This window comes from Serratia sp. H402Y (assembly GCF_051172415.1).
In the GTDB taxonomy this organism is placed as follows: Bacteria; Pseudomonadota; Gammaproteobacteria; order Enterobacterales; family Enterobacteriaceae; genus Serratia; species Serratia ureilytica.
Genome location: NZ_JBPIYZ010000001.1, coordinates 834,032 through 891,702 on the forward strand (window position 1 = coordinate 834,032; position 57,671 = coordinate 891,702).

44 protein-coding genes (2 of these 44 running past the window's edge) are annotated in these 57,671 nt (G+C 58.5%); 27 read left to right on the plus strand and 17 right to left on the minus strand.

Features of this window, described 5'->3' with window-relative positions:
* Positions 1–645, plus strand: the 3' portion of a protein-coding gene (locus tag ACSBQS_RS04160) for an MFS transporter (RefSeq protein WP_033642558.1). Its footprint begins 507 nt before the window's first position; the window shows 645 of its 1,152 coding nt (coding positions 508–1,152); its start codon lies beyond the left edge, outside the window; it ends in the stop codon at positions 643–645.
* Between the two features lie 49 nt (positions 646–694).
* On the opposite strand, the gene pflA is transcribed toward ACSBQS_RS04160, so the two are convergent.
* From pflA to ycaO, 4 genes are all read right to left on the minus strand, one after another.
* Complete coding sequence (gene pflA / locus ACSBQS_RS04165; RefSeq protein ID WP_031299859.1) at positions 695–1,435, minus strand: pyruvate formate lyase 1-activating protein; 741 nt, start codon at positions 1,433–1,435, stop codon at positions 695–697.
* 281 nt (positions 1,436–1,716) lie between these two features.
* Entirely contained in the window at positions 1,717–3,999 is a 2,283-nt protein-coding gene (pflB, locus tag ACSBQS_RS04170; RefSeq protein ID WP_004928286.1) for a formate C-acetyltransferase, read from the minus strand.
* 54 nt (positions 4,000–4,053) lie between these two features.
* Positions 4,054–4,914 (minus strand): formate transporter FocA, encoded by an 861-nt coding sequence (gene focA, locus ACSBQS_RS04175; protein ID WP_019454548.1) that lies wholly within the window; start codon positions 4,912–4,914, stop codon positions 4,054–4,056.
* 460 nt (positions 4,915–5,374) lie between these two features.
* Entirely contained in the window at positions 5,375–7,138 is a 1,764-nt protein-coding gene (gene ycaO, locus ACSBQS_RS04180; protein ID WP_197666405.1) for a 30S ribosomal protein S12 methylthiotransferase accessory factor YcaO, read from the minus strand.
* A 148-nt stretch (positions 7,139–7,286) separates the two neighbouring features.
* On the opposite strand from ycaO, the gene ansB reads away from it, so the two are divergent.
* The 9 genes from ansB to lpxK all read left to right on the plus strand — a co-directional run bounded on the left by ansB (position 7,287) and on the right by lpxK (position 19,579).
* A complete protein-coding gene (gene ansB / locus ACSBQS_RS04185; RefSeq protein ID WP_434989736.1) occupies positions 7,287–8,333 on the plus strand; it encodes an L-asparaginase 2 in 1,047 nt (348 codons plus the stop codon).
* A gap of 302 nt (positions 8,334–8,635) precedes the next feature.
* Positions 8,636–9,721 (plus strand): 3-phosphoserine/phosphohydroxythreonine transaminase, encoded by a 1,086-nt coding sequence (serC, locus tag ACSBQS_RS04190; protein ID WP_099783660.1) that lies wholly within the window; start codon positions 8,636–8,638, stop codon positions 9,719–9,721.
* A 113-nt stretch (positions 9,722–9,834) separates the two neighbouring features.
* Complete coding sequence (gene aroA, locus ACSBQS_RS04195) at positions 9,835–11,121, plus strand: 3-phosphoshikimate 1-carboxyvinyltransferase (protein WP_046686772.1); 1,287 nt, start codon at positions 9,835–9,837, stop codon at positions 11,119–11,121.
* A gap of 258 nt (positions 11,122–11,379) precedes the next feature.
* Positions 11,380–12,069, plus strand: a complete 690-nt coding sequence (gene cmk, locus ACSBQS_RS04200; protein WP_004928270.1) for a (d)CMP kinase — start codon at positions 11,380–11,382, stop codon at positions 12,067–12,069.
* Between the two features lie 184 nt (positions 12,070–12,253).
* The gene (gene rpsA, locus ACSBQS_RS04205; RefSeq protein ID WP_004928267.1) at positions 12,254–13,927 is read left to right on the plus strand and encodes a 30S ribosomal protein S1; all 1,674 of its coding nucleotides are present in this window, start codon (positions 12,254–12,256) and stop codon (positions 13,925–13,927) included.
* Positions 13,928–13,989: 62 nt separating this feature from the next.
* Positions 13,990–14,274, plus strand: a complete 285-nt coding sequence (gene ihfB, locus ACSBQS_RS04210; protein WP_004928264.1) for an integration host factor subunit beta — start codon at positions 13,990–13,992, stop codon at positions 14,272–14,274.
* 315 nt (positions 14,275–14,589) lie between these two features.
* Positions 14,590–16,815: a ComEC family protein gene (locus tag ACSBQS_RS04215; RefSeq protein ID WP_405051136.1), complete on the plus strand. Its 2,226-nt coding sequence runs from the start codon at positions 14,590–14,592 to the stop codon at positions 16,813–16,815.
* A 35-nt stretch (positions 16,816–16,850) separates the two neighbouring features.
* Entirely contained in the window at positions 16,851–18,599 is a 1,749-nt protein-coding gene (gene msbA / locus ACSBQS_RS04220) for a lipid A ABC transporter ATP-binding protein/permease MsbA (RefSeq protein WP_033642563.1), read from the plus strand.
* Entirely contained in the window at positions 18,599–19,579 is a 981-nt protein-coding gene (lpxK, locus tag ACSBQS_RS04225) for a tetraacyldisaccharide 4'-kinase (RefSeq protein ID WP_042784110.1), read from the plus strand. The genes msbA and lpxK overlap by 1 nt, the downstream gene beginning before the upstream one ends.
* A gap of 2 nt (positions 19,580–19,581) precedes the next feature.
* Here lpxK and hglS read toward each other — a convergent pair whose 3' ends face one another.
* Complete coding sequence (hglS, locus tag ACSBQS_RS04230) at positions 19,582–20,988, minus strand: 2-oxoadipate dioxygenase/decarboxylase HglS (protein WP_434989740.1); 1,407 nt, start codon at positions 20,986–20,988, stop codon at positions 19,582–19,584.
* A 525-nt stretch (positions 20,989–21,513) separates the two neighbouring features.
* On the opposite strand from hglS, the gene cspE reads away from it, so the two are divergent.
* The 6 genes from cspE to ACSBQS_RS04260 all read left to right on the plus strand — a co-directional run bounded on the left by cspE (position 21,514) and on the right by ACSBQS_RS04260 (position 25,783).
* Positions 21,514–21,723, plus strand: a complete 210-nt coding sequence (cspE, locus tag ACSBQS_RS04235) for a transcription antiterminator/RNA stability regulator CspE (protein ID WP_004928244.1) — start codon at positions 21,514–21,516, stop codon at positions 21,721–21,723.
* 223 nt (positions 21,724–21,946) lie between these two features.
* Complete coding sequence (locus tag ACSBQS_RS04240) at positions 21,947–22,168, plus strand: cold-shock protein (protein ID WP_004928241.1); 222 nt, start codon at positions 21,947–21,949, stop codon at positions 22,166–22,168.
* 113 nt (positions 22,169–22,281) lie between these two features.
* Positions 22,282–23,508, plus strand: coding sequence for a winged helix-turn-helix domain-containing protein (locus ACSBQS_RS04245; protein WP_434989743.1), 1,227 nt, complete (start codon positions 22,282–22,284; stop codon positions 23,506–23,508).
* A 297-nt stretch (positions 23,509–23,805) separates the two neighbouring features.
* Positions 23,806–23,988, plus strand: a complete 183-nt coding sequence (locus ACSBQS_RS04250; protein WP_004928237.1) for a Trm112 family protein — start codon at positions 23,806–23,808, stop codon at positions 23,986–23,988.
* The gene (gene kdsB / locus ACSBQS_RS04255; RefSeq protein ID WP_033642567.1) at positions 23,985–24,734 is read left to right on the plus strand and encodes a 3-deoxy-manno-octulosonate cytidylyltransferase; all 750 of its coding nucleotides are present in this window, start codon (positions 23,985–23,987) and stop codon (positions 24,732–24,734) included. Before ACSBQS_RS04250 ends, kdsB begins: the two co-directional genes overlap by 4 nt.
* 152 nt (positions 24,735–24,886) lie before the next feature.
* Positions 24,887–25,783: a YcbJ family phosphotransferase gene (locus ACSBQS_RS04260; protein WP_047024941.1), complete on the plus strand. Its 897-nt coding sequence runs from the start codon at positions 24,887–24,889 to the stop codon at positions 25,781–25,783.
* 8 nt (positions 25,784–25,791) lie between these two features.
* Here the strand turns inward: ACSBQS_RS04260 and elyC are convergent, their stop codons facing one another.
* Positions 25,792–26,565, minus strand: coding sequence for an envelope biogenesis factor ElyC (elyC, locus tag ACSBQS_RS04265; RefSeq protein ID WP_042784114.1), 774 nt, complete (start codon positions 26,563–26,565; stop codon positions 25,792–25,794).
* Positions 26,566–26,717: 152 nt separating this feature from the next.
* Here elyC and cmoM point away from each other — a divergent pair, with 152 nt between their 5' ends.
* The 7 genes from cmoM to ACSBQS_RS04300 all read left to right on the plus strand — a co-directional run bounded on the left by cmoM (position 26,718) and on the right by ACSBQS_RS04300 (position 37,447).
* Positions 26,718–27,503 (plus strand): tRNA uridine 5-oxyacetic acid(34) methyltransferase CmoM, encoded by a 786-nt coding sequence (gene cmoM, locus ACSBQS_RS04270; protein ID WP_033642570.1) that lies wholly within the window; start codon positions 26,718–26,720, stop codon positions 27,501–27,503.
* Positions 27,500–28,822: a chromosome partition protein MukF gene (gene mukF / locus ACSBQS_RS04275; protein WP_004928228.1), complete on the plus strand. Its 1,323-nt coding sequence runs from the start codon at positions 27,500–27,502 to the stop codon at positions 28,820–28,822. The genes cmoM and mukF overlap by 4 nt, the downstream gene beginning before the upstream one ends.
* Positions 28,803–29,531: a chromosome partition protein MukE gene (gene mukE / locus ACSBQS_RS04280; protein WP_047024940.1), complete on the plus strand. Its 729-nt coding sequence runs from the start codon at positions 28,803–28,805 to the stop codon at positions 29,529–29,531. The genes mukF and mukE overlap by 20 nt, the downstream gene beginning before the upstream one ends.
* Positions 29,528–33,976 (plus strand): chromosome partition protein MukB, encoded by a 4,449-nt coding sequence (mukB, locus tag ACSBQS_RS04285; RefSeq protein WP_197666402.1) that lies wholly within the window; start codon positions 29,528–29,530, stop codon positions 33,974–33,976. The genes mukE and mukB overlap by 4 nt, the downstream gene beginning before the upstream one ends.
* 221 nt (positions 33,977–34,197) lie before the next feature.
* Positions 34,198–36,006, plus strand: a complete 1,809-nt coding sequence (gene ldtD, locus ACSBQS_RS04290; protein ID WP_071991639.1) for a L,D-transpeptidase — start codon at positions 34,198–34,200, stop codon at positions 36,004–36,006.
* A gap of 180 nt (positions 36,007–36,186) precedes the next feature.
* A complete protein-coding gene (locus tag ACSBQS_RS04295) occupies positions 36,187–36,735 on the plus strand; it encodes a YcbK family protein (protein ID WP_004928217.1) in 549 nt (182 codons plus the stop codon).
* Between the two features lie 64 nt (positions 36,736–36,799).
* A complete protein-coding gene (locus ACSBQS_RS04300) occupies positions 36,800–37,447 on the plus strand; it encodes an MBL fold metallo-hydrolase (RefSeq protein WP_033642573.1) in 648 nt (215 codons plus the stop codon).
* Between the two features lie 74 nt (positions 37,448–37,521).
* Here the strand turns inward: ACSBQS_RS04300 and ACSBQS_RS04305 are convergent, their stop codons facing one another.
* From ACSBQS_RS04305 to ACSBQS_RS04325, 5 genes are all read right to left on the minus strand, one after another.
* The gene (locus tag ACSBQS_RS04305) at positions 37,522–38,712 is read right to left on the minus strand and encodes an amino acid aminotransferase (protein ID WP_033642574.1); all 1,191 of its coding nucleotides are present in this window, start codon (positions 38,710–38,712) and stop codon (positions 37,522–37,524) included.
* A 245-nt stretch (positions 38,713–38,957) separates the two neighbouring features.
* Positions 38,958–40,067 (minus strand): porin OmpC, encoded by a 1,110-nt coding sequence (gene ompC, locus ACSBQS_RS04310; RefSeq protein ID WP_269474401.1) that lies wholly within the window; start codon positions 40,065–40,067, stop codon positions 38,958–38,960.
* Between the two features lie 301 nt (positions 40,068–40,368).
* Positions 40,369–41,769, minus strand: a complete 1,401-nt coding sequence (asnS, locus tag ACSBQS_RS04315) for an asparagine--tRNA ligase (RefSeq protein WP_033642576.1) — start codon at positions 41,767–41,769, stop codon at positions 40,369–40,371.
* A 217-nt stretch (positions 41,770–41,986) separates the two neighbouring features.
* On the minus strand, positions 41,987–43,192 hold the full coding sequence (gene pncB, locus ACSBQS_RS04320; protein WP_047024938.1) for a nicotinate phosphoribosyltransferase: 1,206 nt from the start codon (positions 43,190–43,192) through the stop codon (positions 41,987–41,989).
* Between the two features lie 255 nt (positions 43,193–43,447).
* Complete coding sequence (locus tag ACSBQS_RS04325) at positions 43,448–45,148, minus strand: GGDEF domain-containing protein (RefSeq protein ID WP_342162950.1); 1,701 nt, start codon at positions 45,146–45,148, stop codon at positions 43,448–43,450.
* Between the two features lie 336 nt (positions 45,149–45,484).
* Here ACSBQS_RS04325 and pepN point away from each other — a divergent pair, with 336 nt between their 5' ends.
* Complete coding sequence (gene pepN / locus ACSBQS_RS04330) at positions 45,485–48,103, plus strand: aminopeptidase N (protein WP_033642579.1); 2,619 nt, start codon at positions 45,485–45,487, stop codon at positions 48,101–48,103.
* A 51-nt stretch (positions 48,104–48,154) separates the two neighbouring features.
* On the opposite strand, the gene ssuB is transcribed toward pepN, so the two are convergent.
* From ssuB to ssuE, 5 genes are read right to left on the minus strand one after another with little or no spacing between them, the layout of a single operon-like run.
* Positions 48,155–48,928, minus strand: a complete 774-nt coding sequence (gene ssuB, locus ACSBQS_RS04335; protein WP_042784124.1) for an aliphatic sulfonates ABC transporter ATP-binding protein — start codon at positions 48,926–48,928, stop codon at positions 48,155–48,157.
* Complete coding sequence (gene ssuC, locus ACSBQS_RS04340; protein ID WP_434989748.1) at positions 48,925–49,719, minus strand: aliphatic sulfonate ABC transporter permease SsuC; 795 nt, start codon at positions 49,717–49,719, stop codon at positions 48,925–48,927. The genes ssuB and ssuC overlap by 4 nt, the downstream gene beginning before the upstream one ends.
* Positions 49,720–49,730: 11 nt before the next feature.
* Positions 49,731–50,879: an FMNH2-dependent alkanesulfonate monooxygenase gene (gene ssuD, locus ACSBQS_RS04345; RefSeq protein ID WP_016928301.1), complete on the minus strand. Its 1,149-nt coding sequence runs from the start codon at positions 50,877–50,879 to the stop codon at positions 49,731–49,733.
* Between the two features lie 19 nt (positions 50,880–50,898).
* Positions 50,899–51,864 (minus strand): sulfonate ABC transporter substrate-binding protein, encoded by a 966-nt coding sequence (locus tag ACSBQS_RS04350; RefSeq protein WP_033642582.1) that lies wholly within the window; start codon positions 51,862–51,864, stop codon positions 50,899–50,901.
* Positions 51,865–51,888: 24 nt separating this feature from the next.
* Positions 51,889–52,467 (minus strand): NADPH-dependent FMN reductase, encoded by a 579-nt coding sequence (ssuE, locus tag ACSBQS_RS04355; RefSeq protein WP_197749598.1) that lies wholly within the window; start codon positions 52,465–52,467, stop codon positions 51,889–51,891.
* A gap of 258 nt (positions 52,468–52,725) precedes the next feature.
* Here ssuE and pyrD point away from each other — a divergent pair, with 258 nt between their 5' ends.
* A complete protein-coding gene (pyrD, locus tag ACSBQS_RS04360; RefSeq protein ID WP_197666399.1) occupies positions 52,726–53,736 on the plus strand; it encodes a quinone-dependent dihydroorotate dehydrogenase in 1,011 nt (336 codons plus the stop codon).
* 176 nt (positions 53,737–53,912) lie between these two features.
* Positions 53,913–54,461, plus strand: coding sequence for a cell division protein ZapC (locus ACSBQS_RS04365; RefSeq protein ID WP_004928171.1), 549 nt, complete (start codon positions 53,913–53,915; stop codon positions 54,459–54,461).
* Between the two features lie 6 nt (positions 54,462–54,467).
* Here ACSBQS_RS04365 and ACSBQS_RS04370 read toward each other — a convergent pair whose 3' ends face one another.
* Positions 54,468–55,571 carry a YcbX family protein gene (locus ACSBQS_RS04370; RefSeq protein WP_434989750.1) on the minus strand — a complete coding sequence of 368 codons (1,104 nt, stop codon included), beginning with the start codon at positions 55,569–55,571 and terminating at the stop codon, positions 54,468–54,470.
* Between the two features lie 103 nt (positions 55,572–55,674).
* On the opposite strand from ACSBQS_RS04370, the gene rlmKL reads away from it, so the two are divergent.
* Positions 55,675–57,671, plus strand: partial view of a bifunctional 23S rRNA (guanine(2069)-N(7))-methyltransferase RlmK/23S rRNA (guanine(2445)-N(2))-methyltransferase RlmL gene (gene rlmKL / locus ACSBQS_RS04375; protein ID WP_434989751.1) — the 5' portion only. Its footprint extends 130 nt past the window's final position; only the first 1,997 of its 2,127 coding nucleotides appear in the window; its start codon is at positions 55,675–55,677; its stop codon lies off the right edge, out of view.

The window sequence follows — 57,671 nt, forward strand, 5'->3', positions numbered from 1 at the left end:
AGCGCCATGTTGCCGATGTTGTTCGCGCGGGTAAACCGCCATGAAGACGAGCCGCAGCAGGCGGCGGTATGGACAATGTTGAGACGCCGCAGCGCGCGCCTGGGCATCAACGGCTGCATCATCTCCGGCATTGTGCTCGGTTCGCTGTATGGCCTGATGCCGCTGTATCTCTCTCATCAGGGCATGAGCGACGCTAACGTCGGTTACTGGATGGCGCTGTTGGTCAGCTCCGGCATCGTCGGCCAATGGCCGGTCGGGCGCCTGGCCGATCGTTACGGGCGCTTGCTGGTGCTGCGGATTCAGGTGTTTGTGGTGATCCTCGCCAGCGTGGCGATGCTCGGCAACTACGCCATGGCGCCTTCACTGTTCATCCTCGGCTGCGCCGGCTTTACCCTGTATCCGGTGGCGATGTCCTGGGCCTGTGAGAAGGCAATGCCGCACGAACTGGTGGCGATGAACCAGGCGCTGCTGATGAGTTACACCATCGGCAGCTTGCTGGGCCCATCGATGACGGCGCTGCTGATGCAGAACTATTCCGACCGCGTGCTGTTCGTGATGATTGCCGCCGTGGCGCTGGTTTACCTGCTGATGCTGCTGAAAAAGCAGAAGCCGGATCGCCATCACACGCCGTTCGCCGCCGCCTGAGCATAAAAAAACCGGCCATGAGCCGGTTTTTTCTTTGGTGCTGCGTCAGTCAGTAAATCACTTTATGGCCGTAGCTTTCCAGGATGCCTTTGACGCGATCCATGGTCTCGGCCTTCGGCGGATGCACGCCGTCCAGTTTGTACTCTTCCCCCATCGCTATCCATTTGTGCTTGCCCAGCTCGTGGTAAGGCAGCAGCTCGATTTTCTCGATGTTGGTCATGTCTTTGGTGAACTCGCCCAGCAGGTGCGCCGATTTATCGTCGTCTGACCAGCCCGGCACCACCACGTAACGGATCCAGGTGCGCTGGTTGCGTTTCGCCAGATAGCGGGCGAATTCCAGCGTGCGGTGGTTGGAGACGCCGACCAGATTCTGGTGGATCTCGTCGTTCATCTGTTTCAGATCCAGCATCACCAGATCGGTGGTGTCCAGCAATTCGTCGATCACCGGATCGTAGCGGCGCACGAAGCCATTGGTGTCCAGGCAGGTGTTGATGCCTTCGGCATGGCAGGCGCGGAACCAGTCGCGCACGAATTCAGCTTGCAGGATCGCCTCGCCGCCGGACGCGGTCACGCCGCCGCCGGAAGCGTTCATGAAGTGGCGGTAGGCCACCGCGTCTTTCATCAGCTCTTCGACGGTCACTTCTTTGCCGCCGTGGGTGTCCCAGGTGTCGCGGTTATGGCAATAGAGGCAGCGCATCAGGCAGCCCTGGAAGAAGACGATAAAGCGGATCCCGGGCCCATCGACGGTGCCGCAGGATTCGAAGGAGTGGATGCGACCAGTTACTGACATTGCGGGGTTTTCTCCAATATGGACTGTCAAACGCAGTCTAAAAATAGGCGCGTGGCCGCCGGCCAGGTATCTGCGATGCAGCGGCGGGGGATCCGCCACCGGGGGTAATGATGCCTGTCGGCCGGTCAGTTGCCGGATAACTGTTTTGCCAGCTATCCATTTAAGTATAGATGTCCGGCAAAACAGACTCGTACAGAGTCAGGGGAGAGCGGTGGGAGAAAAGGGCCGGCAGAACCGGCCCTGACGTTGGCACCGGGCGGTTTCCCGCCCGGTCGGCGTTATTACATCGTTTGAGTGAAGGTACGAGTAATGACGTCCTGCTGTTGCTCTTTGGTCAGCGAGTTGAAGCGCACGGCGTAACCGGAGACGCGGATGGTCAGCTGAGGGTATTTCTCAGGATTTTCCATCGCGTCCAGCAGCATTTCGCGGTTCATTACGTTGACGTTCAGATGCTGACCGCCTTCGATGGAGGCTTCATGGTGGAAGTAACCATCCATCAGGCCCGCCAGGTTGGCTTTACGCACGTCGTCGTCTTTACCCAGCGCGTTAGGCACGATGGAGAAGGTGTAGGAGATCCCGTCTTTCGCGTAGGCAAACGGCAGTTTGGCTACCGAGGTCAGGGAGGCGACTGCACCTTTCTGGTCACGGCCGTGCATCGGGTTGGCACCTGGGCCGAACGGTGCGCCTGCGCGGCGGCCATCCGGGGTGTTACCGGTTTTCTTACCGTACACCACGTTGGAGGTGATGGTCAGTACGGACTGGGTCGGTACCGCGTTGCGGTAGGTGCGCAGTTTCTGAATTTTCTTCATGAAACGTTCCACCAGGTCGCAGGCGATGTCATCGACGCGGGCGTCGTTGTTACCGAACTGCGGATACTCGCCTTCCACTTTAAAGTCGATAGCCAGGCCGTCTTCGTCGCGAATGGTGGTGACTTTCGCGTACTTGATGGCGGACAGGGAGTCGGCCGCAACGGACAGACCGGCTATGCCGCAAGCCATGGTGCGATAAACGTCACGGTCATGCAGCGCCATCAGCGCAGCTTCGTAGCTGTACTTGTCGTGCATGTAGTGAATGATGTTCAGCGCGGTCACGTACTGCTTGGCCAGCCAATCCATAAAGTGGTCCATGCGGGCCATGACTTTGTCATAGTCCAGCACTTCGTCCATCATCGGCGCTTCTTTCGGGCCGACCTGCATTTTCAGTTTCTCGTCAACGCCGCCGTTGATGGCGTACAGCATGGTTTTCGCCAGGTTGGCGCGGGCGCCGAAGAACTGCATTTGCTTACCGACGATCATCGGGCTGACGCAACAGGCGATGGCGTAGTCATCGTTGTTGAAGTCAGGACGCATCAGGTCGTCGTTTTCGTACTGTACGGAAGAGGTGTCGATGGACACTTTCGCCGCGAATTTCTTGAAGTTCAGCGGCAGCTTCTCAGACCACAGGATGGTCATGTTCGGCTCCGGAGACGGCCCCATGGTGTACAGGGTGTTCAGGAAGCGGAAGCTGTTTTTGGTGACCAGGGTACGGCCGTCGACGCCCATACCGGCCAGGGATTCAGTCGCCCAGATTGGGTCGCCGGAGAACAGTTCATCGTACTCAGGGGTACGCAGGAAGCGCACCATACGCAGTTTCATCACCAGGTGGTCAATCAGTTCCTGCGCTTGCTCTTCGGTCAGTTTGCCCGCCTTGATGTCGCGTTCGATGAACACGTCGAGGAAGGTGGACACGCGGCCGAAGGACATGGCGGCGCCGTTCTGGGATTTCACCGCGGCCAGGTAGCCGAAGTAGGTCCACTGCACCGCTTCTTGGGCGCTGGTGGCCGGGCCGGAGATGTCGTAACCGTATTTGGCGGCCATCTCTTTGATCTGAGCCAGAGCGCGATGCTGTTCAGCGATCTCTTCGCGCAGCTGGATGGTCATTTCCAGGTCTTCGCCGTTTTCCAGTTTTTCCTGCAGCGATTTGAACTGGTTCAGCTTGTCGGCCATCAGGAAGTCGATGCCGTACAGCGCCACGCGGCGGTAGTCGCCGATGATGCGGCCACGGCCGTAAGCGTCTGGCAGACCGGTCAGCACGCCGGATTTACGGCAGTTCAGGATGTCTTTGGTGTAAACGTCGAATACGCCCTGGTTGTGGGTTTTACGGTATTCGGTGAACACTTTTTTCAGCTGCGGATCCAGTTCGCGGCCGTACACTTTGCACGAACCTTCGACCATTTTGATGCCGCCGAACGGGATCAGCGCGCGTTTCAGAGGGGCGTCGGTCTGCAGACCCACGATGGTTTCCAGCTCTTTGGCGATGTAACCCGCGTCGTGAGAAACGATGGTTGAAGCAACGTTGGTGTCGAAATCAACCGGCGCATGAGTGCGGTTTTCCAGTTTGATCCCTTCCATAACCTTGTCCCACAAGGTGGTGGTGGCTTGAGTTGCGCCAGCCAGGAAGGATTCGTCACCTTCATAAGGCGTGTAGTTTTTCTGGATGAAGTCACGAACGTTGACTTCATTCTGCCAGTCACCCTTGCTGAAACCTTCCCAAGCGTTGGCTAATTTCTCGTTAAGTTCGGTCATTGTACACCTACCTTTGATTGTGGATTTCTAACTCTGCGCGCGGTAACTCACAGCTTAGTGCTGTTCGCGGCCCCCGCGCAGATAAATTACCCAGTAAGTCAACCCAACCAGCAGACCGCCGCCGATGATGTTACCAATGGTGACCGGAATCAGGTTGTCGATGATGAAATTGCTTACTGTCAGATGAGCGAATTGCTCAGGTACCGCCCCTACGGCTTGCCAGAATTCCGGCGTGGCGAAGTGTTTGACCACGATGCCCATAGGGATCATAAACATGTTGGCGATGCTGTGTTCGAAGCCGCTGGCGACAAACATACCGACCGGCAGCACCATGGCGAGCATCTTGTCGGTCAGGGTACGGCCGGAGTAGCTCATCCAGACCGCCAGGCAGACCATCAGGTTAGCCAGAATGCCGAGGCAGACGGCTTCGATAAAGGTGTGATGCAGCTTGTGGTCCGCGGTTTGCAGAACATTCAGGCCCCACTGGCCGTTGGCGACCATATACTCGCCGGAGAACCAGATCAGCGCCACGAAGAACAGCGCGCCGACCAGGTTGCCGAGATAAACGTTCAGCCAGTTGGCGCCCAGTTGGCCCCAGCTGATGCGGCCGCTGGCCTTGGCGATGACGATAAGCACGGTAGAGGTGAACAGGTCGGCGCCCGACACCACCACCAGCATTAACCCGAGAGAGAAACAGATGCCGCCGACCAGTTTAGCCAGCCCGAAAGGCACGCCGGCGGTGCCGGTGGTCGCCGTGATGTAGAAAACGAAGGCGATGGAAATGAAGACACCGGCGGTGATCGCCAAATAAAACGTTTTCAGCGGATGTTTGGTGGCTTTATACACGCCGGCATCTTCAGCGATTTTCGCCGTTGCCGCAGGTAAAATCAGATCGAATGGGCTGTCAGTTTTCAAACTAACTCTCGCTCTTAAGGGTTAAAACAACGCAATGAGATACTAGCAAAGCAGTATAGGGGAAAATTTGATTTGGATCATAAGGCGGGGAAGTAGAGCGCCAAAATGGCATGTTTTCTGTGTGGTTTTTATGGTTAATTTATTGAATTTAAACAAAAAACAATTTTTTAATGTTTGCAATTTTTTTTGAATCCACCCGATGTGCCGAGGGTGTCAAAGTTAAATTTTTAGGCGTTTTGTCGCCGTTCGTCGCTGAAAGTTTAATTATCGGTTAATTATTATTTCACCGTCCGGCAACAATCGCCGGTTTATTTATTCTTATGCTCGTTTAACCGCCTATTTTCCTGCGGGAAAATAAAACAGGATGCGTTGAAATAAACCGCAAAATGAAAACGCCGCAGCGGAGTGCGGCGTTTGACCGGGGAGGGTACCCCAAAAGTGGCGGTACCCCCAATGGCGATTAGGCCTTGGCCCAGTGACGGCGCTTGGCCGCCTGCAGCTTCTCGTAGGCCGCCAGCAGCGCCTGATGGGCCGGCAACGCCTTCAGATCGGCATCGACGGCGAACAGCCCGTTGAAGCGTTCTTCACCGCTGATGGCGGCCGAGGCCGCGTCCACCGCTTCCTGGCCGTACATTTTCACGAACGCGGTATAGTATTGCGCCGCTTCGCGCTCAGGCTCCTGCGCCAGCAGCAACAGCGTTTGCAGGCAACGGTAGTAGTTGCTGCGCGCCGGGCTCAGCACCGAGGCGTTGAAGTCCTGCGTCCATTCGGTCCAAATCAGCGCCTGATCCAGATCGCCGCCCGCCAGCGCCAGCATCGACTTCAGCTCGCCCACGCGCAGGGTATACCAGGCGTTGTCTTTGCCGCTGGCAATGCCCAGCAGTTCGCGTACGCGGGTGAAATCGTCCAGCCCTTCGTCGTCCAACTGCTCGATCAGCGCCAGGTATTCTTCCGGCTCCCACTCGCTGCCCGGCAACGCCAGCAGCGTATCGCGCAGGTGCGCGCCCATGCTGTTGTTGGCCAGCAGCAGGTCTTCCGCCGGGTAGATATCGGACATGCCCGGCACGATGATGCGGCAAGCGTAGACGCCCAGGTGTTCGTAGTCGGCGATGTACACTTCCGCGTCTTTTTTGTCGAAGATGCTTATCAGGGTGGCGAACTCTTCCTGCGTGCTGCCGCTGAAGTTCCAGTCAACGAACGGATAGTCCGCGTCCTGCTTGAACAGATCCCAGGAGATCAGGCCGCTGGAGTCGATGAAGTGCGTTTCCAGGTTGGTGTGTTCCGCCACTTCTTCGTCATCGAAGGTCGGCGCGGTGAACACGTCGAGATCTTTCAGGCTGCGGCCCTGCAGCAGTTCGGTCACCGTGCGCTCCAGCGCCACGCCGAAGTCCGGGTGCGCGCCGAACGAGGCGAAGCAGGTGCCGTTGGTCGGGTTGAACAGCACCACGCAGATCACCGGGTAGTTGCCGCCCAGCGAGGCGTCGTAGGAGAGGATTGGGAAACCTTCCTCTTCCAGCTTGGCGATGGCTTCCACCACGCCCGGGTAGCGGTTCAGCACCTCGTCCGGGATCGCCGGCAGGCTGATGGATTCGGCGATAATGCGGTTTTTCACATAGCGCTCGAACACTTCCGACAGGCCCTGCACGCGCGCTTCGTTGGCGGTGTTGCCGGCGGACATGCCGTTGGAAACATACAGGTTGCCGATGATGTTCATCGGAATGTATACCGTTTGCTGATCGGACTGACGGGTGAACGGCAGCGCGCAGATGCCGCGATCGGCATTGCCGGACTGCAGATCGACAAGATCGCTGGCGCTCAGCTCTTGTTGCGGATCGTAGAAGGCGTGCAGACGCTCGTCGAGGATGCCGGCCGGCAGCGCATCGTCCGCCGGGATCGGGAACCATTTCTCATTCGGGTAGTGCACGAAGTCGCCTTCGGCGATCTGCTTGCCCAGATAGAAATCGGCGAAGAAGTAGTTGGTGGACAGGCGCTCGAAATATTCACCCAGCGCAGAGGCCAACGCGGCTTTTTTGCTGGCGCCTTTGCCGTTGGTGAAGCACAGCGGGCAATCGCGATCGCGAATGTGCACCGACCATACGTGCGGCACCGGGTTCAGCCAGGAGGCTTCTTCGATGTTGAAACCGAGATCGCTCAGTTTCTGCTGGAAACGGGCGATGGAATCTTCCAGGGCGGCGTCTTTACCGGGGATAAAAGTTTGCGTCATTGTCTTCACTTTTTGCGCGTACTAAAAACGCGCAATGATACGGGGTTTTACGCTGGAGCTCCACGTATTCCTAAAGCGGCGGTAAAGTCACAGTTTTTTTAAGGATAAAGGCCATAATTCAGCGAGTTATCTGTCACGGAGAAATCTAATGAAATCAGTGAAACTCAGCGTGTTAACCCTTTTGTTGACCGGCGTCAGCGCCTCGGCGCTGGCGCTGCCCAACATCACCCTGCTGGCGACCGGCGGCACCATCGCCGGCGGCGGCGATTCGGCGACGAAATCCAACTATACCGCGGGCAAACTGGGCGTCGATGCGCTGGTCGATGCGGTGCCGGCGCTGAAGAACATCGCCAACGTGCAGGGGGAGCAGGTGGTTAACATCGGCTCGCAGGACATGAACGATCAGGTCTGGCTGACGTTGGCGAAGAAAATTGACGCCGACTGCGGCAAAACCGACGGCTTCGTCATCACCCACGGCACCGATACGCTGGAAGAGACGGCCTATTTCCTCGATCTGACGGTGAAGTGCGACAAGCCGGTAGTGCTGGTCGGGGCGATGCGGCCGGCGACGGCGATGAGCGCCGACGGCCCGTTCAATCTGTATAACGCGGTGGTGACGGCGGCGGATCCGCAATCGGCCAACCGCGGGGTGCTGGTGGCGATGAACGACAGCGTGCTGGACGCACGAGATGTCACCAAAACCAGCACCACCGCCGTGCAAACCTTCCAGTCGCCGAACTTCGGCCCGCTCGGGTATATCCACAACGGCAAGATCGATTATCAGCGTTCGCCACAGCGCAAGCACACCCGGGAGACGCCGTTCGACGTCAGCAAGCTGAACGAACTGCCGAAGGTCGGCATCATTTACAACTACGCCAACGCCTCTGATGCGCCGGTCAAGGCGTTGATCGCCGAAGGGTACCAGGGCATCGTCAGCGCCGGGGTCGGCAACGGCAACCTGTATAAAACCGTGTTCGACACCCTGGCGACGGCGGCGCACAGCGGCGTGGCGGTAGTGCGTTCTTCGCGCGTGCCGACCGGCGCCACCACGGAGGATGCGGAAGTGGACGACGCCAAGTACGGCTTCGTGGCCGCCGGCACGCTGAATCCGCAAAAGGCCCGCATTCTGCTGCAGCTGGCGTTGACGCAAACGAAAGATGCGAAGCAGATCCAGCAAATGTTCAATCAGTACTGATCGTTTTCTCTCCTGCGGGGGCCGTCCGGGCTCCCGCAGCCATCTCGGCTGAATACAGCATAAAACACCGCGTTAACCCGCTGAATTTCCCCATGTCGCAGGGTTTTATCGTCCAAAAAAACGCGCCGACCGCAGAGCCTGTCATCACCCGGTGCGCCTGTTTGCCGCCGGCGGGCGAATAAGCGTTGCAGCCATGGGGCGTGAGTGATAAAACCGAAGGGTTGGTTAACGCGAGCGTTAACTTCGGGCGTCTTTTCGACAGGTCGCTTTTCTGCGGCGAACAGTGAATGTGGTGAGGGGAAATGACTCAGGTTTATAATTTTAGCTCTGGCCCGGCGATGCTGCCGGTGGAAGTGTTGCGTCGTGCGGAACAGGAACTGTGCAACTGGCACGGCCTGGGAACGTCAGTGATGGAGATCAGTCACCGCAGCAAAGAATTCATCGCCGTTGCCGAGCAGGCGGAACAGGATCTGCGCGATCTGCTGAAAGTCCCCTCCAACTATAAAGTGCTGTTTTGCCACGGCGGCGCCCGCGCGCAATTCGCCGCGCTGCCGCTGAACCTGCTGGGCGACAAGGCCACCGCCGACTACATCGACGGCGGCTATTGGGCGCACAGCGCCATCAAGGAAGCGGAAAAGTATTGCACCCCGAACGTCATCGACGTGAAAACCCGCATCGACGGCCTGAGCGGCATCAAGCCGATGAAAGAGTGGCAGCTGAGCAACGACGCGGCTTACGTGCATTATTGCCCAAATGAAACCATCGACGGCGTAGCCATCGATGAAACGCCGGACTTCGGCGACAAAGTGGTGATCGGCGATTACTCCTCGACCATCCTGTCCCGCCCGCTCGACGTCAGCCGCTTCGGCGTGATTTACGCCGGCGCACAGAAAAATATCGGCCCGGCCGGCCTGACGCTGGTGATTGTGCGTGACGATCTGTTGGGCAAGGCGCGTAAAGAAGTGCCGTCGATCCTCGATTACACCGTGTTGGCCGAGAACGATTCGATGTTCAACACCCCGCCGACCTTCGCCTGGTACCTGTCCGGGCTGGTGTTCAAATGGCTGAAAGAGCAGGGCGGCCTGGTGGAGATGCAAAAACGCAATCAGGCCAAGGCCGAGTTGCTGTATGCGACCATCGATAAATCCGACTTCTACCGCAGCCAGGTGGCGATCGCCAACCGCTCGTGGATGAACGTGCCGTTCCAGCTGACCGATGCGGCGCTGGACAAGGTGTTCCTCAGCGAAGCCGAGGCCATCGGCCTGCAGGCGCTGAAAGGTCACCGGGTAGTTGGCGGCATGCGCGCTTCTATTTACAATGCCATGCCGCTGGCCGGCGTACAGGCGCTGACCGACTTTATGACCGATTTCGAACGTCGTCACGGTTGATCCCGTCAGCTCGCCGGGCGCGGGCTGACCAGGCTGTTGTCCTTTTGCATTAAAGCGGCTCCGGCATTATTCCGGAGCCGTTTCGTTTATCAGAATTGGAGAGTTTTGTTCACATGGTGGATTCCCTGACGTTACAACCGGTCGCCCTGGTCAATGGCACCGTCAACTTACCCGGCTCCAAGAGCGTTTCCAACCGTGCTCTGCTGCTGGCGGCGCTGGCGGAGGGAACGACCCGGCTGACCAACCTGCTGGACAGCGACGACGTGCGTCATATGCTGAATGCGCTGCAGGCGTTGGGCGTGAACTACCGGCTTTCCGCCGACCGCACCGTGTGTGAAGTGACCGGCGTGGCCGGGCCGCTGGTGGCCGACCAGCCGCTGGAACTGTTCCTCGGCAACGCCGGCACCGCGATGCGCCCACTGGCGGCGGCGCTGTGCCTCGGCGAAGGCGACGTGGTGCTGACCGGGGAACCCCGCATGAAAGAACGTCCGATCGGCCATTTGGTGGACGCGTTGCGCCAGGGCGGGGCGCAGATTGATTACCTCGAACAGACCGATTACCCGCCGATTCGCCTGCGCGGCGGTTTCCAGGGCGGCGACGTCACCGTTGACGGCAGCGTCTCCAGCCAGTTCCTGACCGCGTTGTTGATGACTGCGCCGCTGGCGCCGCAGGATACGCAGATCCACATCAAGGGCGAGCTGGTTTCCAAGCCCTACATCGACATCACGCTGCACCTGATGCGCACCTTCGGCGTATCGGTGAGCCACGACAACTACCGGGTGTTCCATATCCAGGGGCGCCAGACGTATATCGCGCCGGGCGACTACCTGGTTGAGGGCGACGCTTCTTCCGCCTCTTACTTCCTGGCGGCGGCGGCGATCAAGGGCGGCACCGTGCGCGTGACCGGCATCGGCCGCAAAAGCGTGCAGGGTGACACCAAATTCGCCGATGTGTTGGAGAAGATGGGGGCGCGCATCACCTGGGGCGACGATTTTATCGAGTGCAGCCGCGGTGAACTGCGCGGCATCGATATGGACATGAACCACATTCCGGATGCGGCGATGACCATCGCCACCGCGGCGCTGTTCGCCGAGGGGCCGACCACCATCCGCAATATCTACAACTGGCGGGTAAAGGAAACTGACCGTCTGGCGGCGATGGCCACCGAGCTGCGTAAAGTGGGGGCGGAAGTTGACGAGGGCGAAGACTACATTCACGTCGTGCCGCCGGCCAAGCTGCAGTTCGCCGAGATCGGTACCTACAACGATCACCGCATGGCGATGTGCTTCTCGCTGGTGGCGTTGTCGGATACCCCGGTGACGATTCTCGATCCGAAGTGCACCGCGAAAACCTTCCCGGACTATTTCGAACAGCTGGCGCGCATCAGCCAGCCGGCGTAACCGTCAGATCATTTCTTTTAAGGCCCCTTTGCGGGCCTTTATCGTTTTTAACCCCCGGCGACCGGCGTTTCTTCTATACTTTTTCGCGGTTGTGCGCTTATTTTCAACAACCGGACAGTTCCAGGGTAACAGATCGCCGTAGGGCAGCGTATAATACGCCACCGTATTTGCCCCTGATTGGGCAGGTGACAGAGCACCCGGGCTTCGAGTCGAAGCGCGCCGTGTCTCTGTGAGGTTTTCTACCTGAAGGAGAGAGAAATGACGGCTACAGCCCCGGTGATAACCGTTGATGGACCAAGTGGCGCAGGCAAAGGCACGCTATGTAAAGCGTTGGCCGAGTCCCTTGGTTGGCGTTTGCTGGATTCCGGCGCGATCTATCGCGTGCTGGCGCTGGCGGCGTTGCATCATCAGGTGGATATCACTTCTGAGGAAGCGCTGGTTCCGCTGGCCGCACATCTCGATGTTCGCTTCGTTGCCCAGGACGGCAAGCTGCAAGTGATTTTGGAAGGTGAGGACGTCAGCAATGAGATCCGCACCGAAACCGTCGGCAACACTGCGTCGCAAGCGGCGGCGTTTCCGCGCGTGCGCGAGGCGCTGCTGCGCCGCCAGCGCGCGTTTCGCGAGGCGCCCGGCCTGATTGCCGATGGCCGCGACATGGGCACGGTGGTGTTTCCGGACGCGCCGGTCAAGATTTTCCTCGACGCCAGCTCGGAGGAGCGCGCGCACCGCCGCATGCTGCAGTTGCAGGAAAAGGGCTTTAATGTTAACTTTGAACGTCTTTTAGCCGAGATAAAGGAACGGGACGACCGTGACCGTAATCGGCCTATCGCGCCTCTGGTGCCCGCTTCTGACGCCCTCGTGCTGGATTCTACCAGCATGTCGATCGAAGAAGTGATCCGGCAGGCGTTGACGTATGCACAGAAAGTGTTGGCGTTGCCGCAGCAATAAGCGCGGCGGCGCTATTGGCTTTTTGTCATATTTGTCATAGCGGTATCGCAATATATCGGGTAAAATTTTACCCCTGTAACCTTAAACCCTGTCGGCATGGAGCCAATGGCGGGGTATGTGAAACAACCCCATTCGGCGGGACGCTAAATGGACGTTAAACTAAAGAACCCTGAAGATTAACAACATGACTGAATCTTTCGCTCAACTCTTTGAAGAATCCTTAAAAGAAATCGAAACCCGCCCGGGTTCCATCGTTCGTGGCGTCGTTGTTGCTATCGACAAAGATATCGTACTGGTTGACGCCGGTCTGAAATCTGAGTCTGCCATCCCGGCTGAGCAATTCAAAAACGCCCAGGGCGAGCTGGAAATCCAGGTTGGTGACGAAGTTGACGTTGCTCTGGATGCTGTTGAAGACGGCTTCGGTGAAACCCTGCTGTCCCGTGAGAAAGCTAAGCGTCACGAAGCTTGGATCACGCTGGAAAAAGCCTACGAAGAAGCTGAGACTGTAACCGGTGTTATCAACGGCAAAGTGAAGGGTGGCTTCACCGTCGAGCTGAACGGCATCCGCGCGTTCCTGCCAGGTTCCCTGGTTGACGTGCGTCCGGTACGTGACACTCTGCACCTGGAAGGCAAAGAGCTTGAGTTCAAAGTCATCAAGCTGGATCAGAAGCGCAACAACGTTGTCGTTTCTCGCCGTGCGGTTATCGAATCCGAGAACAGCGCTGAGCGCGATCAACTGCTGGAAAACCTGCAGGAAGGCATGGAAGTTAAAGGTATCGTTAAGAACCTCACTGACTACGGTGCATTCGTTGATCTGGGCGGCGTAGACGGCCTGCTGCACATCACTGACATGGCTTGGAAACGCGTTAAGCATCCAAGCGAAATCGTCAACGTTGGCGATGAAATCACTGTTAAAGTGCTGAAGTTCGACCGCGAGCGTACTCGTGTATCCCTGGGCCTGAAACAGCTGGGCGAAGATCCATGGGTTGCTATCGCGAAACGTTACCCAGAAGGCACCAAGCTGACTGGCCGTGTAACCAACCTGACTGATTACGGCTGCTTCGTAGAAATCGAAGAAGGCGTTGAAGGTCTGGTACACGTTTCTGAAATGGATTGGACCAACAAAAACATCCATCCGTCTAAAGTTGTTAACGTGGGCGACGTAGTGGAAGTGATGGTTCTGGACATCGATGAAGAACGTCGTCGTATCTCCCTGGGCCTGAAGCAGTGCAAATCCAACCCATGGCAGCAGTTCGCAGAGACCCACAACAAGGGCGACCGCGTTGAAGGTAAAATCAAGTCTATCACTGACTTCGGTATCTTCATCGGCCTGGACGGCGGCATCGACGGCCTGGTTCACCTGTCTGACATCTCCTGGAACGTTGCAGGCGAAGAAGCAGTACGTGAATACAAGAAAGGCGACGAAATCGCTGCGGTTGTTCTGCAAGTTGACGCAGAGCGCGAGCGTATCTCCCTGGGCGTGAAGCAACTGGCTGAAGACCCGTTCAATAACTACCTGTCTATGAACAAGAAAGGTGCTATTGTTACTGGTAAAGTCACTGCAGTTGACGCCAAAGGTGCTACAGTTGAATTGGCAGGCGGCGTAGAAGGTTACCTGCGTGCATCTGAAGCCTCTCGCGACCGCATTGAAGATGCAACTCTGGTTCTGAACGTAGGTGACGAAGTTGAAGCTAAATTCACCGGCGTTGACCGTAAGAACCGCGTTGTAAGCCTGTCCGTACGTGCTAAGGACGAAGCTGACGAGAAAGACGCCATCGCAACTGTTAACAACAAACAGGAAGAAGGCAACTTCTCTAACGCAATGGCTGAAGCTTTCAAAGCGGCTAAAGGCGAGTAATGACGGGGGGCGGTCTCTGACCGCCCCGATACGGTAGTTTAGCTGCAAAGCTTGGAGGTACTATGACCAAGTCTGAACTTATTGAAAGACTTGCTGGCCAGCAATCTCATATTCCGGCGAAGGCCGTTGAGGATGCAGTGAAAGAGATGCTTGAGCACATGGCCGCTACGCTGGCCGAGGGCGAACGCATTGAGATCCGCGGATTCGGCAGTTTTTCTCTTCACTACCGTGCCCCGCGTGTAGGTCGCAACCCGAAAACCGGTGACAAAGTTGAGCTGGACGGCAAGTACGTTCCTCACTTCAAACCAGGCAAAGAGTTGCGTGACCGCGCCAATATCTATGGCTAGTCGCTGACTGCTCATAGCGTTGTTGCTTGAAAAGAATATAAAACGGTGCCTGTAAGGCGCCGTTTTTTTTCGCCTGCAATTCTCCGCGACACGCTCGCGAGTTGCGTACTGCGCCGCATTGACGATGTGGCTCCTGCAAAGATCTCTCTTATCCTGCCATGTTCAGCGCATCTTCGTTAAAGCCCGCTGGCGGCGACGTGTCGCCTGAATGATCCTGCTTGCTTGCCGTGACGCGTTTTTGCTCATGGCGGAGCCGATGGGAGAAAAGCGATCAAAATTTCGCTGGATCTGGCGATATTCGCCGTTATCTGCGGCATCCTGCCGCTGTTGGTTTTACCGCAGTTGCCTGAGCAATGGCTGCTGTGGCCGCTTTTGCTTTTTGTCTGTTTACTGCTGCGCAGGCCATTCTGCCGTTATTTGGCCTGCCTGGGGTTGGGGTTCGCGTGGGCGGTTTTCAATGCCGGAAGCCTGATCGGGCAAATGGAGCGTTTGAGCCGCGGGCCGGAAGTGACGGCGGTGGTGCAGGTAAGCAGCATCGCGTTGAATCCGGCTGCCAGCAAGCAGACGCTGATGCGTATCGAGCGAATCGATGGCCATTGGCTGGCGCCTGCATTGATGTTTACCACGCTATGGGCCCCGGAACAGCAGCGGTTGTGCGCCGGGCAGCGTTGGCAATTGAAACTGCGCTTGCGGCCGGTGCACGGTAAGCTCAATGAAGGGGGCTTCGACAGCCAACGTTGGGCGATCGCACAGCGCCAGCCGTTGACGGGCCTGGTCAGGCAGGCCCGTTTGCTGGATGGCGGTTGTAGCCTGCGTCAGCGCATAATCAGCCATGCGGAAACCAACATCGGTGAGCTGCGTTACAAGGCGGTATTGTTGGCGCTGGCGTTTGGGGAGCGAACCGCGCTGGAACAGCCTTTACGCACGCTGATGCTGAAAACCGGCATTGCGCATTTAATGGCCATTTCAGGGCTTCATGTGGCGATGGTCGCCATTTTGTTCTGGGCTGCGCTGCGGGCGCTGCAGTTTTTTCTGCCCTCCCATCTGATTGGCTATCGTTTTCCCCTGGTCGCGGGCTGGGTGGCGACGCTGATCTATGTCTGGTTGGTGGGCGCCCAGCCGCCGGCGGTGCGTACCGTGTTGGCCATGACATTGTGGATGTTGCTGCGCCTGCGCGGCGTTCATTGTTCTTCCTGGCAGGTGTGGCTATGGTGTATTGGGCTGATTTTGCTGTGCGATCCGCTGGCGGTATTGTCAGACAGTTTCTGGCTATCGGTGCTGGCGGTAGGTTGCCTGATTTTTTGGTTTGAATGGGCGCCGCTCGGTGAGCGATTCCGGTCGGCCTGGTATTGGGCGCCGGTGCGCTGGCTGCATATTCAGCTTGGCATGACGCTGCTCTTGGTGCCGATGCAGGCCGCGCTGTTTCTGGGCCTGACGCTGACCTCGCTACCCGCCAATCTGTGGGCGGTACCTATTGTCTCATTGGTGACGGTGCCGCTGATTTTGCTGGCGGTGATATTTGGCTTCTTTCCCTCGTTAAGCTACGGGCTATGGTGGCTGGCGGACTTCACGCTGTACTGGGTGTTTGTGCCGCTGCATTACCTGCAACGCGGTTGGGTGGATCTGGGGGCTGCCTCGCTGCTGGCCAGCGCGGCGGGGTGGCTCATCGTCGTCTGTTGGCGCTTTCATTGGTGGCGGCGTTATGCACCGGGGCTGGCGACGATAGCGATATGCTGTGTGCTGTGGCGGGAAAAAGAGCCGGGATACCGCTGGCGAGTCGATATGCTCGATGTCGGGCACGGCTTGGCGGTGGTCATTGAGCGAAACGGCAAGGGAATACTGTACGATGCCGGCGATCGTTGGCCAGGCGGCAGCGCCGCCGAACGGCATATTTTGCCAATGTTGAACTGGCGGGGGATTGAATTGGAACAGATCATTATCAGCCATGATCATCTCGATCATACCGGTGGCCTGCCGACGGTGCGACGGGCGTTTCCAGAGGCTACGATACGCAGCCCGATGCGCGGGGAGGGGCACTTGCCCTGCGTCGCCGGTGAGCGCTGGCGCTGGCAAGGGTTGCAATTCGAAGTGCTGTGGCCGCCGAAAACGCGTAAAAAGCCGGGCAATGACGACTCTTGCGTGATCCGTATCGACGACGGGAAACACAGCCTGCTGCTGACCGGCGACGCGGAAAAAAAGGCGGAGGCGCAGCTGCTCCGATTGCGGCGCGATCGCTTGGCGGCGACGGTGTTGCAGGTGGGGCATCATGGCAGCAAAACCTCTTCCACGCCGCCGTTTCTGCGTGCGGTCAATCCTCAGGCGGCATTGGCGTCAGCATCTCGTTACAACAAATGGCGTTTGCCGGCGCGTAAAGTGGTCGCCAGATACCGGGCAAATGGCATTATATGGCGCGATACGACGCGCTCCGGCCAGTTATCGGTACTTTTTTTCGACAACGATTGGCAAATTAAAGGCTTTCGCGAACAATTAATGCCCCGTTGGTACCATCAGCGGTTTGGCGTAGAGGGTGATAATGAGTAAAATAGGCCGCTATTTCTTCCGATGCTGGTATTTGCATGATGAATGATAAAGATCTCTCGACCTGGCAGACATTCCGTCGACTCTGGCCGATGATCACTCCTTTTAAGACCGGGCTGATTGTAGCCGCCATTGCGTTGATTATGAACGCAGCGGGGGACACGCTGATGCTGTCTCTGCTTAAACCGCTATTGGACGATGGGTTTGGAAAAACCGACAGCAGCGTGCTGGTGTGGATGCCGTTGGCCGTCATCGCGCTGATGTTGATGCGCGGCGTAACCAGCTTTGTTTCAAGCTACTGCATTTCCTGGGTTTCCGGCATGGTGGTGATGCAGATGCGCCGCCGCCTGTTTGGCCACATGATGAGAATGCCGGTGGCCTTCTTCGATCAACAGTCCACCGGGACCCTGTTGTCGCGCATTACCTATGATTCCGAACAGGTGGCTTCCTCCTCTTCCAGCGCGCTGGTGACCGTGGTGCGCGAAGGGGCTTCGATCATTGGCCTGTTCATCATGATGTTCTATTACAGCTGGCAGCTGTCGGTGATCCTGATCGTGCTGGCGCCGATCGTCTCCATTGCCATTCGCCTGGTGTCCAAGCGTTTCCGCAACATCAGCAAAAACATGCAGAACACGATGGGGCAGGTGACCACCAGCGCCGAACAGATGCTGAAAGGCCATAAAGAAGTGCTGATCTTCGGCGGCCAGCAGGTGGAAACCGAGCGCTTTAATTCGGTCAGCAACCGCATGCGTCAGCAAGGCATGAAGCTGGTTTCCGCGTCTTCGATTTCCGATCCGATCATTCAGCTGATCGCTTCGCTGGCGCTGGCGTTCGTGCTGTTTGCCGCCAGCTTCCCAAGCGTGATGGAAACCCTGACCGCCGGTACCATTACCGTGGTGTTCTCGTCGATGATTGCGCTGATGCGTCCGCTGAAGTCGCTGACCAACGTCAATGCCCAGTTCCAACGCGGGATGGCGGCGTGCCAGACGCTGTTCTCCATTTTGGATATGGAACAGGAAAAAGATACCGGCACCCGCGAAGTGAAGCGCGCGAAAGGCGATATCGAATTCCGCAATGTCACCTTCTACTACCCGTCCAAGGAAACGCCGGCGCTGCGTGATATCAACCTGAACATCGCCGAAGGCAAGACCGTAGCGCTGGTGGGCCGTTCCGGTTCGGGGAAATCGACCATCGCCAACCTGTTGACGCGTTTCTATGATATCCAGGAAGGCGAAATTCTGATGGATGGCCACGATCTGCGCGAATACACCCTGGCCTCACTGCGTAATCAGGTGGCCCTGGTTTCGCAAAACGTGCACCTGTTCAACGACACCATCGCCAACAATATCGCCTATGCGCGTGAGAGCGAATACAGCCGCGAGCAGATCGAGAAAGCGGCCGAAATGGCGTACGCGATGGACTTCATCAACAAGATGGAAAACGGCCTGGATACGGTGATCGGTGAAAACGGCGTCATGCTGTCCGGCGGCCAACGCCAGCGCATCGCCATCGCGCGCGCGCTGCTGCGTGACTGCCCGATCCTGATCCTGGATGAGGCGACCTCTGCGCTGGATACCGAGTCCGAGCGGGCCATTCAGGCCGCGCTGGACGAACTGCAGAAAGACCGAACTTCACTGGTGATCGCGCACCGTCTGTCGACTATTGAAAAGGCGGACGAGATCCTGGTAGTGGAAGACGGCCGCATCGTCGAACGCGGTGAGCACGCCGAGTTGCTTGAGCGGCAGGGCGCCTATGCGCAGCTGCACCGTATGCAGTTTGGTCAATAATGATTGAGCGCATCTGGTCCGGCGGTTCGCTGCTTTATCTGGCGCTATTGCCGCTCTCGTGGCTGTATGGCCTGTTCAGTTGGCTGATCCGCCTCAGTTACCGCTGCGGCCTGCGTAAAAGTTGGCGTTCGCCGGTGCCGGTCGTGGTGGTGGGTAATCTCACCGCCGGCGGCAACGGCAAAACGCCGATGGTGATCTGGCTGGTGGAGCACCTGCAGCAACGGGGCTACCGAGTTGGGGTGGTGTCGCGCGGCTACGGCGGCAAGTCAGCGGTCTATCCTCTGGTGCTGGGTCAGAATACGTCGACCCGCGAGGCGGGCGATGAGCCGGTGCTGATTTATCAGCGTACCGGGGCGCCCGTGGCGATCGCGCCCAAGCGCGCCGAGGCGGTGCAGGCTCTGCTGCAACAACAGCCGCTGGATGTGATCATCACCGACGACGGCTTGCAGCACTACGCTTTACAGCGTGACTTCGAGCTGGTGGTCATCGACGGTGTGCGTCGGTTCGGTAACGGCTGGTGGTTGCCGGCCGGGCCGATGCGCGAGCGCGCTGCGCGGCTTGGCAGCGTCGATGCGCGCGTCGCCAATGGCGGCGTGGCGCAGGCCGGGGAAATTGCCATGCGTCTGCAGGCGCGTGATGCGGTGAACCTGCTGAGCGGTGAACGTCGCCCGGCGGCCGAGCTGCCGCGCGTGGTGGCGATGGCGGGTATCGGCCATCCGCCGCGTTTCTTCGCGACGTTGGAAAAGTTGAACGTCGAAGTCGTGCAGGAAGTGGCGTTTGCCGATCATCAGGAATATCAGCAGGCGCAGCTGGCGGCGTTGGTTAATGCAGATCAAACGCTGTTGATGACGGAGAAGGACGCGGTGAAGTGTCGCGCCTTTGCCCAGCCCAATTGGTGGTATCTACCGGTTGATGCGGTGCTACCGTCCGCTCAGGCTGAGCAACTGCTGCAGGATATCGAGTCCCTGCTGTCTAAGTAATCTCAGGATGCCAGCGTGACAAGCCCCAAGGCTTGCGCGCAGGCTTCCAGCGAGCGCTGCTGGGTTTGCTGATACAGCGCCAGCTCGTCGATCACCTCACTGCCCAACGCTTGTTCAAACGCTGCCCGGCTTGACGCCGCATTGTACTGTGTATGGCGGCTGTCCCCCAGATTCGATTGGAAAATCCCCGCCGCGCTGACCGGCAGAAAATCTTCATATACCAGTGGCTGGAAGCGAACGTGTTCTTTCTCGATCAGTTGCTCCAGGGTGCTGTGCTTATCCAGTGATTCTTTGGCCGCCAGGCCGCATTCGGTCGGGAAATAGCGGAACCAGGCCAGCTGTTGCTCGCGCAGCGTGGCGTAATCATCCGGAAACGCCCGGAAGTTTTCTTCCAGCAGCTGATAATAGCGTTCGGCATTTTTCTCGCTCGGCGGCGCCTGCAGCGCATCGTTGGTGGCCTTCAGCAGACGGTCGTAGAGTTCTCTTCCTTTAGTCGTCAGCGCCACACCGCGCTGTTCAATCTCGCCGAAGCGCGCGGTATGATGACCGGCGACGACGCGGCCGTCATGCTCGACGAAATCGACGCGTTCTTCCAACGCCTTGAAGCTGGTCTGGCGCAGCAGGATCGCGCGACGGCGACGCGGCGGGCCCTCGATGACCGCCTTGGGCGTAATGCCGCGGGCGGGCATCGCCTGCTGAACGCGATCGATATCCAGCGTGCGCGGTGTCAGATGATTGATATGCGGCCCTTTAAACGCCACCACGTCGGCGATTAGGCGATGCTGATCGTGCAACTGCCGGTATTCTTCGGCGCTGACCGTCGCCTGGTTGTGCCAGCGGAAGGTTTCCAGCGCTTGTTCGACAAATTCTTGCGCCTGCACTTCATTCAGCCCGCCTTGCGCTTCCTGCAGCGCGATCAGTTCCAACGCGCGATCGGTAAAGATGCGGCGGCGCGCCAGCAAGCGCTCGGCCAGCTTACGCAGCGCGGGATCTTCTATCAGCTCCAGGCGCAGCAGGGAGGTAAACACGCGGAACGGACTGATTTGCAGGGCGTCTTCGTGTACGGCGCGAAAGGCGGTCGAGTGCACGGGAACGCCCGCCACCGACAGATCATAGTAACCGACCGGCGCCATGCCCATCACCTGGAACAGACGGCGCAGGGTGGCCAGTTCGGCAGCCGTGCCGACCCGGATCGCGCCGTGGCGCTCCATCGCAAGGCGTTCGATCTCGCCGGTGATTTGCAGTTGATGAGCCAGTGCGGCATCTTCGCGCAGAACCTGTCGGTTGGTTTCCGCCACCAGTTCCAGCAGATCGCCGTACAGCGGTACCTCCTTTTGGTACATGTCCGACATCGCGTGAGAGAATCTGGCGCGGATTTCATTAGGTGAAACGAACTGCTGGGCGGTCATGCGCATAGCTCCTTGATTCAGCATAATCTGAAAAATAGTGTTTTTAGCGGCAAAAGTGCTGGCGAAAAAGCCGTCTGCCTTGTTTTCCCCTCAAGTTTAGCCATCTGATTTGGGATTTGTTATAGACGTGGCAAGCATATTAGAGTTTTATGCGTTAGCTCTCATTTGCAGCGCACGGACGGACAAATGATGCCCCGGTGAGGAGGGGAACGCGATGGATCGGCCGCGGCGAGCGTTAAATTAAGTCATGCATATTCAGGGGGATAAAAATAAATTCGACGTATTTATGAATTTAATGCAATAAACCCCTTGTGCATTCACCATTTTTATGAGTAAATGCAAGTCGGCCTGTGATCCAGACCTATTTATGTTCGAGTTTAGAGTTAAGCAGTTCCTCCAAAAACGTTATCATCCGATTCCGCTTCAAAGACGAACCTTCTAAGTACCTCCCATAAGTAATGTTTCTGAAATGGCCGCAATTGCCTCTTATGGCAGATTTTGTAAATATATTTAAAGGTAAAAGTAATGTCTAAGAAGACGGGTCAAGTTAAATGGTTCAACGAAAGCAAAGGTTTTGGTTTCATTGAGCAGCACGATGGCGGCAAAGATGTATTCGTACACTTCTCCGCAATCATGACCGACGGTTTCAAGACCCTGGCTGAAGGCCAGCGCGTCGAGTACACCATCCAGGACAGCCCGCGCGGGCCGGCTGCCGCCAACGTAGTTGCTCTGTAAGAAGACAGGGAACGCGTATAAAGAGATCTTAATACAACCATGGTGACGCTTCAGCGCTGAGTCATGCGGAAGATATTAAGTTCAACAAGCCCGCCTTAGTGCGGGTTTTTTAATTTTTTGCTCACGAGAGGTTTGTTACGAAAAACTTTAGGATGGGCTGGTAGCGTCCAGACAATATAAAAAATGACGTTGTCAAGGATGCTCAAGTAAAAGGATATAAGTTATGTTTAAAAATACTGTGTTAAAAATGGGCCGTGTGAAATGGTTTAATCAGGCCGAAGGCTATGGTTTTATTTCACCGGTAGATGGCAGCGACGAAATCTATGTCAATCGCAACGCTATCGCCAACACCAAAAATAAGTCGTTGAACGAAGGTCAGAACGTTGAGTTCTCGATCTATCGCAGCTCGCATGGGCTGTCCGCGGCAGACGTTATCGCGTTCTGATCGCATCCTCCTTCCTCGCCAGTGCCGGTGTCGCCACCCGCAAGCACTGGCGAAGATAAATCCCGCGATATCCACTATTATCAGGCCATTGCCTACTCGCCACGGATATCAGGATGACCACCCCGACCATTTCCCTTACCGCCGCTCGCGCGCTGCACCTTGCCGCCCAGGGGCTGCTTTCTCCGCTTAAACGCCAGGCTCGGCCCGATGACGTCGTGAGTGCGATCCAGCGCATGGGGCTGTTACAAATCGATACCATTAGCGTCGTTGCTCGCAGCCCGTATCTGGTGCTGTTCAGCCGTTTGGGAGCCTATCAGCCGGAGTGGCTTGAACAGGCGCTCGCCGGCCGCAAGCTGTTCGAGTATTGGGCGCACGAGGCCTGTTTCCTGCCGATCGAAGATTTTGGTCTGCTGCGCCACCGCATGCTGGCGCCGCATGATATGGGCTGGAAATACTCCGCCGACTGGGTGCAGCAGCACCAGGCCGCGATGGACAGCTTGCTGCGGCACATCGAACAACAGGGGCCGGTGCGCTCCGCGGATTTCAGCGCCGAGAAGAAGGGCAACAGCGGGTGGTGGGACTGGAAACCAGAGAAACGGCATCTGGAGATCCTGTTTACCGCCGGCAAGCTGATGGTGGCCGAACGTCGCAATTTCCACCGGGTTTACGATCTGACCGAAAGGCTGCTGCCGGCCTGGGACGATGCGCGGCATGCGCTGCCCGTGGAGCAGGCGCGCCGGCAGATGCTGTGCCGCACCTGCCGCTATCTGGGCATTTTCCGCGCCGAGTGGTTGGCGGACTACTATCGGCTGACGCGCGTGGCACCAAAAGCCTTGCTGGCAGCGCTGCAGGAGCAGGGCGAGATTACGCCGGTGCGGGTCGAGGGGCTGGAAGGGCCGTTTTATGTGCATGAATCACTGGCGGAACTGCTGCCGCTGGCGGAGCAGGGCAAACTCAAATCGACGGTCACCAGCCTGTTGTCGCCTTTTGATCCGGTGGTGTGGGATCGTCGTCGGGCGCTGGAGCTGTTCAACTTTGACTATCGGCTGGAGTGTTACACGCCGAAAGAAAAACGCCGCTACGGTTACTTCACGTTGCCGGTGCTGCATCGGGGCGACCTGGTGGGGCGGATTGATGCCAAGGCGCACCGACGCCAGGGCATCTTCGAGATCATCAGTTTCCATGCGGAGCCGCAGGTGCGCTTCGGCAAACAGCGAACGCAGGATATCCGGCAAGCCATCGCGCGCACGGCTCATTGGCACGGCGCGCAACGCGTTGCGCTGGGCGACATTCCGGCGGCGTTGGCCGCTGAATGGGGAGCCGGCTGGGAAGTGGGATAACGAGCGACGCCGTCGGTGGGGTAAAACGAAGTTAAGCGCCGCTCGTTACAAAGGGGGCTCAGTGGCTGAAGTTAGCGAACAGAGCGATGATTTTATGCAGACGTTTGATCACGTATTACGGTCTTTTTTGTGATTTTAATCACAAAATTCTACGCCGTGTGGCGCCGCAGTTCAAGCCGTTGCGCGGGCGCCATGAGGAAATATCGGCGGCTTGGTGCCGCCGATGATTAACCTGAGGCCGGGCGTTATGCTATCCTCACAGCCTTCCCAGATGACCTATCCCCTTGCGGAGGATGCATGGACCACCGTTTACTCGAAATCGTTGCCTGCCCGGTATGCAACGGCAAACTCTATTTCAATAAAGAAAACCAGGAGCTGGTGTGCAAAGCGGACGGGTTGGCTTACCCGCTGCGCGACGGCATTCCGGTGCTGTTGGAAAATGAAGCGCGTGCGCTGTCGCTGGACGAGAAGCACGCATGAGTTTTATCGCTATTATTCCCGCCCGCTACGCCTCAACCCGTTTGCCGGGCAAACCGCTGGCCGATATTCACGGCAAGCCGATGGTGGTGCACGTGATGGAACGCGCCCGTGAGTCCGGCGCCAGCCGGGTCATCGTGGCGACCGATCACCCTGAAGTCGCCAAAGCGGTAGAAGCCGCCGGCGGCGAAGTGTGCATGACCAGCCCGGATCACCATTCCGGCACCGAGCGTTTGGCGGAAGTGATCGCGCACTACGGCTTTGCCGACGACCAGATCATCGTTAACGTGCAGGGCGATGAGCCGCTGATCCCACCCGTTATCGTGCGGCAGGTGGCGGAAAACCTGGCGGGCAGCCAGGCCGGCATGGCGACGTTGGCGGTGCCGATCGACAGCGCCGAAGAGGCATTCAACCCCAATGCGGTGAAGGTCGTGATGGACGCGCAGGGCTACGCGCTCTACTTCTCGCGCGCCACCATTCCCTGGGATCGCGAGCGTTTCGCCGCATCGAAGGAGAGCATCGGCGACAGCCTGCTGCGCCACATCGGCATCTATGCGTACCGCGCCGGTTTCGTGCGCCGCTACGTCAGCTGGGCGCCGAGCCAGCTGGAGCAGATCGAGCTGTTGGAACAGCTGCGCGTGCTGTGGTACGGTGAAAAAATCCACGTGGCGGTCGCGAAAGCGGTCCCGAGCGTGGGGGTCGATACGCCGGAAGATCTCCAGCGCGTGCGCGACAGCATTCAACCCTGAGCCTGATTTCGTCGGCGCGGCGCGCAACGCGCCGACGATGCAATACCTCCCATTATTGATCCCCGTTTTGTTGATCTGCGTTGAAGAATTTTTCCGCTCACCGTTCGATGATGTTACGCATACCCCCCTTATTAGCCTGAGGTGAATGCCTTATGGAGCAGTTACGCGCCGAACTGAGCATCGTGCTGGGTGAGTCCGTCAGCCGGCTGGAGCGGGTGAGCGAGCAGCCTTATGCGCACATGTATTCACTGTACGATCGCCAGGGCAACGCTATCCCGCTGATGGCGAAAAGTTTTATCTGCCAGGGCATCGCCCAGCAGGAGGCGTACAAGCTGTCGATGCTGGCGCGCGACGGGGATATCCGCCTGCCCACGGTGTACGGCGTGGTATGCACCCACCAGGCGCCGTATACGGAAATCCTGCTGATCGAGCGTCTGCGCGGCGTGTCGGCCGAAGCGCCAACGCGTTCGCCGGATCGCTGGAACATGTTAATGGAGCAGATCGTTGACGGGATGTTGGCCTGGCACCGCATCGACAGCCATGGCAGCGTCGGCACCGTTGACAGTACGCAGGAGAATGACTGGTTTTGCTGGTATCAACAGCGGGTCGAAGTGCTGTGGGCGACGGTGGTCAATCTCACTACCCCGCAGCTGACCATGGCAGATCGGCGTTTGCTGTATCGCACGCGCGAAGCGCTGACCCATTTCTTCGTCGGTTTCGACGATCCCTGCGTCCTGGTGCACGGTAACCTGTCGCTGCGCAGCATGTTGAAAGATCCCAAAAGCGATCAGCTGTTGGCGATGCTTAATCCCGGTGTGGTGCTGTGGGCGCCGCGCGAATACGATCTTTTCCGCCTCTGTGAAGCGGGCATGCCCAGCCAACTGTTGTTCAGCTATCTGCAGCGGGCGCCGGTCGCCGACGCTTTCCTGGCGCGGCGCTGGCTGTACGTGGTGTGGGAAGCGGTAGGGCGTTTGATCCATACCGGCAAGCTGGAGCGGCAGCTGTTCGACTATGCGTCGCAACAGCTGCTGCCCTGGCTGGCCGGTTGAACGGGGCCTTACTCGGCGCCGGCGCTATCCGCGCCTTTCAGCCGCTGCCACAGACTGCCCAGCGTTTCATACCAGGCGCGCTCGGTATGGCCGAGGAACATGGACGACGGCGTGGCGCGATCCCAGATATTCAGCGGCGAGTCGATCGCCAATTGGTTGGCCGGGGCCGGGATCGGGTGCAGGCCCTTAGCCTCGAAGAAACGCATGGCGCGCGGCAGATGGTTGGCGGAAGTCACCAGAAGGAAGGGGTGTTCGCCGACCAACTTGGCGACCTGAGCGGCTTCTTCCTCGGTATCGCGCGGTTCCCCCAGGATCACCATGTCGCTGCGCGGCACGCCCAGGCTTTCCGCTACCAGCGCTGCCGTGGCGGCGTTGCTCTGCATGCGTCCGCCGGGCGCGCCGGTAAACACCATCCTGGCGCCAGGGTGCGCCAGATAAAGCCGCACGCCCTCCGTCACGCGCGGCAGACTGTTGCCGAGCAGGTTCGAGCTGGGTGCCCAGTCGGGATTGTAGGTATAGCCTCCGCCCAACACCACGATGTAGCTGACCGCATCGTTGCCGCGATATGTCTGGTATTCGGCTTCGATCGGCCGCAGCAGGCGGTCGGCCACCGGTTGCAGGCTGAAAAGCAGTAAAAACAGCCAGCTCAGCGTGAAAATCGTCTTACCGCTTTTTTGCCAGCGGGTGAACCACAGCAGCAGCAGCGCCAGCCCCATCAGCAGCATCAACAGCGGCAGCGGCATCAGCAGAGCGCCAAAGAACTTTTTCAGGTTGAACAGCATCGAAAATCAGATCCTTTTGAGTGAAAAAACGGCATCCAGGCATAAACAGGCCGCAAGAAGATACATTCTAAGCCAGTCTGTGCCAAAATAGCAGGTTTGAATGGGCGTGCGCTTTGCCGCCGACAAGACTGAGATCAGCGGAGCCGTTGTCCATGCAGGATCGTAATTTTGACGATATTGCTGAAAAATTTGCGCGTAATATTTACGGCACCACGAAAGGAAAAATCCGTCAGGCGGTGGTTTGGCAGGATCTGACCGGGTTGCTGGCCCAGTTGCCGCAGCGGCCGCTGCGCATCCTTGATGCCGGGGGCGGTGAAGGCCATATGGCTTGCCAACTGGCAGAATTAGGACATCAGGTGTTGTTGTGCGATCTTTCTGGTGAGATGATCCAGCGCGCCGCGCAGCTGGCGGAGCAGAAAGGTGTGAGCCAGAACATGCAATTCGTACAAAGTTCTGCGCAGGATATCGCTCAACATTTGGAACAGCCGGTTGATCTGATATTGTTTCATGCAGTGCTTGAATGGATCGCTGAACCCGTGGCGGCGCTGCAGGCGTTGTGCGATTGTCTGACGCCGGGCGGCGCGCTGTCGCTGATGTTCTTCAACGCCAACGGTCTCTTGATGCGTAACGTGGTGTTGGGTAACTTCCAATTGGTGGATCCCGAGGTCAGACGGCGCCGCAAGCGTTCGCTGTCGCCGCAATATCCGCACGATCCGCTATTGGTCTACGGCTGGCTGGAACAGCTGGGCATGCGCATCAGCGGCAAAACCGGCGTGCGGGTGTTCCACGACTATCTGCAGAGCAGACAGCTGCAAACCCAAAAATTTGAAGAGTTACTGGCGCTTGAACAGCACTATTGCCGGCAGGAGCCGTACGTGAGTTTGGGGCGCTATATTCACGTCATGGCGCATAAACCAAACCTGAAGGACGAACTATGAGTGAATTTTCCCAGACAGTACCCGAACTGGTCGCCTGGGCACGGAAAAATGATTTCTCTATTTCGCTCCCTACGGAGCGTCTCGCATTTCTGCTCGCTATCGCCACCCTGAATGGCGAACGGCTGGACGGCGAGATGAGCGAAGGTGAGCTGGTTGATGCATTTCGCCATGTCAGCAAGGGTTTTGAACAGACGCATGAAACGGTGGCGATGCGCGCCAACAATGCGATCAACGACATGGTGCGCCAGCGCCTGTTGAACCGCTTTACCAGCGAACTGGCGGACGGTAACGCGATTTACCGCCTGACGCCGCTGGGTATCGGCATTACCGATTACTATATTCGCCAACGCGAATTCTCCACGCTGCGTCTGTCGATGCAGCTGTCGATCGTGGCGCAGGAACTGAAGCGCGCCGCCGATGCCGCCGACGAGGGCGGCGACGATTTCCATTGGCACCGCAACGTGTTCGCGCCGTTGAAATATTCGGTGGCGGAAATCTTCGACAGCATCGACATGACGCAACGCGTGATGGACGAGCAGCAGCAGAGCGTGAAAAATGACATCGCGGCGCTGCTGAGCAAAGACTGGCGGGCGGCGATCTCCAGCTGCGAAATGCTGCTGTCGGAAACCTCAGGCACCCTGCGCGAACTGCAGGATACGCTGGATGCGGCGGGCGATAAGCTGCAGGCCAACCTGCTGCGCATCCAGGACGCGACCCTCGGCAACGTGGAGCTGGGCTTCGTCGACAAGCTGGTGTTCGATCTGCAGAGCAAGCTGGATCGCATCATCAGCTGGGGCCAGCAGGCGATCGACCTGTGGATCGGCTACGATCGCCACGTACACAAATTTATCCGTACCGCTATCGATATGGATAAAAACCGCGTGTTCGCCCAACGCTTGCGCCAGTCGGTGCAAACCTATTTCGACCACCCGTGGGCGCTGACCCATGCCAATGCCGATCGTTTGCTGGACATGCGCGACGAAGAACTGGCGTTGCGCAGCGAGGAAGTGACCGGGGAACTGCCGCCGGATCTGGAGTTCGAAGAGTTCAGCGAGATTCGCGAACAGCTGGCGGCGATGATCGAAGAGGCGTTGAAGGTGTACCAGGAACAGCAGATGCCGCTCAACCTTGCAGCGGTGATGCGCGATTACCTGGCGCAATATCCACGTGCGCGTCATTTCGACGTGGCACGTTTAGTGGTCGACCAGGCAGTGCGCCTCGGTGTGGCTGAAGCAGATTTCTCAGGGTTGCCGGCGGAATGGCAGGCAATCAATGATTACGGAGCCAAGGTCCAGGCCCATGTCATCGACAAATATTGAACAAGTAATGCCAGTCAAGCTGGCCAAAGCGTTGTCCAACTCGCTGTTCCCGGCGCTGGACAGCCAACTGCGCGCGGGTCGTCACATCGGTATCGATGAGCTGGACAACCACGCCTTTTTAATGGATTTCCAGGATGAGCTGGAAGAGTTTTACAACCGTTACAGCGTCGAGCTGATTCGGGCGCCGGAAGGTTTCTTCTATTTGCGCCCGCGCTCCACCACGCTGATCCCGCGTTCGGTGCTGTCCGAGCTGGATATGATGGTCGGCAAGATCTTGTGTTACCTGTATCTCAGCCCCGAGCGCCTGGCGCACGAAGGCATTTTCAGCCATCAGGAGCTGTACGATGAACTGCTGAGCCTGGCGGATGAGAACAAGCTGCTCAAGTTCGTCAACCAGCGTTCTACGGGTTCGGATCTCGATCGGCAGAAGCTGCACGAGAAGGTGCGCACCTCGCTCAACCGCCTGCGCCGCCTCGGCATGGTCTATTTCATGGGCAATGACAGCAGCAAGTTCCGCATTACCGAGGCGGTGTTCCGCTTCGGCGCCGACGTGCGCAGCGGCGACGATCCGCGTGAAGCGCAGCTGCGCATGATTCGCGACGGTGAGGCGATGCCGGTTGAAACCAGCCTGTCGCTTAACGATGAGAATGACGCTGAGGATCAGCGGGTTGATAACGCTCCTGACGGTGCAGAGGATGAACAGGAATGATTGAACGCGGTAAATTTCGCTCGCTGACGCTGGTTAACTGGAACGGCTTCTTTGCCCGCACCTTTGATCTCGATGAGCTGGTGACCACGCTGTCCGGCGGGAACGGGGCGGGGAAATCCACCACCATGGCGGCCTTCGTCACCGCACTGATCCCCGATCTGACGCTGCTGCACTTCCGTAACACCACCGAAGCGGGTGCCACCAGCGGTTCGCGCGACAAGGGCCTGCACGGCAAGCTGCGCGCCGGCGTATGTTACTCCACCCTCGACGTCGTCAACTCGCGCCACCAGCGCGTGGTGGTTGGTGTGCGTCTGCAGCAGGTGGCGGGACGCGATCGCAAGGTCGATATCAAACCTTTCACCATCCAGGGCCTGCCGACCGCGGTACAGCCGACTGAATTGCTGACCCAGACCGTGGGTGAGCGCCAAGCGCGCGTGCTGTCGCTGCAAGAGTTGAAAGAGCGCGTGGAAGAGATGGAAGGCGTGCAGTTCAAGCAGTTCAACTCGATCACCGATTACCACTCGCTGATGTTCGATCTGGGCGTGATCCCGAAACGCCTGCGTTCGTCCGCCGATCGCAGCAAATTCTATCGTCTGATTGAAGCGTCGCTGTACGGCGGCATCTCCAGCGCCATCACCCGCTCGCTGCGCGACTACCTGTTGCCGGAAAACAGCGGCGTGCGCAAGGCGTTCCAGGACATGGAAGCGGCGCTGCGCGAAAACCGCATGACGCTGGAAGCGATCCGCGTCACCCAGTCGGATCGCGACCTGTTCAAGCATTTGATCTCCGAGGCCACCTCCTATGTGGCGGCGGACTATATGCGCCATGCCAACGAACGCCGCATCCACCTGGACGGCGCGTTGGCGCTGCGCAGCGATCTGTTGGGCAGCCGCAAGCAGCTGGCCGCCGAACAGTATCGCCATGTGGAAATGGCGCGTGAGCTGAGCGAGCAGAGCGGCGCCGAATCCGATCTGGAAACCGATTACCAGGCCGCCAGCGACCACCTGAACCTGGTGCAGACGGCGATGCGTCAGCAGGAGAAGATCGAGCGCTATGAAGCCGATCTGGAAGAGCTGACCTACCGCCTGGAAGAGCAGAACGAAGTGGTGGCCGAGGCGAGCGAGCAGCAGGCCGAGAACGAAGCGCGCGCCGAAGCGGCCGAGCTGGAAGTGGACGAGCTGAAGAGCCAGCTGGCCGACTACCAGCAGGCGCTTGACGTACAGCAGACCCGCGCCATTCAGTACCAACAGGCGCTGCAGGCGTTGGACCGCGCGCGCGCGCTGTGCCAACTGCCGGACCTGACCGCCGACAACGCCGAACAGTGGCTGGACACCTTCCAGGCTCGTGAGCAGGAGGCGACCGAAGCGCTGCTGATGCTGGAGCAGAAGCTGAGCGTGGCCGACGCCGCGCACGGCCAGTTCGAGCAGGCCTATCAGCTGGTGGGTAAAATCGCCGGCCAGGTCAGCCGCAGCGAAGCCTGGCAGTGCGCGCGCGAATTGCTGCGCGACTGGCCTTCGCAGCAACACCTCGCCGAGCGCGTTCAGCCGCTGCGTTTGCGCCTGAGCGAACTGGAACAGCGCCTGCGCTCGCAGCAGGATGCCGAGCGGCTGCTGCAAGAATTTTGCAAACGCCATGGTCAGGAGTACCAGCCGGACGATCTCGACATGCTGCAGCAGGAGCTGGAAGAGCGCCTGGAAGCGCTGTCGCAGAACGTCAGCGAAGCCGGTGAACGCCGCATGGAGATGCGCCAGGAGCTGGAGCAGATCCAGCAGCGCATCCGTGAGCTGACGGCGCGTGCGCCGGTTTGGCTGGCGGCGCAGGACGCCCTGAGCCAGCTCAGCGATCAGAGCGGAGAGCCGCTGGAAAATAGCCAGCAGGTGACCGAATACATGCAGCAGCTGCTGGAGCGCGAGCGTGAAACCACCGTCGAGCGCGACGAAGTGGCGGCCCGCAAGCGCGAAGTGGAAGCGCAGATCGAACGTCTCAGCCAGCCGGGCGGCGCGGAAGATCAACGCCTGGTCACCTTGGCCGAACGTTTCGGCGGCGTGTTGCTGTCGGAAATTTACGATGACGTCACCATCGACGACGCGCCTTACTTCTCGGCGCTGTACGGCCCTTCGCGCCACGCCATCGTGGTGCCGGATCTGTCGCTGGTGCGCGAGATGCTGGAAGGGCTGGAAGATTGCCCGGAAGATCTTTACCTGATCGAAGGGGATCCGCAGTCGTTCGATGACAGCGTATTCGCCGTCGAAGAGCAGGACAAAGCGGTGGTGGTGAAGATCGCCGATCGCCAGTGGCGTTATTCCCGCTATCCGGAAGTGCCGTTGTTCGGCCGCGCGGCGCGTGAAAACCGCCTGGAAGTGCTGCATGCCGAGCGTGAAACGCTGGCGGAGCGCTATGCCACGCTGTCGTTCGACGTGCAGAAAACCCAGCGTTCGCATCAGGCCTTCAGCCGTTTTATCGGCACCCATCTGGCGGTGGCGTTCGACGCTGACCCGGAAGCGGAGATCCGCAATCTGAACGCCCGTCGCGGCGAGATCGAACGTGCGCTGAACAATCACGAAGCGCAGAATCAGCAGCAGCGCCAGCAGTACGATCAGGCCAAAGAGGGCATTTCCGCGCTCAACCGCCTGATGCCGCTGGTGTCGTTGCTGAACGATGAAACGCTGCAGGATCGCGTCGACGAGATCCGTGAAGAGCTGGAAGAAGCGCAGGACGCCGCGCGCCACATTCAACAGCACGGGGTGTCGCTGACCAAACTGGAGCCGCTGCTGTCGGTGCTGCAGAGCGATCCGCAGCAGCATGAACAGCTGCAGCAGGACTACGCGCAGGCGCAAAGCGTGCAGCGTCAGGCCAAACAGCAGGCGTTCGCGTTGACAGAGGTGGTGCAGCGTCGCGCGCACTTCAGCTATACCGACTCCGCCGGCATGCAGAATGCCAACAACGATCTCAACGACAAGCTGCGCCAGCGTCTGGAACAGGCGGAAGCCGAACGCGCCCGCGCCCGTGAGCAGCTGCGTCAATATCAAACCCAGTTCACCCAATACAGCCAGGTGCTGGCCTCGCTGAAAAGCTCGTATGACGCCAAGCGCGACATGCTGAAAGAGCTGAGCCAGGAGCTGGTGGATATCGGCGTGCAGGCCGACGCCAACGCGGAAGCGCGCGCGCGTCAGCGCCGAGACGAGCTGCATGCGGCGCTGAGCAACAACCGCGCTCGCCGCAATCAGTTGGAGAAACAGCTGACCTTCTGCGAAGCCGAAATGGATGGCCTGCAGAAGAAACTGCGCAAGCTGGAACGCGACTACCATCAGCTGCGCGAGCAGGTGGTGACCGCCAAGGCGGGCTGGTGCGCGGTGATGCGTCTGGTGAAAGACAACGGCGTGGAACGCCGCCTGCACCGCCGCGAGCTGGCGTATATGGATGGCGACGAGCTGCGCTCGATGTCGGATAAGGCGCTCGGCGCGCTGCGTCTGGCGGTGGCGGACAACGAACACCTGCGCGACGTGCTGCGTCTGTCGGAAGATCCGAAGCGGCCAGAGCGTAAGATTCAGTTCTATATCGCGGTGTACCAACACCTGCGTGAGCGTATCCGCCAGGACATCATCCGTACCGATGATCCGGTCGAGGCCATCGAGCAGATGGAGATTGAACTGGGCCGTCTGACCGAAGAACTGACCGCGCGCGAGCAGAAGCTGGCGATCAGTTCGAAAAGCGTGGCCAACATCATTCGCAAAACCATTCAGCGCGAGCAGAACCGCATTCGCATGCTGAACCAGGGGTTGCAGGCCGTTGCTTTCGGCCAGGTGAAGAGTGTCCGTCTGAACGTCAACGTGCGCGAAGCGCACGCCACCCTGCTGGACGTGCTCTCCGAGCAACAGGAACAGCATCAGGATCTGTTCAACAGCAACCGCCTGACCTTCTCCGAAGCGTTGGCCAAGCTGTATCAGCGTCTGAATCCGCAGATCGATATGGGGCAGCGCACGCCGCAGACCATCGGTGAGGAGTTGCTGGACTACCGCAACTACCTGGAGATGGAAGTGGAAGTGTACCGTGGCTCCGACGGCTGGCTGCGTGCGGAAAGCGGCGCCTTGTCTACCGGTGAAGCCATCGGTACCGGGATGTCAATTCTGGTGATGGTGGTGCAGAGCTGGGAAGAAGAATCCCGCCGCCTGCGCGGTAAAGACATCTCGCCATGTCGCTTGCTGTTCCTCGATGAAGCGGCGCGTCTGGATGCCAAATCGATCGCCACGCTGTTCGAGTTGTGTGACCGTCTGGAGATGCAGCTGATTATCGCGGCGCCGGAAAACATCAGTCCTGAGAAGGGCACCACCTATAAACTGGTGCGTAAGGTGTTCCAGAACCACGAGCATGTGCACGTGGTGGGGCTGCGCGGTTTCGCCAGCGAGCCGCCGGCGCTGGGCACTGCGCCGGTCGAAACGCCGTAACGCAGAAAAACGCCCTAAAAATCTGAAAATAGCCGCCGCAGGGTGGCTATTTTTTTGTGCGCGTGGATGATAGTCCTGCTTTTTTATCCGTTGAAAAGCGGTTAGTTTAATCAGATAAACAGTAATTCGACGTCCGCAGGGCGAAACGGCCTTTCTGTTTGTATACTGAAGCTATATGCAGTTTTTTGACGTTTTTTTTGTGAGCATACAGGGGGCAAGGGATGTTGCTTAAAAAGGGAAACTCTCTACGACGTTTGGCGCTGAGTGGCGCTATCGCCTGTAGTCTTGTGTCGTCGTTTTCCGCATTGGCCACCGTAACGGCGTTACCGGTGGCATCAGCAGGCATGTCCGTTGCGCAGAGCCGTTCTGAACTGCTGGCCGCGTTGCCGCGCGGCATGGATCTGCACTACCTTTCCACGCTGGCGCCGCTGTATGCGGCGAATCATATGCAGCCGATGTGGCAGGATCGCGAGGCCGTTCAGCAGTTTCAACAGCAGCTGGCCGAGCTGGCGATGTCCGGCGTGCAGCCGCAGTTCACCCAATGGGTGAAGATGTTGACCAATCCGGCGCTCAATGACGTAGGCCGCGATGTGGTGCTGTCCGATGCGATGTTGGGCTATTTGCAGTTCGTGTCCGCTATCGGCGCCAACGGCACCAGTTGGCTGTACAGCAATATTCCCTACAAGCTTGGCTTGCCGCCCACTGCGGTGATCAACCAATGGCAGCTGGCGGTGCGTCAGGCGCGCACGCTGAGCTACGTGAATTCGCTCGCGCCGCAGCACCCGCAATACGCCAAGATGCATCAGGCGCTGCGCGATATGCTGGCGGATAACCGCCCCTGGCCGCAGGTGGGCAGCGGCCCGAGCCTGCGCCCAGGACAAATGAGCAACGATATTCCTGCGCTGCGTGAGATCCTGACGCGCACTGGCATGCTGGCCGCTTCGGCGCCGGAGGCCGAGCCGGAGCCGGCGGTCGTCTCGGCGAAGAGCAATGAGCCTGATGACGGCGGGCTGACGGTAGACGAAGAGAAGGGGCGTGTGACGGTCAGTCCGTCGGCGGCGCCGGTGACGGAGTTGACCGCTGAACAGACGCCGCCGCAGGTCGGCAGCGTGGTGAGCGACAACCTCTATACCAACGAGCTGGTGGAGGGCGTCAAGCGTTTCCAGAAATGGCAGGGGCTGACGGCGGACGGCGTGATCGGCGTGCGCACTCGCGAGTGGCTCAACGTGTCACCGAAAACCCGCGCCGCGCTGCTGGCGCTGAATATCCAACGTCTGCGAATTTTACCGGGGCATGTCGGCACCGGCATTATGGTGAATATTCCCAACTACTCGCTGACCTACTACCAGAACGGCAACGAAGTGTTGTCCTCCCGCGTTATCGTCGGGCGGCCGAGCCGCAAGACACCGCTGATGAGCAGCGCGTTGAACAACGTGGTGGTCAACCCGCCTTGGAACGTACCGACTACGCTGGTGCGTGAGGATATCGTGCCGAAGGCGATGCGCGACGGTAACTATTTCCAGAAACACGGCTATACCGTGCTGTCGGGTTGGAGCAACGATGCGGAGGTGATCAACCCGGCGATGATCGACTGGAGCATGGTCTCTGCGCGCAACTTCCCGTATCGCGTGCGCCAGGCGCCGGGTGCCACCAACTCGCTGGGGCGTTTCAAGTTCAATATGCCGAGTTCGGACGCGATCTACCTGCACGATACCCCGAACCACAGCCTGTTCCAGAAAGACATTCGCGCGCTCAGCTCCGGCTGCGTGCGGGTGAACAAGGCTTCCGATTTGGCGAATATGCTGCTGCAGGATGCCGGCTGGAACAATAGCCGCGTTTCCTCCACGCTGAAAGAAGGGAATACCACTTATGTGAATATTCGCCAGCGTATTCCCGTAAAACTGTATTATCTGACCGCCTGGGTTTCGGATGACGGCCAACCGCAATTCCGTACAGATATTTACAATTATGATAATACGGTGAGATCGGGCGCACAAATTTTGGCTCAGGCCAAAAAATTAATGCAGTAAATGCAGTAATTATAAATAAATAACGGTCAGAATGTTTGGCTATACCGCAGGCCCTCTTACCTGGGGGCCTGTAAACCTAGGCGTATCGCGGGTTGACTCAGCATACGCAGGCGGTTATGGTTCGGACAGTGCGCTGTTTTGTGCATTTATTTTGACATTCTTGCCGGGTTTAACAGAGTCATGGACAAAATTGATCATCATCGCCGTAAATGGCTGGCGCTAGGCGGCGCAGCTATGGGCATAGCGCTGCTTCCAGGGCAGGCGTTTGCCAGTCTTTCCACCGCTCGACCGCGTATTTTAGTGTTGAATAACCTGAATACCGGTGAATCTATTAAAGCCGAGTTCTTTGACGGCAAAGGCTACAATAAAGAAGAGTTGGTTCGGCTAAATCATCTGTTCCGCGATTATCGCGCCAACAAGGTTAAATCGATCGATCCCAGTTTGTTTGATCACCTCTATCGCCTGCAGGGGCTGCTGGGTACCAGCAAGCCGGTGCAGCTGATCTCCGGTTACCGTTCCGTAGATACCAACAACGAATTGCGCGCGCACAGCCGTGGTGTGGCCAAGCACAGCTACCATACCAAGGGCCAGGCGATGGATTTCCATATTGAAGGTATCCAATTGAGTAATATCCGTAAAGCGGCGTTAAAAATGCGCGCTGGTGGTGTAGGATATTACCCACGTAGCAACTTCGTGCACATCGATACCGGCCCGGTTCGGAGCTGGTAATCGCGGTGCCCTCAGTGAATAACGCCGCTCCTTGCGGAGGCGGCGTTATTGTCGTTGGAGCCTTATGAAATACCATCTTATTCCCGTTACCGCTTTTAGCCAGAATTGCAGCCTGATCTGGTGTGAAAACACGCAGCAGGCGGCGTTGGTCGATCCCGGCGGCGAAGCGGAAAAAATCAAAGCGGAAGTGGCGAAGCAGGGTGTGACAATCACGCAGATTTTGCTGACGCACGGCCATTTGGATCACGTCGGCGCGGCGGCGGAGCTGGCGGAACATTATCAGGTGCCGATTTACGGCCCGGATAAAGAGGACGCTTTTTGGCTGGATGGTTTGCCGGCGCAGAGCCGGATGTTCGGGCTGGAAGAGTGTGCGCCGCTGACCCCGACCCGTTGGTTGTCGGAAGGCGATGAGATGCAGGTGGGCGAGATGAAGCTCAAGGTGTTGCATTGTCCTGGGCACACACCGGGCCACATCGTCTTTATCAATGAACAGGCGCGTTTGGCGCTGGTGGGTGATGTGCTGTTTAACGGCGGCGTGGGGCGCAGCGACTTTCCGCGCGGTGACCATCAGGCGCTGATCGCCTCTATTCGCACCAAGCTGTTGCCGTTAGGCGACGACATGCGCTTTATTCCCGGCCACGGTCCAATGTCGACCTTCGGTCACGAGCGCCAGACCAACCCGTTCCTGCGCGAAGAGCCGGCGGTGTGGTAACGATCATTTCCCGGCAGAAATAATTAAGGGGCGCATAGCGCGCCCCTTCAAACTGGTGGCTTTCGCCGACGCGCTTAGAGCACGGCGACGATGGCTTCACACAGCGGCGCCATATTGTCCGGCGTCATGCCCGCCACGTTCACCCGGCCCGAGTTCACAGCGTAAACGCCAAACTCTTCACGCAGACGCAGCACCTGCTCTTTGGTCAGGCCGCTGAACGAGAACATGCCGTTCTGCTGGATGATGAAGCTGAAGTCCTGCTGCGCGCCTTTCTCCTGCAGGGTGTTCACAAACAGCTGACGCATGCGGTGAATGCGTTGGCGCATATCGGTCAGCTCTTGTTCCCACATCGCGCGCAGCGCATCGTTGCCCAGAATGGTGGCGACAACGGCGGCGCCGTGTGACGGCGGGTTGGAGTAGTTGGCGCGAATGGCCGCTTTCACCTGGCTGAAGGCGCGATCGGCGGTTTCGGCATCGGCGGCTACAATAGTGCAAGCGCCGACGCGCTCATTGTACAGACCGAAGTTTTTCGAATAGGAACTGGCGACGATCAGTTCTTTATGTTTGGCGGCGAAAATACGCAGGCCCTGCGCATCTTCTTCCAGGCCGTTGGCGAAGCCCTGATAAGCGAAGTCGAACAGCGGCAACCACCCGTTGGCGACGGAAAGTTCAGCCAGCTGCGCCCACTGTTCCGGCGTTGGATCGATACCGGTCGGGTTATGGCAGCAGCCGTGGAACAGCACGACATCGCCGGCCTGCGCCTGTTTCAGGCTGTTCAGCAGACCGTCAAAATCCAACGCGTGGTTGGCGGCGTCATAGTAGGCGTATTCCAGCACTTCCAGGCCCACGGCGCTAAAGACGTTCTTGTGGTTCGGCCAGCTTGGGTTGCTGATCCAGATGCGCTTGGCGCTGGTCTGGTTGGCGATAAAGTCTGCCGCCACGCGCAGGCCGCCGGTGCCGCCAGGCGTCTGTGCGGTGCGCGCGCGGCGATCGGCGACGATCGGGCTCTCTTTACCGAACAGCAGCTCTTGCGTGCAGCTGGCGAATGCCGGGATGCCCTCAATGCCGAGATAGTTTTTGGTGGTCTCATTTTCCAACAGATACTGTTCAGCTTTCTTTACGCTGGTCAGCACCGGGGTTTTACCGGTTTCGTCTTTATAAACGCCAATGCCTAAATTGATTTTATTCGGGCGGGCGTCGGCGCGGAAAATGTCGGTCAGGCCCAGGATCGGGTCGGCGGGTGCGGCGGTGATTTTTTCAAACATGTCAGGTGCTTCCAAATCTCGGAGTTAAGCAGACAGAAGCATCAGGGTAGCGCCAGTTATCGGCTTTGCCAACCGTTTGCGATAAAAACACCGAGATCTTATGAACGTGAAGGATTCGACAGAAAAAATGATGGGGAAGGGGGAATCGGCAGGATAAAAAGTTACCGGCTGATACAAACAAAAACAGGGCCGAAGCCCTGTTTTTTTAACTTAGCCGACGGTGAACCGCCGATAAGCGAGACAACTTAGAACTGGTATACCAGACCAACGCCTACGATATCGTCAGTTGCGATGCCGTTAGCTTTGGTGAAGTCGTTGTCATCCAGCAGGTTGATTTTGTAATCAACGTAGGTGGACATGTTTTTGTTGAAGTAGTAGGTGGTACCAACAGAAACATATTTAACCAGGTCAGCGTCGCCGCCGTTGAAGCGAGCGCCGTGCGCGGTGCGGCCAGCCAGATCCTTGCCTTTAGACTGTAGGTAAGACACTTCTGGGCGCAGACCGAAGTCGAACTGGTACTGAGCGGTCACTTCGAAGTTCTGAGTTTTGTTAGCGATAGTCAAGTCAGACTCGCCGTATGGGGTCATGTTGCGAGTTTCTGCATACATCGCCGCCAGGTAGACGTTGTTGGCGTCGTATTTCGCGCCCACGGTCCATGCGTCAGCTTTGTCGCCTTTAGCGGTAGCGTTAAGCTTCTGATCGTCGGTACGGTTGGAGGACGCATAGGCAGCGCCGAAGCTTACGCCTTCGCCGATGTCATAAGTAGAGGAGAGGCCCCAGCCGTCGCCGTTCTGTTTTTTCAGAGCACGGCTGTCGTTCTGGTTTTTACCCTGGTACTGAACGGCGAAGTTCAGACCGTCAACCAGACCGAAGAAGTTGTTGTTACGATAGGTCGCAACGCCGTTGGTACGGCCGGTCATGAAGTTGTCGGAGTAGGTGTAAGTATCGCCACCGAACTCTGGCAGCATATCGGTCCAGCCTTCCACGTCGTACAGTACGCCGTAGTTACGGCCGTAGTCGAAGGAGCCGTAGTCAGCGAATTTCAGACCGGCGAAGCCCAGACGGGTTTTGGTGCCTTCGGTGCCCTGAGATTCGGCGTGGTTGGACTGAACGTTGTATTCCCACTGGCCGTAACCGGTCAGTTGGTCAGTAATCTGGGTTTCACCTTTGAAGCCGAAACGAACATAGGTCTGATCGCCGTCATTACCTTTGTCTTTGGAGAAGTAGTGCAGACCGTCAACTTTGCCGTACAGATCCAGCTTGTTGCCGTCTTTGTTGTAGATTTCAGCTGCGTTTGCTGCACCAGCAGCCAACAGAGCCGGGATTACCACTGCAAGAATGTTGCGCTTCATCATTATTACCCTCATTGGTGTTATTCGGACACCTTTGCCACTGCCGCCAATAATTCTTTGGGAACTATTGTTGATAGATTGGTGTCGTCCTGTGTCTGAACGCAGTGTTCCATTCACAGGCGGGTTAATCTAGGACGAAAATGATACCAATGTCCCAATCAGGTTGCAAAAGGAAAACATGTGTAACCAAATGTAATTTTTCGGGAACTTTGTGACGTGCGTCAATATTAAAAAATGCGAAAGGCCAGCGATGCTGGCCTTTGTTTTGTAACGAAATCGTTTAAAAAACGTGTGATCGTATAAATTAGAAGCTTGCGTTACGCGGCGTGCGCGGGAATGGAATCACATCGCGCACGTTTTGCACGCCGGTGACATAGGCGATTAAACGTTCAAAGCCCAGGCCGAAACCGGAATGCGGCACGGTGCCGTAGCGGCGCAGATCGCGATACCACCAGTAGTCTTCTTTATTCAGCCCCATCTCTTCCAGACGCTGATCGAGCACGTCGAGGCGTTCTTCACGCTGCGAGCCGCCGATGATTTCGCCGATGCCCGGCGCCAGCACGTCCATGGCCGCGACGGTCTTGCCGTCTTCGTTCATGCGCATGTAGAACGCTTTGATGTCTTTCGGGTAGTTTTTCACCACCACCGGCGCCTGGAAGTGTTTCTCCGCCAGGTAACGTTCATGCTCGGAAGAGAGATCGATGCCCCAGGAAACCGGGTTTTCGAAGGTTTGGCCCGAGGCCAGCAGGATCTCAATGGCGTCGGTGTAGTCCACCTGGGCGAAATCGGAAGACACGAAGCGCTCCAGACGAGCGATAGCGTCTTTATCCACGCGCTCGGCGAAGAATTTCAGATCGTCGGCACGTTCATCCAGCACCGCCTGGAACACATACTTCAGCATGCTTTCGGCGAGGCCGGCGACGTCGTCCAGCGTAGCGAAGGCCACTTCCGGTTCGATCATCCAGAACTCCGCCAGGTGGCGGCTGGTGTTGGAGTTTTCGGCGCGGAAGGTTGGGCCGAAGGTGTAAACCTTCGACAGCGCGCAAGCGTAGGTTTCGCCGTTCAGCTGGCCGGAAACGGTGAGGAAGGCTTCCTTACCGAAGAAGTCTTCGCTGAAATCGACGGTGCCTTTGTCGGTGCGCGGCAGGTTTTCCAGATCCAGCGTGGACACGCGGAACATCTCGCCGGCGCCTTCGGTATCGGAGGCGGTGATCAGCGGAGTAGAGACCCAGAAATACCCATTTTCATGGAAGAAGCGGTGGATCGCCTGCGCCAGAGTATGACGTACGCGCGCCACGGCGCCGATCAGGTTGGTGCGCGGGCGCAGGTGAGCCACTTCGCGCAGGTATTCGATGCTGTGGCGCTTGGCCGCCATCGGGTAAGTGTCCGGATCGTCGACCCAGCCGACCACTTTGATTGCGGTAGCCTGCAGTTCGAAGCTCTGGCCTTCGCCCGGTGAAGCGACGACTTTGCCGGTGACTTCAACCGAACAACCGGTGGTCAGATGCAGCACTTCATCCTGATAATTCGGCAGAGAATTATTAACGACGGCCTGTAACGGATCAAAGCAGGAACCGTCATAGACGGCCAGGAAGGAGATACCAGCTTTTGAATCTCTCCGGGTACGTACCCAGCCGCGTACGGTGACTTCACTGTCAACCGCAGCACGACCTTGCAGTACGTCGACTACAGGCACTACGCTCATAGATTTCTCTCTTTAATAATTTGGTTTAGAAATAGCTTACAACCCAAGAATATGGGGGTAATGGCTATGTTACTTGCCGCGGTGCAGAGCACAAGCAGAAATCATCGGATTGGCGCAACATTTATCGCGGCTGACTGAAAAGAGGGCGTTCGGGATAAAAACAAAAAAGCCGGCGCGTAAACCGGGCCGGCTTTCTTTCTCTCTATATAGAGAAGGTTCAGCTGGCTTTCTTCACCAGCGGCAGATCGAAGGCCTTGCGCAAGGCCCGCACGAATGCCTGGTCCTGGCAGATGGTCTTGCCGGGGCTGTCGGAGAGCTTAGCCACCGGTTTGCCTTTGCATTCGACCAGCTTGATCACGATATTCAACGGTTTAACGCCCGGAATATCACAGGTCAGGCGCGTGCCGATACCGAAGCTGAGATTGATGCGCTGATAGAAGTGGCGATAGAGCGCCAGCGCTTTTTCCAGATCCAGGTTGTCCGAGAACACCAGCGTTTTGCTCATGGGGTCGATGCCCAGTTTCTGATAGTGGGCAATGGCTTTCTCACCCCACTCGACGGGATCGCCCGAATCGTGGCGCAGCCCCTGATAACGCTCGGCGAACTGCGGGCCGAAGTCGCGCAGGAAAGCATCCATGGTAATGCAGTCGGTGAGCGCGATGCCAAGCTGATCCGGGTATTCATCCAGCCAGGCCTGCAATGCGGCGCGCTGGCTGTTGGCCAGCACCGGGCTTATCTGCTGATGCGCCTGGAACCATTCATGCGCCTGCGTGCCGACCGGCGCCAGGCCGAGCTGATGCGCCAGATCGTAATTGCTGGTGCCCGACAGGTACGGGAATTCGGCCTGCAAGGTGCTGACGATGGCCTGTTGTACGCCCTGGGAGAAACGGCGACGGGTGCCGAAGTCCATCAGCTTGAAGCGTGAAAGATCCAAATCGCCCGCCAGCGTCTTGAACTGCGCCAACTTGGTTTGCAGGTGGGCTACCGCCTGTTCCGGCGTCGCCAGCGGAGAACGCCGGCGGTGCACCACTTCGCTGATCACCGCCAGCAGCGGCACTTCCCACATGATCACTTCACGCCACGGCCCGGCGATGCGGATTTGCAGCTTGCCGTTGCGGTTGTCGATGGTCACCTGCTGCGGATCGTATCGGAACGTGCGCAGCCAGCTCAGGTAATCTTGACGGAAGAAGGGCAGGCCCGAAAGGTAAGCGAATTCGGCGTCGGTCAGCGCCAGCTGGCTCATCAGGGCGACCTGCGCGCGGATCTCGTCGGCATATTCGCCCAGCAGTTCGTCGCCGCGGCAGCGGAATTCCGCCGCCACGCTGATCGCGGGATAGCGATGGAAGACTGCTTGCTGCATATGAAGCTTGTAAGCATCGGTATCAAGCAGTGATGTCAAAATCGGGGAAGCGTATTGAGTCATAGCGCGTTACAGCATCCTCGTCAGGCGCGTGTCCAAATCCGGATAATCATAAAAGTGGGGGTGGAGTATACCCGGATTATCCTGTTATTGAAGCTGCATCACACCATAAATCACCGAAGCGGGTCGAGGATTAAACGTGCCTTTATGGCGGGCTGGCGACGGCGGCGGGGGAAAAAAGCCAGATATGCCTGTAAGGTGAATGACTTAGCCTAATTAGTCATAAAAATTATAATGTTAATTATTTTAAACAACAAATCAGATAAACCCGGCCTGGGTGTGCACGCTGACCCGATCCTTGCCGTTCTTTTTGCAAAAATAAAGCGCTTCGTCCGCCTGTTTGATCGCCGCCTGCAGCGCAGTGAACGCGTTGACCGGCGCAATGCCGCAGCTGGTGGTGAAACGCACTTGCCGCCCGTCGGCCAGATTCAGCGTCAGGCGATGGGTGCGGGCGCGCAATTGCTCCATGATGTCCCGCGCGTTGTCCAACGAACAGTTGCCCAGCAGCACCGCGAACTCTTCACCACCGTAGCGGCAGAAGATGTCGCTGGCGCGAAACGCGCGTTGCAACAGATGGCCGAATTCCACCAGCGCCCGGTCACCGACATCGTGGCCGTAGCTGTCGTTGAGCTGTTTGAAGTTGTCGATATCGATCAGGCAAAAGGCCTGCGGGTAGCTACCGTCGCCCAATAGCTGGCATTCGAGGAAGAATTTACGGCGGTTATAAATGTTGGTGAGCGGATCGAGGAAGGAAGAGGCCTCAAGCTCTTTAATCAGCAGCTGTTTCTCGCTTTCCAGCGAGACCTTGTCCAACTGATATTGTCTGAGCTGCTGAATGGCGTCGCTGATGGCGATCAGTTCCCGGCTGTAGAAGGCGTCGTTGCGATCGATATTCATCTCGCCGCGCGACAGCCGCACGATATTGTTGTGGGTTTTGGTCAACCAGCGGTTGATGTTGGTGCAGAACACCAGCGCCGGCAAAATGAACAGCAGCACCCCCAGACCGGCGAGCGCGATCATGCCGTAAATGGTGGTCTGGCTGTCATAAATCTTGTGACGCGAAGCGACGGTTTCCAGCTCGAAGCTGCGTTGATACAGCGTTTGAGAAAGCCCGCTCAACTCGTCGACATAGCGCGAGATCAGCGCGGCGGGGTAGGGCTTTTGGGTATTGATGGCGGTGTATAGCCCATCGGTAATCTGCTTGAGGCGTTCGGTAGACACCTGGCTGAGCAACTGATTGACGATGCTGGTGGTTTGCACGTCGTCGTAGTTGAGCTTCATGAAGATCAACCGGGTGCTCAGCGCGTTCAGGACGCCGGTCAACTGAATGGACTTCAGATAGGCGTCTTTGCGATCGAGCGGGCTGACGTTGACGTCGATAATCTGATCGCTTAACTCCGTCAGTGACATATTCAGCCGGTTGTTGAGGCGAATGGCCTCGAGAAACATAAAGGAGTCGGTATCCACCATTCGGGTATCGTAGGTGTAGCGGTAATAGCTCTTGCTGGTTTGCGAGATGTAATAGGCGCTGTTGATGTTGAACAGGTTGGCGTTGGCGTTGTTGACCTGCGAAAGCTGCAGGTTGTCGTTATCCAGCAACTGTTCCATCAGGCCGATCATCGACAGCGCGGCGATTTTTTGCCGCACACCCAGCTCCCTGGCGACCGTGTCGTTCAGATGCTCGCGGATCCGGGCGATTTTCTCGCGCGCCACCCGATCGGCGGCCAGACACTGCGCGCGAGTGATTTGCGGATCGATCAGGCTCAAGCGTTTGAGACGGTGAGCCTGCAGCGAAGCCTGAAAGGCCTCGGAGATTTCTTTGGCGCGATCGATCTTATACAGGTTGAGCTTGTTATCGCGGTACTCGGTATGGGCTTCGAGCAGTTCCTCGACGATGAACAGCGAGAAGGAGGTCATCAGGCACAGGGTGAAAAAATAGATAGCGTATTTGATTTTCATAGTGCGAGTCATCCCTGAGCCTGATTCGGCAATTATACCATCATGCCGCCTGTGCCGCCTCAACAATGCCGGAGCGCCGCGAAGGCGGTTTTTTAGCATTAAATGCTGATTTTTATTTAGCCATTGGTCACCCGCGCTGCCATCTGGTGGGTGAACTATGATTTGCCTCTGATTTCTTTATCGCGCTTGCCCGGCGGATCTGGGCTTTTCAGCCAGCTGTGATACAGTTTATTCACAATCAGGTTCGCCGAGCGCCGCAGGGGAAATCTCCAGCGACGGCGCGGAGGAGAAGAGCGACCTGGCACCTATAACTCACTGAGACGTTTAAGGGTTTTTATGACACAACAGCCACAGGCAAAATATCGCCACGATTATCGCGCGCCCGATTACACCACGACCGACATCGATTTGGACTTCAGTCTGGACGCGGAAACCACGCGCGTGACCGCCGTCAGTAAAATCAAACGTCAGGGCGCGGCCGGCGCACCGCTGGTGCTGGATGGTGAAGATCTCACGCTGGTGAGCATTCAGGTCGACGGTCAACCGTGGAGCGCCTATCGTCAGCAGGATAACCAGCTGATCGTCGAAGCGTTGCCGGCACAATTCACCCTGACCATCGTCAACGATATTCATCCGGCGAAAAACACCGCGCTGGAAGGGCTGTATCTGTCCGGCGATGCGCTGTGCACGCAATGCGAAGCCGAAGGCTTCCATCATATTACCTATTACCAGGATCGCCCGGACGTGCTGGCGCGCTTTACCACCCGCATTGTGGCCGACAAGGCGCGCTATCCATTCCTGCTGTCGAACGGCAACCGTATTGGCCAGGGTGAATTGGCCGATGGTCGCCACTGGGTGCAATGGCAGGATCCGTTCCCGAAACCTTGCTACCTGTTCGCGTTGGTGGCGGGGGACTTCGACGTGCTGCGCGACAGCTTCACCACCCGTTCCGGCCGTAAGGTCGCGCTGGAGCTGTTTGTCGATCGCGGCAACCTGGATCGCGCCGACTGGGCGATGACCTCGTTGAAAAACTCGATGAAGTGGGACGAGACCCGCTTCGGTCTGGAATACGATCTCGACATTTATATGATCGTGGCGGTCGATTTCTTCAATATGGGCGCGATGGAGAACAAAGGGTTAAATATCTTTAACTCCAAATACGTGTTGGCGAAGGCGGAAACCGCCACCGACAAAGATTACCTGAACATCGAAGCGGTGATTGGCCACGAATACTTCCACAACTGGACCGGCAACCGCGTCACCTGCCGCGACTGGTTCCAGCTCAGCCTGAAAGAGGGGCTGACGGTGTTCCGCGATCAAGAGTTCAGTTCCGATCTGGGCTCGCGTTCGGTCAACCGCATCGATAACGTGCGCGTGATGCGCGGCGCGCAGTTCGCCGAAGACGCCAGCCCGATGGCGCATGCCATTCGTCCGGATAAAGTCATCGAGATGAACAACTTTTACACCCTGACGGTGTATGAGAAAGGTTCTGAAGTGATCCGCATGATGCACACCCTGCTGGGGGAAGAGAACTTCCAGAAAGGGATGCAGCTCTATTTCGAACGCCACGACGGCAGCGCCGCCACCTGCGATGACTTCGTACAGGCGATGGAGGACGCGTCCAACGTGGATCTGTCGCGCTTCCGCCGTTGGTATAGCCAGTCCGGCACGCCGCTGTTGACGGTGCGCGACGAGTACGATGCGGAAACTCAGCAATATCGCCTGCATGTCAGCCAGAAAACCGCGCCGACCGCCGATCAGCCTGAGAAGTTGCCGCTGCATATTCCGCTGGATATCGAGCTGTACGACAGCGAAGGTAACGTCATCGCGCTGCAGAAGGGTGGCCTGCCGGTCAACAACGTGCTGAACGTCACCGAAGCGGAGCAGACCTTCGTGTTCGACGGCGTGGCGCACAAGCCGGTGCCGTCGCTGCTGCGTGAATTCTCTGCGCCGGTGAAACTGGATTATCCGTACAGCGATCAGCAACTGACCTTCCTGATGCAGCACGCGCGCAATGAGTTTGCGCGTTGGGATGCGGCGCAGAGCCTGCTTGCGACCTACATCAAACTGAACGTGGCGCGGCACCAGCAGAAGCAGCCGTTGTCGCTGCCGCTGCACGTGGCCGACGCGTTCCGTGCGGTGTTGCTGAACGAGACGCTGGATCCGGCGCTGGCGGCGCAGATCCTGACGCTGCCGTCGGAGAACGAAATCGCTGAACTGTTCGCCACCATCGATCCGGAAGCGATCGCCGCGGTGCACGAAGCGATCGTTCGCTGCCTGGCGCGGGAGTTGGCCGATGAGTGGCTGGCGGTGTATCACGCCAACAAGACCGACGGCTACCGCGTGGAGCACGCCGACATCGCCAAGCGCGCCTTGCGCAATGTGTGCCTGGGTTATCTGGCGTTCGGCGAAGATGCGGCGCTGGCGGACCAACTGGTGAGCGAACAGTATCGCCAGGCGGATAACATGACCGACTCGCTGGCGGCGCTGTCCGCTGCGGTTGCGGCCCAGTTGCCGTGTCGCGATGCGCTGTTGGCGGCGTTCGACGAGCGCTGGCATCAGGATGGCCTGGTGATGGACAAATGGTTCGTGCTGCAGGGGAGCAGCCCGTCGGCGGATGTGTTGAGCAAGGTGCGTGCGCTGCTGCAACACCGCTCGTTCAGCCTGAGCAACCCGAACCGCACCCGCTCGCTGATCGGCGGCTTCGCTTCCGGCAACCCGGCGGCGTTCCATGCGGCGGATGGCAGCGGTTATCAATTCCTGGTGGAGATCCTAAGCGATCTCAACCAGCGCAACCCGCAGATCGCCGCGCGCCTGATCGAACCGCTGATTCGCCTGAAGCGTTACGACGCCGGTCGCCAGGCGCTGATGCGCAAAGCGTTGGAACAGCTGAAAGGGTTGGAAAACCTGTCCGGCGATCTGTACGAGAAGATCAGCAAGGCGCTCGACGCCTAATCTTTTCACCGTGAATACCCAAAGGGACGGCCTGCGCCGTCCTTTTTTCGTTCAATTCGCCGCCTGGCGTGGGCTGGCCGCGGTGACCGGCGGCGATAACACCCGCTCCAGCACTTCAGCTTCCAGTTCCGCCAGCCTGGCCGACCCTTTGCGGCGTGGCCGCGGCAGATCGATGCTCAGATCCAGTCCGATGTGGCCCTCTTCAATCAGGATCACCCGATCCGCCAGCGCGATGGCTTCGCTGACGTCGTGCGTCACCAGCAGTACGGTAAAACCGTGCTGTTGCCACAGCGATTCTATCAGCCCCTGCATCTCGATGCGCGTCAGGGCATCCAGCGCCCCGAGCGGTTCGTCCAGAAGCAGCAGGCGGGGGCGGTGGATCAACGCGCGCGCCAGCGCGACCCGCTGCTTTTGTCCGCCGGACAGCGCCGCCGGCCAGTCGCGGGCGCGATCCGCCAAACCGACCGCGGCCAGCGCCTGCAGCGCCGCGTCGCGCCAGTGGCCGCGCAGCCCCAGACCCACGTTGTCGATCACCGTTTTCCACGGCAACAGGCGCGCATCCTGAAACATCAGCCGGGTATCCTCTTTGGCGGCGGCAAGCGGCGCATTGCCGCTGAGCAGCGCGCCGCTGCTGGCCTGTTCCAGGCCGGCCAACAGACGCAGCAGGGTGCTCTTGCCGCAGCCGCTGCGGCCGACCACCGCCACGAACTGCCCGGCAGAGATGCGTAGCTGAATGTTATCCAGCACGGTGCGGTTGCCGTAACGTTTGCCGATGGACTCCAGTGTCACCGGCGTGCCTTGCGCAAGGCGAGCGGGAAGGGTCATAGCGCTTCTCCCTGTTTCAGTTGATAGGCCGGATGCCAGCGCAGCCAGACGCGTTCCAGCAGTTGTGCGCCCACGTCCGCCAGCTTGCCGAGCAGGGCGTACAGCACGATCGCCACCACCACCACGTCGGTTTGCAGAAATTCACGCGCGTTCATCGCCAGATAACCGATGCCGGAGTTGGCCGAGATGGTTTCGGCGACGATCAGCGTCAACCACATGAACCCGAGGGCGAAACGCACGCCGACCATAATCGACGGCAACGCGCCCGGCAGCACTACCTGCGTGAACAGGCGAAAACCGCTCAGACCGTAGCTGCGCGCCATCTCCAGCAGGCCGCGATCGATGTTTTTGATGCCGTGATAGGTATTGAGATAAATCGGGAACAACGTGCCGAGCGCCACCAGAAAGATCTTGGCGGATTCATCGATGCCGAACCACAGGATCACCAGTGGGATTAGCGCCAGGTGCGGCACGTTGCGGATCATTTGCACCGAACTGTCCAACAGGCGTTCACCCCAGCGCGACAGCCCGGTAATAAAGCCGAGAATCAGTCCGATGCTGCCGCCGATGCCAAAGCCGATCAACGCGCGCTGGCTGCTGATGCTCAGGTGCTGCCACAGTTCGCCGCTTTGGCTCAGGCGCCAGAAGGCGGCCAGCACCGCACTCGGCGCCGGCAAAATGCGGTTGGACAGCCAGCCGGTTTCGACGGCGACTTGCCAGATGATCACCAGCGCCAGCGGCAGCGCCCAAGGGGCCAGCCGGTTCAGGATGCGTTGCGCGTTCTTTGCCATCGGGGCGCTCCTCAGCTCTGCGACACTTTTTGCGGAACATAGATGTTGGCCACCACTTCGCCCTGCGGGCGCACCGGTTGAAGGCGCGCGGGCGTTTCCTCCTGCGCCAGATCGAGGTGAGGAAACAGCAGTTCGCCGACGCGGTAGGCCTCTTCCAGATGCGGATAGCCGGAGAGAATAAAGGTGTCGATGCCCAGATCGGCGTATTCCTGCATGCGCGCCGCGACCGTCGGGCCATCGCCCACCAGCGCGGTGCCGGCGCCGCCGCGCACCAGGCCGATGCCGGCCCACAGGTTCGGGCTGATCTCCAGATTATCCTTCTTGCCGCCGTGCAGCGCCGCCATGCGCCGTTGGCCGACGGAGTCGAAGCGGGCAAAGGCCTGCTGCGCGTTGGCGATGGTTTCCTCATCGAGGTGAGCGATCAGCCGATCGGCGGCGCGCCAGGCCTCTTCGGTAGTTTCCCGCACGATGACGTGCAGACGGATGCCGAAGCGTACCTGCCGGCCCTTCGCCGCCGCTTTGGCGCGCACCTCTTCGATCTTCTCTTTGACCTGCGCCGGCGGCTCTCCCCAGGTGAGGTACATTTCTACCTGCTCGGCGGCCAGATCCTGCGCGGCGGCGGAGGATCCGCCGAAATAGAGCGGCGGGCGCGGTTGCTGCACCGGCGGGAACAGCAGTTTGGCGCCTTTCACCTGAATATGCTTGCCGTGGAAATCGACGGTTTCACCTTCCAGCACCCGGCGCCAGATATGAGTGAACTCGGTCGAGGCTTCGTAACGCTCTTCATGACTGAGATGTAACCCCTCCGCCGCCAGCTCTTCCGGATCGCCGCCGGTGACCAGATTGAACAGGGCGCGCCCGTTGGACAGGCGATCCAGCGTCGCCGCCTGACGCGCCGCCAGCGTAGGGGAGATGATACCCGGCCGCAGCGCGACCAAAAATTTCAGCCGCTGGGTGACCGGGATCAGCGAGGCGGCCACCAGCCAGGAGTCTTCGCAAGAGCGACCGGTGGGGATCAGCACGCCGCCGAATCCCAGCCGGTCCGCCGCTTGGGCGATTTGTTGCAAGTAACCGTGATCGACGCTGCGAGCGCCCTGTGCGCTGCCAAGATAGTGGCCGTCGCCGTGGGTGGGTAAAAACCAGAAAACGTTCAGGCTCATCGTCAATGCTCTCCCGTATTTATTGCGCGCTTGGGCGCCAGATGCGTTGCGAGATGTCGACCTTCACCGGCACCAGCCGGTTGGCGTAAAACAGGTCGGCGGTTTGCTGCTGCGCGGCGATCGTATGCGCATCGAGCGGTGTGATGGCGGTCGGGGGACGGTGATCCAGATAGCTGGCGATCACCGGTTCCGGCAGCCCCATGGCGTTGGCCAGCAAGGTCACGCTTTGCGCCCGGTCGCTGCGGGTGAGCGCATCGGCCTGGGTCAGCACCGTCAGGACCTGGCTGATAAAGGCGCCATTGGCTTCGACATAAGGGCGCGCCGCCAGATAGAAGGAACCGGTCTGGTTCAGATCGGTGCCGTCGCCGAGCACCCGAACGCCGCCCTGCAACAGCGCGGCGGAATAATAAGGATCCCAGATAGCCCAGGCATCGACGTTGCCCTGCTGGAATGCGGCGCGCGCATCGGCGGGGGTCAGGTAGGCGGGTTGGATATCCGTAAATTTCAGGCCGGCCTTTTGCAGCGATCGCAGCAGCAGGTTGTGTGAGCTGGATCCTTTCTGAAATGCGACCTTATGGCCTTTCAGATCGGCGACGGTTTTGATCGGGCTGTTTTCCGGCACCAGGATCACTTCCGCCTTCGGTTTGGGCGGCTCAACGCCGACATACAGCAGGTCCGCCCCGGCGGCCTGCGCGAAGATCGGCGGAATATCACCGGTGCTGCCCAGATCGATGCTGCCGACGTTCAAGGCTTCCAGCATCTGCGGGCCGGCGGGAAATTCAATCCAACTGATGCGGGTGGCGGGGAAGCGCTCCTCCAGCAGCCGGTGGCTTTTCGCCAGCACCAGACTCACCGATCCTTTCTGGTAACCGATGCGAAATTGCGCCGGATCCTGCGCGACGGCGGCGTTGGCCCAGACCAGCGACAGCAGGCCGGTGAAGGCCGCTGCGTTCAGCCAACGTCGCAAAGCGTTGCGTTGTTTCATTCAGGCTCTCCTTTTCCAGGCATTTCAGGCGGTTTGACGCGCCGTCAGCGGCGAGGCGACGCGCAGCGCGGGCGGTTTGCGGCGCCCAAGCGCCAGATAGAAACTGGCGAGCGCTTCTTCCAACCGGGTGGCCACGGCGTCGGTGAGCGTGGCGTTTTCGCCGGTCAGCTGGATCTGACTGTCGTCGGCGAACACGCCGTGCAGCACCTCTTGCGCTTTGAGCGCCGCCAGCACCGGTTTCAGCGCATAGTCCACCGCCAGCATGTGACCGACAGAACCGCCGGTCGCCAGCGGCAGCACCACTTTATGGTCCAGCGCGCGTTCCGGCAGCAGGTCCAGCAGGGTTTTCAGCGCGCCGGAGAACGACGCTTTATAAACCGGTGTGGAAATCAGCAGGCCGTCGGCCTGCGCCAGCTGGTCGGCAAACGCCTTGATCGCCGGACTGTTGAAGTTGGCGTACAGCAGATCTTCGGCATCGAAGTCGTGCAGGGTATAGGCCGTCACCTCCACCCCTTGTTGCCGCAGCCAGTTCTGACTCAGCGAGAGCAGCGCGGCGGAACGTGATGGGATGCGTGGGCTACCGGCCAGTGATATAACGCGCATTGCCACTCCTTATAACTAAAAGTTAGGTTTAATTAGAAAATTAATGGGAAGTGTTTTAAACCTACCAGCAACCGGGCGCGTTTTTTAAATCTCATTTTTTGATTTGGATATGCGTAAAAGCGGATTGGCGCCGATTTGGCGGTGACGAGGGAAAACGATTGCGTAAAAACGGCTTTTTTTGCCTTTAATCAATTCCAATTAGGCGGGGGATACCGGATAATACGCCCCCGGTTTGCAACCGGGAAATCAGGAGAGTCCATGTACTACCCCCTCATCAGGAAAGCGTTGTTCCAGCTCGATCCGGAGCGCGCGCACGAAGTGACCTTTCGTCAGCTCAGCCGTATTACCGGCACCCCATTAGCGTTTCTTGTCCGTCAGTCCGTGCCGACCAAACCGGTCAGCTGCATGGGGCTGTCGTTTAAAAACCCGCTGGGATTGGCCGCCGGTCTGGATAAAAACGGCGAATGCATCGATGCGTTCGGCGCGATGGGCTTCGGCCATGTGGAAGTCGGCACCGTGACGCCGCGTCCGCAACCGGGCAACGACAAGCCGCGCTTGTTCCGCGTGGTTGAGGCGGAAGGCCTGATTAACCGCATGGGGTTCAATAACCATGGCGTGGACAATCTGGTTGAAAACGTTAAGAAATCCCATTTCGGCGGCATTCTTGGGATCAATATCGGCAAGAATAAAGACACGCTGGTCGAGCAGGGCAAAGACGATTATTTGATCTGCATGGATAAAGTTTATCCGTATGCCGGATATATCGCGATTAACATCTCTTCACCGAATACGCCGGGGTTACGATCCTTACAGTATGGCGAAGCGTTGGACGATCTTTTGGCTGCGATTAAAAATAAGCAGCAGGAATTACATGCGCGCCATCACAAATATGTGCCGGTAGCGGTAAAGATCGCGCCGGATCTTTCTGAAGAAGAATTGATCCAAATTGCCGATAGCCTGGTGCGGCATAATATCGATGGCGTGATCGCCACCAATACCACGTTGGATCGAAAATTGATCCAAGGGCTGAATTACTGCGAACAAGCGGGCGGGTTAAGTGGGCGTCCGTTGCAATCACGCAGCACCGAAGTGATCCGTCGCCTCTCCACCGAACTGCAAGGGCGTCTGCCGATTATCGGCGTAGGCGGCATCGATTCGCTGACGGCGGCGCGCGAAAAAATGGAGGCCGGCGCGAGCCTGCTGCAAATTTATTCCGGATTTATCTATCACGGCCCGCGTTTGATTAAAGATATCGTTACCCATATCTAATATTTTTCCTCTCATTTTATTCCGGGGGTTTATTTCTGCCCCCGGCTCGTCTATATTTTGTTCGTTAGCTTAAATATCGTTCGCGGAATTATCCGATGTTTAAGCTATTTCATCGGTGATAAAATCGCCTTTTAGGGTGAGTGCGGCGTTGGCATGGGCAGCGAGAAGGATACGAAATGAAGATAAAACCTGACGATAATTGGCGTTGGTATTTTGATGCCGAACACGATCGGCTAATGCTGGATTTAGCTAATGGTATGATCTTTCGTTCACGTTTCCCGGCCAAAATGTTAACGCCGGACGCCTTCGATGAATGCGCTTTTTGCGTGGATGACGCCGCCCTTTATTTCACCTATGAAGAACAGTGCAAGCAGGTCAAGCTGAGCCATGAACAGCGCGCCGAGCTGGTGTTGAATGCGCTGGTCGCCTACCGCTTCCTGAAACCGCTGATGCCGAAGAGCTGGCATTTCTCGCAGCAGCACTACCCGTTGCAGCCGAAAAACGGCGAGCTGGCGGCGGTGAAAGTGATGGAAAGCGGCGCGGAAGCGCGCCTGCTGGTGGTGGAGGCCGGGGATAACGCCAGCCTGTGCCTGCTGGCGCAAAATCAGCTGACGGTCGCCGGCCGCACCATGGTCTTGGGCGACGCCATCAAGGTGATGCACGATCGGCTGAAACCTTGCGCGCAGGATGAAAGCGCCGCCCCGGCTTACGACAGGGCGGTATAAGGCGGATTACGCCAACGTCAAATCAGTTTTCGGGATGCAGCTGCAGCACAGGATGGTGCCGTTGTCGCCCAGCGCGCTTTTCTTCAGGGGCGCGACTTCACCGCTCAGCAATGTAATGCGGCAGCTGCCGCAAATCCCGGCGCGGCACGAGTAAGGCACGCGAATGCCTTGCTGTTCCAGTTGTTCGAGCAGGATCTGCTGGTTATTGCCGGTAAATACCTTTCCTTCATATTCGATCGTGACGCTGTGCGCGCTGTCCTGCGGCGCCTGCATGCTCTCCACCACTTTACCTGCGCCATAAGGGCGCGGCGGCTTGGTTGACAAGACTTCCACCGTATCGCCCACGCGAATGATGCCGCTGTTGCGCGCGGTCATATTCTGGCCGAAATCGATGTCGCCGTTGTCGGCGGAGCGGAATTTTTGCAGCGTGCTGAGCGGTTCGCCGCTCGGGTGCTTGCGGCCACGCTCGGTGCTGACGGTGGTGAGCACGCAGCGGCTGCAGGGTTTCACCAGATCGAACATCACATCGCCGACGCGGATCACCTGCCAGCCGTCTTCAGCCCAGGCGGTAGCGCCGCTCACCACCAGATTGGGGCGGAACTGTTCCAGCTTGATGCTGCCGGGGCAACGCTGCTGCAGGTCGTTGAACGAGGCTTGGTTAATCAGCAGATAAGGGTAGCCGTCGGCAAACGTCAGCGGGATTTCAGGGTGTTTCTTGACCCGGCGGGTCAGCTCCGGCCCCAGCCAGCGCAGCTGCACGTCGCGCTGGAAATAGCCGCTCAGCCAGCCGTTGATCTCATCCGGCGCGATCAGCGCGGTGAAATGGTTGCCCCACACCTCGGTCGGCTGCGGCGTGGCCGCGAAGTCGCTGAAGCGAATGGCGGCGCTTTCACCGTCCGGCGCGGTCAGAAACAGCCCGTCCGGCAACAGCGCCGGCGTGAACAACACCATCTGCGGATATTGGCGCGCGGTAATAAAGGTGCCGTCCGGTTCGGTGATCATAAAGTTGCGGTCAAAGGCCAGACCGCTGCTGCCGACCTGGGCGTAGGAAAGCTGCAAGCCGCGCAGTGATTTAACCGGATGGACGTAGAGTCTGGAAAGCGTGATCACCCTTATCTCCGTGCGATGATTAAATAGAAGGGAGCAACTTTATGACAAGCGGTGCGGATTAGCTATAATGCGCAACAATTTTCTTTTTGGTGATAAGTACGATATGAACTCTCTGTTTGCCAGCACGGCGCGTGGATTGGAAGAACTGTTAAAAAGCGAGCTGGAAACGCTTGGCGCTCACGACTGCAAAGTGGTGCAGGGCGGGGTACATTTTCAGGGTGACGATCGTCTTCTGTACCAAAGCCTGCTGTGGAGCCGCCTGGCTTCGCGCATTTTGTTGCCGCTGAACGAATTCCGCGTGCACAGCGACCTGGATCTGTACCTCGGCGTGCAGGCGATTGACTGGCCGAGCATTTTTGGCGTGGATAAAACCTTCGCCGTGCATTTCAGCGGCGTGAACGAAGAGATCCGCAACAGCCAGTATGGCGCGCTGAAGGTGAAAGACGCCATCGTTGACAGCTTCACCCGTAAGCTCGACCAACGCCCGACGGTTGCCAAACAGCAGCCGGACATTCGCGTTAACGTCTTCCTGCAACGCGATATGGCCAGCGTGGCGCTCGATCTGAGCGGCGAAGGCCTGCACCAGCGCGGCTACCGCGATCTCACCGGCCAGGCGCCGTTGAAGGAAAACCTGGCGGCCGCCATCGTGTTGCGTTCCGGCTGGCAGCCGGGCACGCCGATGCTCGATCCGATGTGCGGCTCCGGCACGCTGTTGATCGAAGCGGCGATGATCGCCGCCGGTCGCGCGCCGGGCCTGCACCGTCAACACTGGGGCTTCAGCGCCTGGAATGGTCACAACGCCGAACTGTGGCGTGAAGTCACCACCGAAGCGCAGGTGCGCGCGCGTCGCGGCCTGCAGGAAACTACCTCTCGCTTCTTCGGTTCCGATATCGATCGTCGGGTGATTGAGATGGCGCGCGGCAACGCCCGCCGCGCCGGCGTCCCCGAGCTGATCACCTTCAACGTCGGCGATGTCGCGCGCTTGACCAACCCGCTGCCGGAAGGCCCGCACGGCACGGTGATCAGCAACCCGCCGTACGGCGAGCGTCTGGAAAGCGAACCGGCGCTGATCGCGCTGCACAACATGCTGGGCCGCGTGATGAAAAGCGCCTTTGGCGGTTGGCAGCTTTCGCTGTTCAGCGCCTCGCCGGAGCTGTTGAGCTGCCTGCAGCTGCGCGCCGAGCGCCAGTTTAAGGCGAAGAACGGCCCGCTGGAGTGCGTGCAGAAAAACTATCAGCTGGCGGCAAGCCCGGCCGGCAACGCTACCGGCGGCGTGCAGGTGGCGGAAGATTTCGCCAACCGTCTGCGCAAGAATTTGAAGAAGCTCGACAAGTGGGCGAAGCAACAAGGCATCGAATGCTACCGCCTGTACGACGCCGATCTGCCAGAATACAACGTCGCGGTGGACCGTTACGGCAGCAAGGTGGTGGTGCAGGAGTATGCGCCGCCGAAAACCGTCGATGCGCAGAAGGCGCGTCAGCGCCTGTTCGATGTGATCAACGCGACGCTGGCGGTGCTGGAATTGCCGTCGAATCAGCTGATCCTGAAAACCCGCGAGCGGCAGAAGGGCAAAAACCAGTACGAGAAACTGGCGCAGAAGGGCGAGTTCTTGCTGGTGGAAGAGTATAACGCCAAGCTGTGGGTCAACCTGACCGACTATCTCGATACCGGCCTGTTCCTCGATCACCGCATTGCGCGCCGTATGCTGGGCGAGATGAGCGGCGGCAAGGACTTCCTCAACCTGTTCGCCTATACCGGCACCGCCAGCGTGCATGCCGGGCTGGGCGGCGCGCGCAGCACCACCACGGTGGACATGTCGCGCACCTACCTGGAATGGGCGGAGAAGAACCTGCGCGCCAACGGCCTGACCGGCCGCCAGCATCGGCTGATCCAGGCCGACTGCCTGTCGTGGCTGAGCAATGCCAATGAACAGTTCGACGTGATCTTCATCGATCCACCGACGTTCTCCAACTCCAAGCGGATGGAGAACACCTTTGACGTGCAGCGCGATCACCTGGCGCTGATGAAAGATTTGAAACGGTTGCTGCGTCGCAACGGGACCATCATGTTCTCGAACAACAAGCGCGGTTTCCAAATGGA

What these genes read in the sequence shown, in the direction of transcription:
- pflA (WP_031299859.1), bottom strand. Translation starts at nt 1,435, where the DNA reads ATGTCAGTAACTGGTCGCATCCACTCCTTCGAATCCTGCGGCACCGTC.
- pflB (WP_004928286.1), bottom strand. Translation starts at nt 3,999, where the DNA reads ATGACCGAACTTAACGAGAAATTAGCCAACGCTTGGGAAGGTTTCAGC.
- ycaO (WP_197666405.1), bottom strand. Translation starts at nt 7,138, where the DNA reads ATGACGCAAACTTTTATCCCCGGTAAAGACGCCGCCCTGGAAGATTCC.
- ansB (WP_434989736.1), top strand. Translation starts at nt 7,287, where the DNA reads ATGAAATCAGTGAAACTCAGCGTGTTAACCCTTTTGTTGACCGGCGTC.
- serC (WP_099783660.1), top strand. Translation starts at nt 8,636, where the DNA reads ATGACTCAGGTTTATAATTTTAGCTCTGGCCCGGCGATGCTGCCGGTG.
- aroA (WP_046686772.1), top strand. Translation starts at nt 9,835, where the DNA reads ATGGTGGATTCCCTGACGTTACAACCGGTCGCCCTGGTCAATGGCACC.
- cmk (WP_004928270.1), top strand. Translation starts at nt 11,380, where the DNA reads ATGACGGCTACAGCCCCGGTGATAACCGTTGATGGACCAAGTGGCGCA.
- rpsA (WP_004928267.1), top strand. Translation starts at nt 12,254, where the DNA reads ATGACTGAATCTTTCGCTCAACTCTTTGAAGAATCCTTAAAAGAAATC.
- ihfB (WP_004928264.1), top strand. Translation starts at nt 13,990, where the DNA reads ATGACCAAGTCTGAACTTATTGAAAGACTTGCTGGCCAGCAATCTCAT.
- msbA (WP_033642563.1), top strand. Translation starts at nt 16,851, where the DNA reads ATGATGAATGATAAAGATCTCTCGACCTGGCAGACATTCCGTCGACTC.
- lpxK (WP_042784110.1), top strand. Translation starts at nt 18,599, where the DNA reads ATGATTGAGCGCATCTGGTCCGGCGGTTCGCTGCTTTATCTGGCGCTA.
- hglS (WP_434989740.1), bottom strand. Translation starts at nt 20,988, where the DNA reads ATGACCGCCCAGCAGTTCGTTTCACCTAATGAAATCCGCGCCAGATTC.
- cspE (WP_004928244.1), top strand. Translation starts at nt 21,514, where the DNA reads ATGTCTAAGAAGACGGGTCAAGTTAAATGGTTCAACGAAAGCAAAGGT.
- ACSBQS_RS04240 (WP_004928241.1), top strand. Translation starts at nt 21,947, where the DNA reads ATGTTTAAAAATACTGTGTTAAAAATGGGCCGTGTGAAATGGTTTAAT.
- ACSBQS_RS04245 (WP_434989743.1), top strand. Translation starts at nt 22,282, where the DNA reads ATGACCACCCCGACCATTTCCCTTACCGCCGCTCGCGCGCTGCACCTT.
- ACSBQS_RS04250 (WP_004928237.1), top strand. Translation starts at nt 23,806, where the DNA reads ATGGACCACCGTTTACTCGAAATCGTTGCCTGCCCGGTATGCAACGGC.
- kdsB (WP_033642567.1), top strand. Translation starts at nt 23,985, where the DNA reads ATGAGTTTTATCGCTATTATTCCCGCCCGCTACGCCTCAACCCGTTTG.
- ACSBQS_RS04260 (WP_047024941.1), top strand. Translation starts at nt 24,887, where the DNA reads ATGGAGCAGTTACGCGCCGAACTGAGCATCGTGCTGGGTGAGTCCGTC.
- elyC (WP_042784114.1), bottom strand. Translation starts at nt 26,565, where the DNA reads ATGCTGTTCAACCTGAAAAAGTTCTTTGGCGCTCTGCTGATGCCGCTG.
- cmoM (WP_033642570.1), top strand. Translation starts at nt 26,718, where the DNA reads ATGCAGGATCGTAATTTTGACGATATTGCTGAAAAATTTGCGCGTAAT.
- mukF (WP_004928228.1), top strand. Translation starts at nt 27,500, where the DNA reads ATGAGTGAATTTTCCCAGACAGTACCCGAACTGGTCGCCTGGGCACGG.
- mukE (WP_047024940.1), top strand. Translation starts at nt 28,803, where the DNA reads ATGTCATCGACAAATATTGAACAAGTAATGCCAGTCAAGCTGGCCAAA.
- mukB (WP_197666402.1), top strand. Translation starts at nt 29,528, where the DNA reads ATGATTGAACGCGGTAAATTTCGCTCGCTGACGCTGGTTAACTGGAAC.
- ldtD (WP_071991639.1), top strand. Translation starts at nt 34,198, where the DNA reads ATGTTGCTTAAAAAGGGAAACTCTCTACGACGTTTGGCGCTGAGTGGC.
- ACSBQS_RS04295 (WP_004928217.1), top strand. Translation starts at nt 36,187, where the DNA reads ATGGACAAAATTGATCATCATCGCCGTAAATGGCTGGCGCTAGGCGGC.
- ACSBQS_RS04300 (WP_033642573.1), top strand. Translation starts at nt 36,800, where the DNA reads ATGAAATACCATCTTATTCCCGTTACCGCTTTTAGCCAGAATTGCAGC.
- ACSBQS_RS04305 (WP_033642574.1), bottom strand. Translation starts at nt 38,712, where the DNA reads ATGTTTGAAAAAATCACCGCCGCACCCGCCGACCCGATCCTGGGCCTG.
- ompC (WP_269474401.1), bottom strand. Translation starts at nt 40,067, where the DNA reads ATGATGAAGCGCAACATTCTTGCAGTGGTAATCCCGGCTCTGTTGGCT.
- asnS (WP_033642576.1), bottom strand. Translation starts at nt 41,769, where the DNA reads ATGAGCGTAGTGCCTGTAGTCGACGTACTGCAAGGTCGTGCTGCGGTT.
- pncB (WP_047024938.1), bottom strand. Translation starts at nt 43,192, where the DNA reads ATGACTCAATACGCTTCCCCGATTTTGACATCACTGCTTGATACCGAT.
- ACSBQS_RS04325 (WP_342162950.1), bottom strand. Translation starts at nt 45,148, where the DNA reads ATGAAAATCAAATACGCTATCTATTTTTTCACCCTGTGCCTGATGACC.
- pepN (WP_033642579.1), top strand. Translation starts at nt 45,485, where the DNA reads ATGACACAACAGCCACAGGCAAAATATCGCCACGATTATCGCGCGCCC.
- ssuB (WP_042784124.1), bottom strand. Translation starts at nt 48,928, where the DNA reads ATGACCCTTCCCGCTCGCCTTGCGCAAGGCACGCCGGTGACACTGGAG.
- ssuC (WP_434989748.1), bottom strand. Translation starts at nt 49,719, where the DNA reads ATGGCAAAGAACGCGCAACGCATCCTGAACCGGCTGGCCCCTTGGGCG.
- ssuD (WP_016928301.1), bottom strand. Translation starts at nt 50,879, where the DNA reads ATGAGCCTGAACGTTTTCTGGTTTTTACCCACCCACGGCGACGGCCAC.
- ACSBQS_RS04350 (WP_033642582.1), bottom strand. Translation starts at nt 51,864, where the DNA reads ATGAAACAACGCAACGCTTTGCGACGTTGGCTGAACGCAGCGGCCTTC.
- ssuE (WP_197749598.1), bottom strand. Translation starts at nt 52,467, where the DNA reads ATGCGCGTTATATCACTGGCCGGTAGCCCACGCATCCCATCACGTTCC.
- pyrD (WP_197666399.1), top strand. Translation starts at nt 52,726, where the DNA reads ATGTACTACCCCCTCATCAGGAAAGCGTTGTTCCAGCTCGATCCGGAG.
- ACSBQS_RS04365 (WP_004928171.1), top strand. Translation starts at nt 53,913, where the DNA reads ATGAAGATAAAACCTGACGATAATTGGCGTTGGTATTTTGATGCCGAA.